The organism is Agrobacterium albertimagni AOL15, assembly GCF_000300855.1.
GTDB classification, from domain to species: domain Bacteria; phylum Pseudomonadota; class Alphaproteobacteria; order Rhizobiales; family Rhizobiaceae; genus Allorhizobium; species Allorhizobium albertimagni.
Genome location: NZ_ALJF01000015.1, coordinates 57,672 through 100,861, shown reverse-complemented (window position 1 = coordinate 100,861; position 43,190 = coordinate 57,672). Strand labels below are relative to the sequence as shown.

Here is a 43,190-nt window from a genome sequence, read left to right as displayed (position 1 = left end):
CCTGCCCTTCTACAAGACCAGCGTGACGTTCTCCCCCAGTGACCTCGGCGATCTCGCGACAAAACTCACCCCGGGCATGCCCGTCGAAGTCTATATCGAAACCGAAGAAAGAACCGTCATCTCGTTCCTCGCAAAGCCATTCACCGACCAGATCACGAGGGCCTTCAGAGAGGAGTGATTGGGAAGGGGCTTTAGTTCTCTTCGATCGCGTTTTCGAAATCACGAAACTGCATGGCCGCCTCCGTTCGGTTGGCGGCCTTCAGCTTTGCGAGAATGCGGGTCATGTGATGCTTCACCGTCTTTTCCTCGATGCCGAGTTGTTCGGCGATCCGGCGATTTGACGAGCCCTTGGCGACAAGGGCCATGATCTCACGCTCGCGAGGGGTCAGAGCCTCCAGACGCTCACGCCGCGCGCGTGCACCTGGTTGCTCAACGTCGCCCGGCGCGCCACCCTGCGCAAGTTCCCCCAGCACACGGGTGGCAAGGGACGGGGTGATGTAGTGCTGTCCATCGCGGATGTCGCGGAGAATGTTGATCAGCGAGCGGCCACCGATCCCCTTGACGATGAAGCCGCTTGCGCCAGCACTAATAGCGGCTGAGAGATCGACGCTGTCTTCCGATGCGGTTAGCACCACGACATGTGTGTCGGGAGCTTCGCGAACGATTTGCTCGATGACGGACTGGCCCCCGCCCGGCATGGAGAGGTCGAGCAGGAGAAGATCGGGTTTCAGCTCCACTGTCGATCGATAGGCATCTTCTGCAGTGCCAACCTCAGCGCAAAGCTTGAAGTCCTCAGCTTCTGCCAATGTCAGTGCAAGTCCTTGTCGAAAAATCGGATGGTCATCGGCAATCAATATGCTGATCATGCTGCGTCCTTTGAAAACTCCACCGGCAGGAGCATAACAACGCTCGTGCCAATACTTTTCGCGGTTTCCAGCGAGAAGTCGCCACCGAGTGAATTGATCCGCTCCTTCAGGCCTGCAAGGCCAAGACCGTTTGTTTTGGCCGCCGGGTCGAAACCGATGCCATCATCGGACACGGCCACTCTCAACCGGCGTTCTTCAAGTCCCACCGTCACACTCTGCGCTGAACAGTGCCCATGATGGGCGCCGTTGTTCAAGGTTTCCTGAATGAAGCGGTAGACGGTCGTCTTGGCTGCAAGTGGCAGCGGCGGAAGTTCTGCCGGCACCTCGCGTGCGACGCCGATCCCCGTTCGTTTTTCGTGGCTCTCGATCGCAGTATGCACCACGGTTGCCAGGTTCCACTGGCTGATCTCGGGCAGGGAGAGGCCGCGGCAGATCTGTCGAATTTCCCGCATGGCATCATCGACCGTTTGCTTTATGGGCACGAGCTCGGGGCTCCCCTTGGCCGGATCGACGGATTCCAGTCGCATCCCGGCAAAGGACAGAAGTTGCAAAGGGCCGTCATGCAGGTCTGCCGAGATCCTGCGTAGGGCATTCTCATTGAGTTCGGCAAGTTTCAGGTTTGCCTTGTTTACCCGGCGAGCCAAGCGCTGGTTCTCTGTGAGAAGGCCTGACAATTCGGAAAGCTTTTCGTCGAGCGCATGTCTTTGTCGCGCGATTGTCTCCGCGCCCCTCAAAACAACGAGGTAGATGGCCGCGAGCATGGCAAGCGCCACCGAACCGACGATGAGCAAGCCCTCGCGTTTGGTTTTCACGAGTAGTGCCCGCAATGCTGTTCCATCGGCGTAGAATTCGGCCACGCCGATGACGGCCCCGGTTTGGGGCGAAAGGAGAGGCGTATAGATTTCCAGAAGCGGTGCTGTTCTCAGTGTTTCCGAGATGCTGAGTTCATCAAGGACATTGTCGAAGTCGGCGTAAGTCTCGCCTTCCAGCGCGCGCTTCATGCCGTCGGTCTGGTTGAATCTCTGTCCAATGATCTTTGCGTCATTGCTGTAGGCAATGGTCCCATCAACAGACCAGATCTGGAAAAGGACGATTTCGGTTTTGAGCAATCCTTGGCCAAAAAGCCGATCGAGCTCTGCACGGTTCTCGGGTCGAAGGGTCGAAGCATGGGCGAGTTCTTGCGCCAAAGGCGTGATGGCATCGGCGACGAACATCGCCTTAATCGAAATTGCGTTGTCCTTGACGCCGTTTTCGACTGCTGCGGTCACCCAATAGCCGATGATCAACGTCCCGACGATGAGCACGGCCGCGGCCATGCCGAAAAACTGCCGAATGAGACTGGTCCTCTGGTCCATTAAATTAGCATATCCAAATGCTGTTGGTTCACAATCGGTTTCGCCGCGGATGGTTGATCAGCCGAGCGTTCGAATACACGGCAGAGCGATCTGACATCTGACTTTCCGTGTCTTTTTAAGGCACTGAAGGCGCCACTTGTGGCAATCTGCACATTGACACGTCCGCTGTTGTAAGACCCGGCCTTGTATCGAAGCTAGCGCCACTTACCCCTGCATCGACAAATGTCTGACAAAGCGTCCAGCCACGCACGAAAACAAACGACGTTCCCAAATCGATCTGGGTTTCAATGGACGCAGGGTTCTGCTGATCTGTTGAGTAAGGCGCGTAGATGACCACTCTCTTGCACATGTCGGACTCCCAAAGACGATGGAGGTGGAAGGCATCACGACCTGCGCGCTCAGTTGTCGGCGGAGAACAAGCTCATTGAGGAGGTCAAGGTGAGCAGACAATAGCGCTTACCGATGAGCCGGATCTGACACTGATCTACGATGCCGTTGGCACTGCAGTTTATCCCCGCTAGTCGAAGAGGCTCGCCATTAAGATTGGCGGCCGCGATGTGCTCGACACCATCCAGCTGAAGCATTGGAATGCATTGGTGCCCGAAACAAAATCGTCTCAGCGCATCCTTGTTCGCGACCTTGCCCAGATGGCGGACAGGGGTGTGAGAGAGGCGGATGCCCTGGTTGCAGAACTGGCCGACGAGGGGATCAGGCACCCCATCTGACCGCAATTCGCAAGGTCATCGCAAGCCGGGCAGATTCCTTGCAGAGAGTTACGGAGCAGGTCTCTTAAGTCGTGGGAAGGTCTCGTATGTTCAGCGCTTTGCGCATGGGCCAACGGGTCGGTGGTTCGAATCCTTTCAAGGCGGAGACAACAGGCAGTGTCGTAGACGGGCGTTGATACTTTGCGCATCTGCCTCCAATCGGCTGAGCGACGCATCCGCCACTCTACGCTGCCTCCCATACCTGGTTGAGGATCCGCGCCGCCAATGCTGCTTTGTCCTGCGGCAGAAAGCGCCCATAGTGCTGCTGCACGACGTCAGGCGTGTCCTGGATGGCATAGCTTGCCTGCTCATAGGATCCTGTCTGCTTTAGGATATGCGTCGCGAGCACGTCTCGGACGTTGTGGGGGCCATGCGGTAGCAGACCCTTTATCGCGCCGCGGCCGGTATATGGATTGTAGATGCCGTAGCGTTGAATCGCCAACCGCCAAGCCTCGTAGAATGTTGTCTGATTATACGCCGCATCGATGCTGGTCGTTTTGACGGTTTTGACGAAAAGCGTCCCCGGATCATGCGCGCGACCCAGGAGCACCTTCCGATGCCGCTCGATATAGGCATTGAGATAGGTGTAGAGATCAAGAAGATCCGGCAGCACCAGACGAAACGGCTTCTGCCCAAAAAAAGATGAGCCCGAGTTCTTGAACGCGTTGGACGGGATGAAGACCTCCCACCCACGCTCCCGTTCGTTCCAACGCAGTTCGCCGCGCTTCATGTCTTCGAGCCGGCGTTCTGCCGTCGGGAATTGTCCTCGCGGGCAGACCAGCAATTGCCGAAGGTTTTTCTGCCTCAGGCCGAGATGTAAGCCAAGCCGTAGCATCAGGAACGAACGGACGGCCTCAGCGGCTGCTCTCGGGTAACGGTGCTCATCGGGCATTCGCTTTAAGATCTCCTCGGTGATCTTGCGATATTCAGCGAGCGGGCTATCTGCCTCCAGTACGCACATAATTGGCTCGAATGGATCGCGGTGGACCCGCATCACCCGCTGGATTTCTTTTGATCGGTTGGCTGCATGGCGATGGAAATCCTCGCATGCACCGTGCCAATCTCGACGAGCAGCATCAATCTCGTCTGTCGTGATCAGTCCTTGGATCGGCTTCACGTTGCGCAACAGTTCGGGATGTTGGCGGATCCAGCCGACTTCAGCGCGGGTGAGGGCCATGGCCACCATCAGCATGTCTTCCTCCCATTTGGTGAAGAAGCCGCGACGGCGCTCCCGCCATTGCAAATACCAGTCCCACACGCCAGGGAAGATCAGGAGACCGAAGGTGAGTTGGCTGAGCGGCACGCCTCGACCTTTGACAACCCCGTTCGGGGATGCCGCAAGTGCCCCAAACATCAGGCCTAGATGTTCGATCTTCTGGCTGGCTGTCTCCTCATTCCAGACGCCATTCCTGCGGTAGCCTATCTCTGTCAGTGTCGACGTCTTGAAGCGGATCAGGTCTGCCATCTCCATCGCAAGCCGAGGGGGTGCATCGACGACACCGGAGAGCAGATCGGGATCCTCCAGTGCCTCGGTCGTAGGCCCTTTTTCGTCCTCATCTCGCAGCCAGCTAAAGGCCGCCAGTCGAGGAGTGAGTGCACTCCCGCCATATGTGACACCAGGGAACCGGATCGCGTAGCGCTGCTTCGTCGCTGCTGCCTGGAAACGTCTGTAATCCGTCGACCCCGAGATGATGACGCGCCGGACCCATCCCAGGATCTCTTCGCGCTTCGAAAATGGCAGGCTGCCGAAGTCGTCGGGAAGATGCCAGGCAAGCCGGCGCCGCTCCGCCGGACTGATGTCCTCCAGATCGTGGCCATATAGCGATCTGGACTGATGGGGCAGTTTCGCTTTGAAGTAGCCGTTCGGCAGGCCGTATCTGCGCTCGATACGGCCAAGTACGTCGTAGCTGGCCACCGAGCGAGGCACACGCTGGCCCTCAATCCACGACAGCAAGGTCTTCGCATCAAAGGTTTCGTCTATGCGAACGACCGCCCGGTGAAGTTGCCAGTAACTCTCGCCAAAGCGGCGCATTTGATAGGCGAGTGCATCGGCGAATGAACTCGGGTCTTCGTTCGCCTCGAACAGTGGTTCTGGTTTGTCAGAGACTGGTCTCGGCTTGGGGCCGGGGCGGTTAGGGGGTGGCGGGCTCTCGACCTCTGCGACCTCTCGATGATGGCTCGTCGAGGAAGGTGTGATCCTTTTCCTAGTGCCGGCTTTCAGCATTGCATGCGGTCTTTTGCCTCTTGGAGCGTCGTCTTCCACAGGCGGCTCCTTCAGCCAGCGCATGATCGCATCCAGCGCTGGTCGCAGTTGCTTCTTCAGAGTTGTCGTCAGGGCTTCATCGATTCCGCAATCATGTGCAATGTGCCGCCAGTCATAGCGATTGTTCGCTAGAGCGGGTGCCTTTCGACAAGTGATCAAACCGATAAGGTACGGCCTTATGTTCTGTACGACCCAATCCGGCGCCACGGGTGCAATACGGACATCGCAATAGGTCAAAATCTTCTTCTGAAAATGGTGTTTGGAAAGATCTTCGTTTGGCATGTGTCATTCCGCAGTTTCTCGGTGCCTCAGGCCGAGGGCGTGCGGAATTAGGGGCAGACAGTTAAAAGTTCGTAAAGCTGGCGAGGGCGACACGGTAACCCACGGAAGTCGTGGGGCGCTCTCGGCAGTTCAAGGATTCTGCTCACTTCAATCCGGCTATGTTCCGGCGAAGCACCCCTGAAAACTTCTTCAACCCGCCTTGTTCAAGCGCGTCGACGAACGCCTCAACCGATGGGACTGTCTTACGCAGATTATGCCTCGCACTTCTGACGCTGGAGATTAGCGCTTCCGGAAACGCCGTATGGAGATCGGTAAGAAAATCATCTGGCGACTTGCTCGTCACACCATGTGCGAGAAGGTTTATTGCGGGAAAGTCCTTAAGGTTCCAGGTAACGATGACGGAGGCTTTGCCGGCGATGGCTGCTGCGAGGACATGTCGATCGTCGGGATCCGGTAGCGTGAGATCCGCAATAAACGGGCGATGGTCTTCCACGACTGCCTCTGGGAGGACAGCGTTCATCCGGTCGCGCGTGGCTTCCAGGCGTTCGATGGACAAGCCTGGTGTGTTGGCGGCGAGATTGCGCATCCACTCGTCATGTATATCATCGGTCCAGCGCGCCTCGACGAGGCCATCGAAAGCGCACTGGATCAGAATGTTGCGCAGGTGGAAGGGGTAGAGGACGCAGGCATCGTAGACCGCGACTGGCGGATTAGAGGCCATAGGTCTCGATCAGGTCCTCTGTGTCCTCGGCTAGCGCTTCCATCGCCGTTTGTCGTTTGTCGAGCTTCGACTTCAAAGCGAGCACATCCTTAAGGAGGGCGCGGCGGTGTTTACCGACGTAGCGGAATGGCAACTCGCCCCGGTCCATACGTAAGACGACGAGCGGGCGGGAGATACCGAGGATGGCTGAAGCTTCGCTCGGGCTTAGTTCCTGGTCCTCGGCCAGCACGGCAACACGCTCTCCGCGCAGCATGTGCGCCAGAAGGGCTTCAACAGCCGCGGCGGCCGAGGGCGGGATCGGGAGCGTCCGTTCCTTGCCACCTGCATCCCGAACGTGGAGTTCCAGCCTGTCGCCGGCAACCAGCTTTGGCAAGGGCGTTGCTATTTTTCGGTCGCGATCTGACAGTCTCGCGAAGTGAACAATCTGGCTGACCATGGCGATATCTCCTTATCCGCCAATATAGCGAACAAGGCCTCTAACTGCAATAACTGAAAGCTCGGAGTTGGTTGCAATGGTGGTGATGGGGGGAGGTTCTTCGGAACGCTGGTTCGATTCACATCAAGGAGCCAGAAGCGATGTTTGGACCGATCCGTGTGCAATTTGGCCAAGAAATAACAAAATTGGACCTGGTGGAATGCCTAAAATTACAGGTCGGCAGTTATCCCGTCGAAGATCAGGCGCGCACGACGTCGTTGTGGCACCTTTCAGTTTGCCGCCAGCTTCAGCTTGGCCTGCTCAAGTGACCAGTACTCCATATCGAAGAGATCGGCTTCCCCGATCGGGGTGAACCGGCCGTAAGCCTCGGCCGCATTGATTGCACGTGTCGCTTGCTCGCAGAGGTCTCCGCCGATCCTTGCCGCTTTTTCTGTACTTCCAAGCGCATACATGCCCTGGTGGCGAACAATGATGACACGGGGATAGACATCGAGCATCTGCTTTGGCTCGCTTTGGCGTGCGGCATTGCGCTCGAAGTACGCTCTATAGCGGATGGCGTAGCCATCGAGCGCCTTGTTGATAGCCGCGTCACTTGCGTCGGCGTCAATGATCATCGGCCAAGGCTTGATCCGGATGACGTGATCTGGTGTCACCGTGCCTCTCTGTGCGATCTCATCGAGATTCTCTCTGGCGGCATAGTCCCTGATGGCGGATGTCGAGCGATAGTCCAAGAAGATGGCTTTCTCGAATGGTGAGTCAGGCTGGGAGAGGGCGCTTTCCAAACGAAACCTGAGGTCCTGGTCTTGCTGCCCGTCATTGTTTTGCGGTCCAGTGAGAGTGACACCGGCTCGGGCAAGCTCTTCCTCCGCCATCGTCACGAATTCAATCATCAGCTCATAGGACGTACGGGAGTCATTCGCAAAGGTGAAAAGCCCGTGGTTTTCAAGCCATAGCCCCTCGCAGCCCGGATTTTCCCGATAGATAATGTCGCCTGCAATAGAGAGGTCAAATCCAGGCATGACGTAAGGGACATAAGCGACGCGGCTGCCGTAGATGCGCTTTACGGCTTCGCGCATGTCCGGTTGGTCCGCCAGCGCAAGAATGGCCGTCGCGTGTGTGTGATCAACAAAAGTGAAGGGCAGGAAGGCATGCAGCAACGCCTCGACCGACGGGTTCGGTGCATCCGCTGAGATCAGGTTCCGGCGTAGCAGCGTGACCATGTCGGGATCGGAGAGCTTTGACCCATCGCGCACCTCAAGCAGGGGAGCGAGGTGCACGGCAGGAAGCCCCGGCGCTTCGATCGTGTCGAGATCCCATCCGCTGCCTTTGATGTGCATGAGTTTAGAGCCATCGTCGGCGACAACCTTCACCGATGTGTTGCCTCCTCCGTGCAGGACGAGGTCCGGATCGCCACCGATGATGCGGGAGGAGTAGATCCGAAGGCCGAGGGCATCACTTTGGCCGGCAGCGCGTGCGGCTTCCACATAAGCGTTTGCGTCTTCGTCGTTCCAGCGGCTTTGCATCGGCATATCCTATCTTTTGAATGAAGTCGGCGGGCAGCCGAAGCCGCCCGCCGTGCGTTCGGCAGTTTGTTAGAAGTCGAAGTTGCCGATGTTGTCCTTGGTAAAGACGGTCCGCTCCGGAAGCAGGATGATGCCATTGCCCTCCGCCTCGTAGTCGTAACCCTGGACGCTGTTTGCTGAGACTTCGACGGTGCCGACGCCCGGGATTTCCAGCTTGTCGCCAACCTTCATCGGTCCGTTCTTCAGGACGTGATCGGCGACGTAGACGGAGATCTTGCCCTGTTGCGTGACGTCCCAGAGACCGAAACGCTGGATCGTGCCGCGCTCGATATAGGGGCGCATGACATTCGGCGTGGAGAAGCCGACAATCGTTACACCTTCGGCGCGCTTGAGGTTCTCGGCGGCCTGCGCTGCAGCGGGAAGCGCGTTGGCATCGGGAGCGATGATCGCATCGAGGTCGGGATAGGTCTGCAGAATGCTTTCGGCTGTCTGCAGGGACTTCTGCGCGTCATTGTAACCGTATTGTGTGGTGACGATCTCCCAACCCGGGTGCTCCTTGGCAATCTTCTGCTTTGCCGCTTCCGCCCAGGCATTCTGGTCGGTGACGGTGGGGCTCGAGTAGAAGAAGGCGACCTTTGCCTTTTCCTTCGTCACGCCTTCTGCTGCCATCTCGACCAGCAGGCTACCGAGTTGCTCCGGCGTTCCCTGGTTGATGTAGTAGCTGCGGCAATCCGGATTGACGTCGCTGTCCCAGGTCATCACCAGAACATCGCGTTCCATGGCACGCTTCAGGGCAGGGCACAGGCCGTCGGGCGAAACCGATGACACGATCAGGGCATTGTAGCCCTGGTTGACGTAATTGTTGATGAACTGGACCTGGCCCGAAACACTCGGCTCAGTCGGTCCGTCATAGGTTACCTTGGCGCCGAGCTCTTCGCCGGCTTTGACGGCACCTGCGCCACCCGAGGTGAAGAAGCCGACACCGACCAGCTTGGGGATGAAGGCAATCTGGTTTTCGGCACTGGCCGAGCCTGCGCCGAGCATCGTTCCGGCTGCAAGAACGCTCGCCAGAGCGCCCGATTTCAACATGGTCTTGATCATTTACTTTCTCCTCCTGAAGTGACCGTTGCCGTAGGCTTTTTCTGTTGCCGGGCAACGGCGATGAAATCGGCCAGCATTGCGCTCCCATGGCGCAATGCGACCGCGACAACCAGCAACCCTCCCGAAAGTGCGCTGGAAATCTGGCTGGGAACCCCGGCTGCCTGCAGACCCTGCTGCAGATAGCCGATGACGAATGTTGCAAGGAGCGTGCCGAGGATTGATCCCTGGCCACCATAGATCGATGCGCCACCGAGTACGGCTGCAGTGACTGCCGGCAGCAGTGTTGCGGAACCCAGATCGACACGGGCTGAACCGAAATAGGCCGACATCACGAGGCCGGCGATCGCTGCCGAAAGGCCTGTGATCACATAGGTGATCGTCTGAACGCGCCTGACCGGAATACCGGCGAAGCGTGCGGCGTCCTCGGACAGCCCCGCGAGGAAGACAGTGCGACCGAAGCGGGTGAAATGCAGCAGGACAACAAGGACAAATGCGAGCGCGAGGAAGAGTGCGAGCGACGTAGGTAGTCCGAGAAACTCGGCATATCCGAAGGCATTGAAAGCCTCAGGGAAGTTGCCAATTCCCTCGTAGCCACCAGCCCCGACAAGGCCGGATGCAACTGTGGCCGTGCCCTGGAACAGATAAAGGCTTCCCAGTGTGACAACGAGGGGCTGGATCTTCGACAGGTGAATGAGCGTCGCATTGAACAGGCCACAAATGCCGCCCGTCGCGAGTGCCAAAGCGATCGCCAGCGGTAAGGGGACGCCGTAGAATGTAGCAACGCCGAAGATGATGGCAGCCAGGCCGATCACCGAAGCGAAGGAGACGTCAATACCGCCGGCTATGATGACCAGGGTCAGCGGCAGGGCGACCATCCCGATCTGGATGAAGTCGGACGTACCGTAGACAAGGTTCGCGACATTGAGGAACCTTGGATTGATAAGCCCGAAGACTGCGAGCTCGACAACAAGCATGGCAAAGAGTGCCGTCTCCCATCGGAAGAAGAGATGCTTCATCGGGCAGCCTCCGCAGTGCGTGCAGTTGTCTGTTCGTGAGATGGCAAACGCTCATGGATCGCGTAGCGGCGGGCACGGATGCGCCGATCAATCAACTGCCGGATCCGGCCATCAAGCAGCAACACGCTCAAGAGCAGTGCGCCGGCGATGAAGTCGTTCCAGTAGGCGGGAATTTTCAGGAAGACGAGAGCACTGTCGATCGAGGTGATGAAGATCACTGCGGCAAAGACGCCAGCGACCGAGCCTGTGCCACCAAGAAGGCTGACGCCGCCGAGCACGTTGACGGCAATCGCCTTCAACTCGATGCCATTGCCAGCCTGGTTCGGGATGAATCCGATCTGGGCTGCAAAGACGAGGCCGGCGAGAGCGGAGCAGATGCCTGTCGCCACGAAAGCTGCAAACTGGACACGGCGCACCGGGACTCCCAGGTGGTGAGCGGCCGCCTTGTTGTCGCCGACAGCGTAGAAGAAGCGACCGAACCTTGTCTTGCGAAGGCCAATCCAGGTCAGAACGACGAGCGCGAGGACGACGACCGTAAGAGAGGAAAAGCCAAAGCCGAGATTGGCAGCCAGTGCCTTCAAGCCTTGTGGGAGGTCCTCGATCCACCGACCGCCCGTCATGACCAGCATGATTCCACGGTAGAGGCCAAGTGTTCCAAGTGTCGCCACGATGGAGGGGATGCCGAGATAGGCCACCATCAGACCGTTGAATGCGCCGGCGAGGGCGCCTGTCAGAAGGCATGCAGCGATTGCCAGCGGCAGGCTCATGCCGGCATTCAGCGAGAGACCGAGAATGGCTGCGCTCAAACCGAGGACCGAGCCACTCGAGACGTCGATGTTACGCGTCAGGATGACGATCATGGTGCCGAGCGAGATCAGCATGAGGACAAGGCTGCTCGAAAGGACAGAGGAAAGCGTGGCGCCTGACAGGTAGCCCGGTGCCGCAGCGCCGATGGCGGCATAGGCAAGGGCAAGAACGACAAGGAGGGTTGCGACGCGGTTCTTGGCAAAAAGGTCAAGCATGACGGGCCTCCGAAGCGCCGAAGGCAAGCCGCGCAATCGCATCGACCGAGATGTCGTTCTTCAGTTCGCCACCTTGCCGTCCGAAGGCCATGACTTCGACCCGGTCGGCCAGTTGCTCGATTTCGTCGAAGTCGGAGGAGATCAGGATGATCGCCACGCCTTCGAGAGCGAGTTTTTCGATGAGATTATAGATGTCGTTGCGCGCCGCCACGTCGACGCCACGTGTGGGTTCGTCGAGGATCAGCACCTTTGGCTGCACCGCCAGGCATTTTGCCATCAATACCTTTTGCTGGTTGCCGCCCGACAGGCCGCGCGCCTCCTGGCCGGCGCCGTTGCATTTGATGCCCATGGACTGACGAAACGCCTCGAAGCTCTTTTTCTCTGAGCCTGGCCGCAGGAAGAAGGGCAGGCGGTGCACGAGATAAGAGGAGACGTTCCAGAAGAGAGGGGCTTCGAGGAAGAGCCCATGCTGCTGGCGATCCTCCGGCAAATAGACGAGCCCGCGATCGATGCAGAGGCGTGGAGACCTCTTCCTGAGCTCCTGTCCATCAAGTGTGACTGTTCCTGCCGACTGATGTCTCAGGCCGAACAGGGTCTCGGCGAGCTCTGTTCGTCCCGCGCCAACGACGCCGGCAAGCCCCAGGATCTCGCCACTGCGGACCTGAAGACTGATGTCCTGAAATCCTTCACCACTCAATCCGGACACGGAAAGGCGAGGCGCATCAGTGTTGTCTGCGACGCGTTGCTCTCGAATCCTCGAAGGTGTCGCGCCGATCTGGACCCGACTCATCGCTTCGACGATGGCTGCATCGGTATAACTGTCGAGAGACCCTGAAAGCACGATAAGACCATCCCGCAAGACGCTGATTGTCCCGCAGATTTCCCGGATCTCACGTAGCTTGTGGGAGATGAAGAATATGCCGACCCCCTGCGCCTGCAGTTTTCGAACGCGGTCAAACAATGCGCTGGTTTCGAACGGGGTCAGCGCGGATGTGGGTTCATCGAGAATGAGGACGCGTGCGTCACGAACAAGGCCACGCAAGATCTCGACGATCTGTCGTTCTGCAATCTCCAGGGCTGCAGCCTGTCCATCGAGATCAAGCGTTACGGAGAGCTCGGCGATGAGTTGCTCGACACGGGGGCGAAGGGTCTGTGGCGAGGGCCGGAGGCCAAGGCAGATGTTATCCAGAACAGTCTGGTTGGGCAGAATGTGCGCTTCCTGCGGCACGAGATAGAGACCGAGTGCCTGGGCCTGAGCGGGTGATGCATGTGTTAGTGCCTGTCCGTCGATCTCGATCGAGCCTGAATTGGCCGCGATCACGCCAGACATGATCTTCATAAGCGTGGATTTGCCTGCGCCATTGCCGCCGAGGAGGGCGTGAACCTCTCCGGCTTGCAAATCGAGCGAAACGCCTTTCAGCACGGGGATTGCGCCGAAGGATTTCCAGATTTCGGTGAGCTTCGCGACCCTCCCGGTCGTCTGGCTACCTGTCATGCCGCACCTGTTCATATGTATCTCGTGACAATCAAGTGATCACAATGATACGAATTCGTCAACATGTTCACGAGACCCATCTTTTTGCCAACGACGTTATATTGCGCTGCAAACAATGAATTTTCGGCGGAAATCAACTGATTAGGCATGGTGGAATTTTTTCCATCAACGTCGACGTTGACGGATCAAATGTTTATTTGATATGCAAATGATCAATAAAGGCCGAGGGAGCCCTGGCGCATGGCATCGGAAAATCGTGAATGGAGTTATGCGGACGCAGATGAGGAAATCCTCACGCGGATCGCATGGTACTATTATAACGACGGCCTGACGCAGAATGAGATCGGCGACAAGCTCAACATGTCGCGGATCAAGGTGTCCCGGCTCCTGGAAAGCGGGCGCCGATCGGGCATAATTCAGGTGCGCATCAACTCGCGCTATCAGGGATGCCTCACGCTTGAGCGGCAAATCAAGGAACGTTACGGACTGCTGGAAGCCTATGTGGTTCCGCAGCTTCCCGATCAGGATCCGAGTGATCGGCTTGGCCAGGCTGCAGCACAATTCCTCATGCAAAGGCTTCAGACGAATGATCTGCTCGCCGTCGGCTGGGGGGCAACGGTTTCGAATACGATCCAACGCCTTGGACACCTGGCAAACGAGCGCAATATCGGCCTGGTCAGCCTGACCGGGGGTGTCGGTACCTATGTCGACGGGATGCGCACGGCCAACTGGGGAAGCAGCGTTCACCTTGTTCCTGCCCCGCTCGTCGTCCGCGATCCCGATGTTGCGCGCAATCTCTCCTCAGAGCCTGCCGTTGCCAATCTCCTCGATATGGCACTCAACGCGACCTACCAGCTCGTGGGTATTGGTGAACTCTCCGGAGCCTCGACAGTCGTGCGTTCCGGCTATGTGAGCCCGGATGAGGTCGAGCCTTTGCGCCGCAAGGGTGCTGTCGGCGATATCCTGTGCCAATTCTACAATGAACGCGGTGAGCCGCTCGACCTGCCTCTGCATGACAGGGTCATCGGGGTGAAACTGGCGGCGCTGTCTCGCGCCGAGAAGGTCGTGGCGGCAGCTGGCGGTACGCACAAGGTGCAAGCCATCCATGCCGCATTGCGTGGCAAGTTCGTCGGGATCCTGATTACCGACGAGACGACGGCGGCCGGCCTCCTTGAAATGAAGGACTGAACTCATGACCACTTCCTATCTGCTCGCTGTCGATGCCGGAACAGGCAGCGGGCGCGCCGTCATTTTCGACGAGAACGGAAACCAGGTGGCGAGCGCACAGCATGAATGGTGGCACAAGGCTGATCCGCGTTTCCCCGGATCCATGGATTTTGATGTAGAGGGGAACTGGTCTCTTCTTTCGCATGCCATTCGCGGGGCGATCGCTGAAGCAGGCATCAAGGCTGGTGATATCAAGGCTGTCAGCGCGACCAGCATGCGCGAGGCGATTGTCGCCTATGATAGCAACGGCCGGGAGATCTGGGCCTGTGCCAATGTCGATAGCCGCGCCGTCAATGAAGTGCGGGACCTGAAGCGGGAATTCCCTGAACTGGAGCGAGAGCTCTATGAGAAAAGCGGACAGACCTTTGCGCTTGGGGCTCTGCCCAGGCTTTTGTGGCTCAAGCGAAACCTGCCGGAAATCTATGGCGGCATTCACCGCATTAGCATGTTGTCCGATTGGGTTCTGGCCCGCCTTTCCGGTGTCATCGCCAGCGATCCCTCCAATGCGGGGACGACCGGCCTATACAGCTTGACGGCGCGCGATTGGCTGCCAGACGCCATGGCCAAGGCTGGTCTGCGCGACGACATCTTTCCAGAGAGCGTCGAGCCGGGAACGATGATCGGAAGGGTGACGGAAAAGGCCGCGTTGGAAACGGGACTTGAGGCGGGAACACCCGTCATCATGGGCGGTGGCGACTGCCAGAGCGGTGCGGCGGCGATCGGTGTTGTGCGGGAAGGGGACTGCGCCGTGCTTGGTGGCACGTTCTGGCAGCAGGTGGTCAATGTCGGTCTTGATGTATCCGATCCGTCGATGGATCTTCGGATCAATCCGCATGTTGTAACCGGGCTCAACCAGGCCGAAGCAATCAGCTTCTTCGTGGGCGCCGTCATGCGCTGGTTCCGTGACAGCTTTGGCGCGGAAGAGATGGCCGCTGCCGGACCAGACGGAGACGCCTACACGCTGCTGGAGCAAACGTCAGCGTCTATTCCTCCTGGCGCCTACGGCATCATTCCGGTTTTCTCGGACGTCATGCATTACGGCAATTGGTACCACGCTGCGCCTTCCTTGCTGAACCTTTCGATCGATCCGGACAAGTCCGGCAAGGCTGCCATTTTCCGGGCCTTGCAGGAGAATGCAGCCATAGTTGCTGCACGCAATCTCGATGCGATTTTCAGGCTGACGGGGAAGACACCTGAAAGAATCGTTTTTGCTGCCGGTGCGTCGAAATCTGCCCATTGGTCACAGATCCTGTCTGATGCGACAGGGCTGCCCGTCGTGACACCCGTCGTGAAGGAGGCAACCGCCCTTGGATGTGCTGCTTCCGCTGCGATTGGCATTGGCCTGAGACGCGATTTTGTCGAAGCTGCGGAAAGCTGGGTCCGTTGGGACAAACATTTCGAACCAAACCCCGCGCATAAGGCCATCTATGATGAGGCTGGCGACCGATGGGCACGCGCCTACGCATTGCAGCGCCAACTTGTCGATGAGGGCATCACCACGGCCATGTGGAAGGCACCCGGCCTCTGAATTTCAAGATAAAACAACTAGTCAGGATACAGTTATGCTCATTCAAATGGTCGCAATTCACGTCAAGCAAGGCCATGTCGACGAGTTTCTCGATGCTTTCCGGATCAATTATGAGGGCACCCGCCGCGAGCCCGGAAACCTTCGCTTTGACGTGCTACGCAACCCCGAGGATGACCACAGCTTTGTGATCTACGAGGTATTCAAGTCCGCAGAGGCACTTGATGAGCACCGCAAGACTGCGCACTACCTGGAATGCGTGCGCCGCATTGATCCCATCATCACGGGGCCGCGCACGAAAACCTTCTACAATGTGGAGATGGCGGATTTTCTGACGGCGTGACCCATTCAGTTGGCGCGGCCTTCCATATCGGATGGCATGTCGTGCTGTGGGCGCGTAAGTTTGGGACGGATATTTTCGAGTCCGTCCGTATTGCTTAAGTCGGCTTCAGATGGATCTGATGGCGCCGTCATCCACGCGGATCTTGCTTCCCTTCATATACAAGTGTGGCTCGAAGGCCAGGAAGACGGCAGCGGCGGCAAATTCCTCCGGGCGGAATGCCGGCTGGGGATTCGGCGGCGACCTCCTTGACGCCCTTGGCTGAGCGGGTGGCTGCTGCTGCGTCGCGTTCGTCCACCCTTTTTGTGTGGATGCGCCCCCGCAACCAGATCTTACAAATTCCACCACTTCAGAAATTTGCTTGAAAGATCCTCAGCCCCAGCCTCGAGGAGCTTTTGCCTTTTTGGCCTCAGCGTCGATCTCTCCCGAGACCATGATCGCCATCAGATCATTCTGGGCGGCGGCGATGAATTGCTGCTGATGGGGCCTTCCGGGTCTGGTAAGACGACTGTCCTCACACTTGTCGGATGTCTGCGCTGTGCAGGATGGATCAGTGCGGCTTCTGGAAAGAGATGCACGCGGGTCTGCCGCTCAGATCGGGGCGGATCGGCCAGTGTCGCGCTTCTAAATGGCTGGCGAGCACGTGCCTCCAAATAGCTTTGACAAGCCGTTTTCGTGGTTGCACTGGCATCCGCCATGCTGCAGGCCCCAAGTTCTGATTACAATCTGGCGCCGTCAATCTTTCAGATGGTCATAGCGTGACTTTCAATTGGTCGCCGCTGTAATTGCGAATGGTCATCGAAGGAGTTCGCTGTGGCGCTTTATCCAAGGCTCGTTGAGCAACGCGTGGCCGATGCCATGTCGGACACGCGAGTTGTGCTGATCGATGGGCCCCGACAATCAGGGAAGACGACGCTGGCGAAGAAGATCGCTGCCCAGGCCATGGAGTATTACACTCTTGATAATGCGACCACCCTGGACGCAGCGCTTCAGGATCCTGTTGGCTTTGTCAGAGGTATAGATCGCGCTGTCATCGATGAGATCCAACCTGCTCCGGAGCTTCTCTCCGCAATCAAGGAGAGCGTCGATACTGACCAGCGTCCGGGACGCTTCCTTCTGACCGGTTCTGCCAATCTCATGACCTTGCCGCGTGTGTCGGACTCGCTCGCAGGGCGGATGGAGATGGTTCGATTGCTTCCGCTCGCGCAAAGCGAGATCAGAACTGCCAGCAGCAGCTTTCTGCGCGACGCGGAGAGCGCCTATCCGCTATCCCGATCTCGGCCCTTAGGCGCTAACAGGGAATTCGATTGGGGCTCTACATCCCGGCGTTGCTGACGTTTGGATTATAACTGGATCGATTCCACTCAAAAGCAGGTGGTGTGAGTGTGGATATAGGAGACACTCATATCCTCTCGCGCATAAGCTGCAAAAAGGTTGTACCACAGCATCGCTGATGCAAGCTGAGCCTTCTTTCGGCACGCCAGAAGAAATAACTGGTATGCATTCATCAAGTTTTTGTTGCATCTGTTTGGTATGCGATTTAGTGAGCGACAGCTAGGGAAGCTCGTGGATGTATGGAGTTCCCAATGCCCCTGAAGCGTATCAAACGGTAAATGGTAGCTCACCGAATAAATAATTGTGCCCCCCTCTGTGTGTTGCAATTGTCATTCAGGAGGCATCGCACTTGCCTTCAGTCTTGAACGCGATTTTTGCCGCCCACCGGCGCTCCCTATTGTGGACGGTGATGCGTATTGTGCGGGATCCTTCCATAGCTGAAGACCTGGCGCAGGAGACTTACCTGCGTGCCCGCAAGGCGGTCGAGAATGGCCGGGTCGAGCACATCGAGGGCTTCCTCCACCAGACCGCTCGCAATCTTGCGCTCGATCATCTACGGCGCCGCAAGACGCGGGCAGGAGCGGAGGTGGAGGGCCTGGATGAGGCTTTCCTTGCCGCCGTCTCGGCGGACATTCCCTCGATTGAGCAGGCATTGATCGAGAGGCAGACGTTAGGCGTGTTTCAGCAGGCGCTTACCACCTTGCCGAAGCGCGCCCAGGCCGTGCTGCTCCTCAGCCGCATCGAAGAATGGTCCAATCTTCGCATAGCTGAACATCTCGGCATTTCCGAACGGACTGTCTTTAATGATCTAAAACTCGCCATGGCCCATTGCCGGGATGCCATAGCGCGTCTGGACGGGAAGTAAGGACCACGGGATGGCGTTTCCTTTCACAGTCTCGTGCAAAGTGATTACCGTGAATACGGGCCGACTATTCGTTCCTGTAAAGAATTTTGCGGGATTGGATGTGCTCATGCGTCAAGGTATCAGGAACCTGCAAACACGCTTTGAGTGGATCGGCTAAGTGAGACATCAGGACGCGCAGGACAAAGACCGTACGGATAGCGACTTCACCCATACCGATCCTGTGGTGGATCAGGCCCTGGGCTGGTTCTTGCGGCTGCGTGACGGCAAGCAGGATGCAGCGACGCGCGCCGATTTTCGCGCATGGCTGGCGAAGGATCCCCGACATGAGGAAGAATTTCGAGGCCTTGAGATTGTGTGGAACTCGGAACCTTTCCTTGAAGCCGTGAAAGCGCTGCCTGTCGCCCGGTCCGCGCTGATGCGGCCGAGCGGCCCCCGCTGGCCGCGGAGGGCTGCTGCTTTGGCCGCCTCGATTCTAATTGCTGCGGGAATCTGGCAATACCCGGCCCTGACAATCGCGCTCCAGGCGGATTATGTTACGGCGACGGGAGCACAGAGGCGAGTTCTGCTGCCGGATGGCTCCATGATGTTGCTCAATACCGACACGGCGGTGGCGTTGGACTTCGGTGCCGGCCGGCGTCACATCCGCCTGCTGCGTGGCGAAGCTTATCTCGATGTCGTACACGATGCCGCCCATCCCTTTACCGTTAGCGGCCGATATGGCGAGGTCGAAGTGCTGGGCACGGCTTTTTCGGTCAGAACGGGCGCCAACGAAGATGCGGTCATACTTGAGCGGGGCCGTGTCCAAGTTCTCTGTCTGTGCGATGGCAAGGATAGGGCGGTGCTGCAGCCGGGCGAGACGGTCAGCATAACGGCAGCGTCCGTGTCGCCGGTTCATGCTGCCGATACATCCGCGACACTCGCCTGGCGCGAAGGCCGGATCGTCTTCGAAGACGCACCTCTCGGAGATGTTCTCGACGAACTGCGGCGCTATCACGGTGGAGCGATCCTGGTCGCTGATGAGCGGGTGAACCAGCTGAAGGTGACCGGCAATTATCGCCTCGATGATGTCGAGGGCGCGGTTCGGACTCTTGCTGACGTGGCAGGGGCCGGATTCCACCGCGTTCCCGGCGGCCTGATAATCCTTCGATAGAGTGTCAACTTTTTTTGCCGGTTTTGAAACCCTGCTGCGTCCTTGCTGACAGAGGGGTCGGAAACGCCTGATGTGCGGCCGATCCATGTGTTGAACGAGGGGTAGGACGAGTATGGCAAGGGGCGAAAAAGAACGCGTTGAGATCACGACTGACGAGCGTCGTCGGCACCAGAAAACTGTGCTTCTCGCATCCACCATGCTCGCCTGCATGGTCGGTTTTGCTCCGGGTATTGCTTCGGCTCAGGCCCAGACTGTCGCTGGTGCAACGGAAACAATCAGCTTCCAGATCCCGGCCCAGCCGTTGTCGGCAGCCATCAATGCCTTCATCCGCCAGAGTGGCTGGCAAATCAGCTATTCGCCGGTGCTGGCCGCCGGCAAGACCTCGACGGCCGTTTCCGGCAGCATGAAACCGACTGCGGCCTTGCAGCAGATCGTCAATGGCACCGGCATCACAGTCAGGATCAGCGGCGCAGGCTCGGCGGCGCTGGTTGGCCCCCAGGGGGCGGATGCTGGTCTAGCGGCGGCCGAGGGTTCCACCGTCCTCGATCCGATCACGGTTGTCGGCGACAACAACGGGGCGAACAGTTTTGTCTCGTCCAACTCCACTGGGGCACTCAAGACAAATACGCCTCTCATAGAAACCCCGCAATCGGTGTCGGTCATCGGCCGCAAACAGATGGAAGCGCAGAACGCACAAAGCGTGTCGGAGGTCCTGCGTTACGTTCCAGGTGTTGCCATCGAAACTTATGGACCGGATCCGAAGGGCTATGATTGGATCATGATGCGGGGTTTCAACGCTCAGGCCACGAGTTCCTATCTCGATGGGCTGAGACAGGTTTCCAGCAGCTACAGTTTCTTCCGTACTGATCCTTACGCCCTGGATAGTGTCGAGGTTCTGCGTGGCCCATCATCGTCGCTCTACGGCCAAAGCGATGCAGGCGGCATCGTCAACAAGACCTCGCGGAAGCCGACAGCAGACACGGTTCGGCAGATTGAAATGCAATACGGAAGTCACGACCGGAAACAGGTGGCGTTCGATTTGGGTGGCGCGGTCAACCAGGAAGAGAGCGTTCTTTACCGGATCATTGGCGTCGCTCGGAATGCGAACACTCAGTTTGAGTATTCCAACGGCGCAGATATTGGGGACGACCGGCTGATGATTCAGCCGGCGGTGACTTGGAAGCCCGATGAGGATACCACGCTAACGGTGACCGGTCAGGCGCTGAAGGATAAGAGCGGCGGCACGATCATGCTCTTCACGCCGACAAACATTCTCCTTGGTGACCCCAATTTCAACCAGAGTACCCAGGAGCAACAAAGCATCGGCTATGAGTTCGAGCACCGGTTCGACGACACTTGGACATTCCGCCAGAACGCGCGTTACGGCCATGTCGACTTCACGCTCGACAACCTTTTTCTTTCTGGGCTCTCCGCATCTGGCCTTAACCGTGTTGCCCGGCATTTCGACGAGAGCTTTGATACCTTTTCAATCGACAACCAGGCCCAAGCCGAGTTCGAGACGGGTGCCTTATCCCACCAAGCGCTTTTCGGTCTTGATTACAGCTGGTCTGATGCCGATGTCCGGCGTTTCCAGGGGGCGGCGCCGTCTCAGAATCCTTACGCACCTGTCTACGGCGTCACTGTCCCGACACCCACAACGCCCATGATTAGTTATGCGGAACGCTACAGCCAGACAGGCATCTACGCCCAGGACCAGATCAAATTCGGAAATGGCTTCGTCGCAACGCTGGGTGGGCGCTATGACTGGCTCAGCCTGGACACGCATAACCGTCTGACAGGTGCTGATACCGATATCAACATCGGTAACTTTTCCGGTCGCGCCGGCCTCAGCTACGTCACGTCCTTCGGTCTTGCTCCCTATGTCAGCTACTCGCAGTCCTTCGTCCCGAACAGCGGTGTGGATGAAGACGGCAATACCTTCGATCCCTCGAAGGGCCGCCAGTGGGAAGCCGGCTTGAAGTATCAGCCTGAAGGCTTCGATGGGCTGTTCACGATCGCCTATTTTGACATCAAAAAAACCAATGTCTTGAACTACCTCGCCAACGGCTTTGCTGTGGCAACGGGCGAGATCGCTTCGCGCGGTCTGGAGCTGGAAGGCAAGGTTAGCCTCGGCGGTGGCTGGGACTTTGTCGGTTCCTACACGTACACCGATGCGGAGATCACACGCGATGCCACCGGCAATGTGGGCAAGCACCCCATGCTCGTGCCAGAACAACAGGCCTCAGCCTGGTTGAACTACACGTTCGAGGCAGGCCTTCTGGAAGGCGCATCGCTCGGGGCTGGCGTTCGTTATGTCGGCAAGGTCTACGGCAACAATGCCAACACGTTCTCCGTGCCCAGCCGGACGCTGGTCGACCTTGGGGCAAGTTACCGGATCAACGAGCATGCGAAGGTCTCCCTGAATGCGACCAACCTGTTCGACAAGAAGTACTTTTCGACCTGCGAGGCGAGCTACTCCTGCTATCAGGGCGATCGACGTACCGTTATCGGCAAACTGACCGTCGATTTTTGAGATTGGGGAAGGCGCGGCCGCAAGGCCGCGCCTCCACGAATGTCATGTTGAACAGACGCTTTTTCATCACCGGTAGCCTTGCCGCTCTTCTGCCTTCGATGCCGGTTGTGGCCGAGGCCGCAAGGCGCATTGCCGCCGTGGATTGGGCTGCCGCCGAGTCTCTTCTTGCTTTGGGTGTCGCGCCACTCGCCGTTGCCGATACTGGCTACTACAACCAGCGCATGCCGCAACTCCTGCCCGCCTCGACTTACGACATCGGGCCCTTCTGGGAAGTCAACCTGGAACTGCTGGACAGGCTCCGCCCAGACCTCATTCTTATTGGCGCAGCTAGCCTGTTCATGACGAAGCGCCTGAACGAAATCGCGCCGGTCGAGGTCGTCGAGGATATGACGGGCGATAAGTCTTACGGGCGGGCGGCAGCCATTCTTCGTCAGTGCGGACGTGCTGCGGGCCTTCCGTCCAGTGAAGTCGAGGCCGTCCTGTCAAACATAGAGCAGCGAATGCAGAGCCTTGCCGCCAAGGTTGGACGAGGGCGGCCGGTTTGCATTTTGCTGCCGGATCAAAGCGGCAGCCGCGCCATGGTCTACGGCAATGGCAGCATGCCAGGGGCCGTGGTCACCCGTCTGGGTCTACAAAATGCGTGGCAGGGACCAACCAATGCCAATGGTTTCATTCAGGTCGGGTTCGATCAGCTGATGGCGTTGGAGGATTCCGTCTTCATGCAAATCGAGATCCCGTCACTTGCTCCGCAGACGAACAGGGCGCTGAGCGACAGCCAGCTCTGGCATCGGCTTCCTGCGGTTCGTGAAGGACGCGTGGTGCGCATGCAACAATTCTATCCGTTCGGGGGATGTATCTCGACGCTTCTTCTTGCCGAGGCTTTGGCGCGCGCGCTTCAAGACCCCTTGGGAACAGGTATACCATGAGCATCACCCTTGCCCGACGCAGCCTACCGCGTGGCCTCGCCCTGATCTCCCTGCTGGCCATGCCGGCTCTTGCTCTTGCCGTACTGGCCATCGTCCAGGTCAAAGAACCAGCCATACTATTCTATGCGACTTTGCCGCGCATTGTTGCTGCGCTGGTTTCCGGCTGCCTTCTGGGGTTGGCGGGCGGTGTGTTTCAGAGAACCTTCGGCAATTCGCTTGCCGAACCGTCACTTCTCGGCATCTCCGGCGGAGCGGCACTGTGTCTCGCCGCATCGCTGGTCTTCGCCCCGGTCTTATGGTCACACGGATATCAGATCGTGGCACTTGCCGGGGCGCTCATTGCGCTTGCAACCGCTTTCGCCGTTGCCTGGGGGCCGCACCTTTCTTCCCAGACACTGGTGCTGGCCGGTGTGATGATCAATCTCTTCTGCAACGCGGCTTATGCCGGCCTTGTCCTTTTCAATCATGACTTTCTCAGCAATCTCCTGACTTGGCAGGCCGGTTCGTTGCAGCAGAGTGGTTGGGGACCGTCGCTTCGTCTGACGGTGCTTGCCGCTCTCTCTCTTGGTCCGCTTCTGCTCCTGGAGCGGCCGCTACGGCTGCTCTCCCTCGGTGATGGTGCAGCAGCATGCCTCGGTCTTTCGGTGCGCAAGGTGAAGCTGATCCTGCTTCTCATCGCTTCGCTGGTGGCCGCGTCCGTCACCGCAGAGTTCGGCCAGATCGGTCTCGTGGGGCTGGCCGCCCCGGCGCTTGCGCGCGCTATTTGGCGTGAGGCCCATGCGGGGTTGCTCCGCTGCGGGGTGACGGGAGCCTTTCTTCTGCTTCTGACGGACCAGGTCATGCGTGTGCTGTCCAGTGTGCTGGGCGATCTGCCGGTCGGTGCGGCCGCAGGCCTCCTGGCAGGACCCTTGCTGGTCGTGCTCGCGCGAAGGACGCCGATCAATACGCCACGGCCAATGATGCTCGCCTTTGCGGCGCGGGGCGAGGGGGACGGAAGGCGGCTGATGATCTTGGTCCTGCTTCTATCGGCTGCATTTGCGATCGCGGCAGTCGTTGGACGCGGACCGGAAGGTTGGCAACTTGCGGGACGGGACGATCTGGCATTGGTCTGGCGGTGGCGTCTCCCGCCGCTCCTGGCAGCATGCGGCGCCGGCCTCTGTCTCGCTGTGGCGGGCTTCATTTTGCAGCGCTTGCTGCGCAATCCCCTTGCAAGCCCCGATCTTCTTGGCATCAGCCATGGTGCCGGTCTCGCTCTTGCTGTCGCCTTTGTCATCCTTCCGACGCTCGGGGTTGCAACGAAACTGGCGGTTACCTCGGCAGGCGCCATTGCCGCCCTGCTGGTCGTGACATTGCTTGGGCTTCGAGCGCGCTTTGAACCCACGCGGATGCTGCTGCTCGGCGTCGGTCTCGCAAGCATGGCGAATGCCATGCTCGTCATCGCGCTTGCCAGCGGCGGACAAAGAGGTGCCGCGCTCCTCGGATGGTTTTCAGGCATGACCGCAGGCGTGGACCTCACAACGTCTGTCGCGGCATGCCTGGTGGGTCTTGCCGGTCTCCTTGCCTGCATTTCGCTCTATCGGCAGATGGACTTGATATCGCTGGGCGATGCAGCAGCTACGGGGTTCGGCCTGCGTGTGGCCGTAGTGCGCGCGACCGGCATCGCTCTCGCCGCAATCCTGACAGCCGCCGGTACCATGGTTGTCGGTCCAATCAGTTTCATCGGCCTGATGGTGCCTCATGCTGCCGCGATCCTGGGTTTTCGCAGGACAGCGGGGGCAAGCGTTGCCAGCGGTCTCATCGGAGCCTTGCTGATGACGGTTGCTGAGTGGCTGAGCCGTAATCTTGTCTGGCCCTGGGCGCTTTCGCCGAGCCTGCTGGCAGCACTCGTCGCCGGACCCTGGTTCCTCTGGCAACTGCGCCGTCAGCAGAGACAGTGAGCAAACAGCCCTTGTCCGTGCAAACCCTTTTATTCCAGCGATAGCAGGAGACATATTCCCATGCCGCTTCCAGCCCCGGTCCCCGAGAATATGGCACCGAAGTTCTCCTTGCAGGGGATTTCCTTTACCGTTACCGGCCGCACCATCCTGCAGCCGCTGGATCTGGACCTTCCGACGGGCAAGACGATAGGTCTCATCGGACACAACGGGTCAGGCAAGTCCACCCTGGTCCGGCTGCTTGCCCGGCAAATCAGGCCCAGCACTGGACAAATTCTGTTTGATGGACGCCGGCTAGAAGCCTGGTCGAACCGCGACTTCGCCAGGAGCCTTGCTTACCTTCCACAGCAGACGCCGGTGCCTGCTGGAACCAGCGTCCGCGAGCTCGTCAAATTCGGACGTTATCCCTGGCATGGTCCTCTTGGCGCTTTCGGCCGACTGGATGAGGAAAAGGTGGCGGAAGCACTCGAACTCACGCGCACGATGACGCTTGCCGATCGTTCCGTCGAAACGCTGTCTGGGGGCGAGCAGCAGCGGGCCTGGATTGCCGCGCTCGTCGCACAGGATACGAAGTGTCTCCTGCTCGACGAACCCATTTCGGCACTCGACATTGCACACCAGATCGCGGTGCTAGATCTCGTCCAAAAACTCACCAAGGCAAGGGAGCTCTCAGTTGTCATGGTTCTCCACGACATCAACATGGCGAGCCGCTACTGCGATGAGATCATTGCTCTGCGTGATGGTAGCCTCATCGCCAGAGGATCGCCACGTGAGGTCATGACGACAGAATACCTCAAGCACATCTACGGGGTGGAGTTCACAATCCACCACGCAACTGATGACGGTCGGCCGTCAGCACTGCTTCGTTGAACAGCTGGTGCGCGCGTGCGTAATCCGCCATCTATAGCAAAAAGCTGACGCTGAATCAGCGTTCAGGTGGGTCACCGTTCGGATCATTCAATGCGCTGATCCACTCAGATCATGCAACGCCTGTCAAAGCGGAACCTCCACACCCGGATGCCGAGTGTGGAGGCCGTGACTGCAGACGAAGCTTTCCTGGAAGCTAATGGGTTACCACGGCACTCAAGTTGCCCGTACTGCGAAAAGGTGTAAGGGTTGGGCCTCAATTGACCTTTTCAAAGCTGCGCTTGCCGTGATTGTACTTTTCGATCCTTATTTTATCGGTGATCGTCAGCCGATCCAGGTCCTGGCCAATCAACAACGGGCCGTTGTAGACGCTACGTGTCGCAGCCTCCAGATCGCCACGCGTCGGGGGCGCGATTTGAGGGCCGCCGATCTGCACTGATCAAGGCGAGCAGAAGATGCCGGCACGGTCCATCGCGCCGTGGTCGCCAGCGATGGACCGGCGGGGCTGTCTCACATTCTTGCTCGTGGAGGTATCGCTGCGGGACGCAAAGTGTTATCGGCCTTTCCGCCTGTCCGTTTGCCGATCACTGTCGTCTATCTCTTACGCCGCAATGTTCCGTTGCGTGTCCGTGCTCTTCTGGATTTCCTCGTCGATGCCGTCGGCCAGGACGTGTTGATGGGTACGGCTGAGGCGGCGGCGGGGTGAGCTCACGGCAGACCGGTCAAGGCGGGCCGACTGCGAGGTGGTGTCAGCCTGACGGGCGGGCCGTGGAGATGCATTTGCCCAAAGCGGGAGACGACACTCGCCGAAACCGGGCCTCCACTCGCGCGACATGTTTGGCCTTATATACCCGAAACAGGCCGAGAAAGAGAACGCGGATTTCGAACTAAGGACCTCTCCCAAACGGAGGGTTGTCGGTTCCAGATCCTTTCAAATCCTAGATGACCGCTATCGCATAGCCAAAGGCCACGGTAACACCCATCCGCCCGGAACATCAACTATCGAGACGACCAGAGTGGCGGGAAGATGCGGGTGGGGGGCGCCGGTGGATCCGGCGCCCTTTTTGTTTTACGACAGGTGGTGCGGCTTGGAGAGGCCGTAGACGGCGATCTCAATCCCGGCTTGGCGCGCCTTCAGCTGCAGCGCCAGGTATTGCGAGTAGTGGCGGGACTGGTGAAGGTTGCCGCCATGGAACCACAGCGCTTCCTGTTGCGTCGGCTTCCACATGTTGCGCTGTTCACCCTCCCAGGGACCGGGGTCCTTTGTCGTGTCAGAGCCGAGGCCCCAGCACTTGCCGACCTTGTCAGCCACTTCGCGCGAGATGAGATCGGCGGCCCAGCCGTTCATCGAGCCGTAGCCGGTCGCGTAAACGATGAGGTCCGCTGGAAGCTCAGTGCCGTCCTTGAGCACGACGGCATTCTCCGTCAGGTGCGAGATATCGACGCCCGACTTCAGCTTGATCGAGCCGTCGATGACGAGATCGCAGGCCCCGACATCGATGTAATAGCCCGACCCCCGGCGCAGGTATTTCATGAACAAACCCGAATCGTCATCGCCGAAATCCAGCATGAAGCCGGCCTTTTCGAGCGCCCTGTAGAACTCGGCATCCTGCTCGCGGATCTTGTTGTAGATTGGGATCTGGAACTCATGCATGATCCGGTAGGGCAGGGAGGCGAAGATCAGATCGGCCTTGCGCGTCGTCATTCCGCCCTGGACCGCCCGTTCGGAGTAGAGATCGCCAAGCCCGATGTCCATCAGCGAGTCCGACTTGACGATGTGGGTGGACGACCGCTGCAGCATGGTGACGTCGGCGCCCGCTTCCCAGAGTGCCGCGCAGATATCATGGGCGGAATTGTTCGAGCCGATGACGACAACCTTCTTTCCAGCATAGGCATCCGGCCCCGGATGCTGCGAGGAATGCTGCTGTTCGCCCTTGAAGATGTCCTGGCCTTCGAATTTCGGAACATTTGCCTTGCCAGACATGCCGGTCGCCATCACCAGCTGCTTCGGCTTGAGCACCACTTCCTTGCCGTCGCGCTCGACCACCACCGTCCACTCGCCGGTCGTCTCGTCGTATTGCGCCGACTTTGCCGTGGTCGAGCCCCAATAGTTCAGCTCCATGACCCGGGTGTACATTTCAAGCCAGTCGCCGACCTTGTCCTTCGGCGTGAAGACCGGCCAGTTTTCCGGGAAGGGAATGTAGGGCAGGTGGTCGTACCAGACCGGGTCGTGCAGGCAGAGTGACTTGTAGCGCTTGCGCCAGCTGTCGCCTGGCCGTTCGTTCTTCTCGATGATGATGGTCGGCACGCCGAGCTGGCGAAGACGCGCGCCGAGCGCGATGCCGCCCTGGCCACCGCCGATGATCACCACATAGGGCTGAGTGGTATAGCCGAGTTCGGCCGCCTCGGTTTCCCGCTTTTCTTTCCAGGTCTTACGGTTGCGGTCATGGCCGTGCTCGGCGCCCATCGGGCGGCGGAAGCCCTTCGGCTCCTCATGACCTTTCAGTTCCGTCATGGTGGTCAGAAGCGTCCAGATCAGACCGTCCTTCAGGCGGATATGGCCGTAGCCACGGGCGACGCCGGTTTCGAACTCGAACCAGCCCTCGGTGACGCCACCGGCCTCGGAAGCCGCCTCCCTAGTGTCCTGGACGAAGGTGGATGGTCTTGTTGCCGCAAGCTGGCTCCCCAGCATGTCGCGGACCTGCTCGTGGCCTTCCAGCGTTTTCAGGTTCCAGGTGAAAGTCACCAGGTCGCGCCAGTAGCAGTCGGCCTGAAACAGGTTGACGGTGGCCTCGATGTCGCCGCTTGCAAGCGCCCTTTCGAGCTTTGCAAGCGCCGTGTCGATCTTGGTTCTGGGGCTGATATCAAGCATGTCTTCTCCTCCATGGATGCTTGGGTGTGGTCAGTGGAACGCCCTCGCCGGGCGTTCCGTTAAAGCGTCCAGGCCGCAGTCGTGGGAGCTCCTCTCCCCCTCGGGCCTTGTCCTGGATGCTTACTTCGAAAGATCGATCAGGATCTTCAGATGCGTACCGGCCGGATCGAGCAGGGTGTCGAAACCCTCCTTGACGGCGGTATCGAGCGTGATGCGCTTGGTGATGACCTTCTTGGCCGGCAGAAGACCGGACGCGATCAGGCGAATGACGCGCGGCCAATAATGGGTCGGATAGGCCCAGGACCCCTTGACCTCAAGATCGCGGAACGTGACCTGGAACCAGTCGAGGGGATTCTCATGCGGATGCAGGCCGGTCTGGACGACGACGCCCTGCTTGCGAACGGAATCAACGCAGGCCTTCAGCGCATGCTCGTTGCCGACGCACTCGATGGCGACGTCGCAGCCGACATTGCCTTCCGTGTTCGCGCGGACCACATCGCCGACATTGTCACGCTTGGGGTTGATGGTGACCACGTCCGGCAGAATGCCCTTGGCATAGTCAAGGCGGGCATCGTTCAGGTCGGACACGAAAACCTGAGCCGCGCCGGCGGCACGGGCGGCGAGCAGCGTCAGCATGCCGATCGGGCCGGCGCCGGTGACGAGAACGCTGTTGCCGGCGGAAACGCTGCCGCGGTCGCAGGCATAGACGGCAACCGCCGTCGGCTCGACCAGTGCGGCCTCTTCATCAGTCATTTCGTCCGGGATCTTCTGGACGTTGTATTCGTTCACGAGAGCAGCTTCGGCCATCCCACCGCCCTCCCAACTCAGGCCCACCAGCGCCAGCTGCGTGCTCAAATGGAAAAGGCCGCGGTCGGAGTAATAGTCGCCTGAACGCGGCATGACGAGCGGCTGAATTGAGACGCGGTCGCCGACGGAAACCGAGGTCACGCCTTCGCCAACCGTTTCGACGACGCCGCAGAATTCATGGCCAAGGACCTGCGGGCCGTGCGCGCCTGTAAAGGGATGCGGCTCCGTCGGGATGAAGATCGGACCGTAGCTGTATTCGTGAAGATCGGTTCCGCAGATGCCGACGAAGCGGTTGCGAACGAGAACCTGGCCAGGTCCCGGCTTCTTCGGCGCGGGAATGTCTTCGAGCCGCAAGTCTTTGGCGGCATGGAATCTGAGGGCGCGCATGTTTCCTCCTTAAGGCTGCTTTTGATGCCATCAAGGAGAGCAACCCGTGTGCCAGCCGCGCACGCCGTCGCAAAAGCTGAAATTGCAGCGCTTTCGGAAGCGCCTCCGATGGAGGGCGCCACAGGTGTGGCGCAACAGCTGTGGCGGGCGCCGCAGTGACCGTTCAGTGTGGACGGTCTATGCCGAACCGCCGCATCCGGCGATGAAGCGTCGTGCGGTCGATGCCAAGCCGCCGGGCCGCTTCGGAGACGTTGCCCTTGCAGCTCATGATGACGGCCCTGAGTTCCGCCTCCTGGCCCTGTTCCTTGAGGACTGGAGCCGATCGGGTTAACTGATCCGGCAGGTCGGAGACCTCGATCACGCCGTCGTCGCAAAGCGCGGCCGCAAAGGCGATGGCATTGTCCAGCTCGCGGATATTGCCTGGCCAGCGATGGGCGAGAAGCAGCATCCTGGCGGCGGTGGACAGGATGAGAGGCCGCCCCTGCGGGCCGTGCTTTTCCAGCAGCCGTTCGAGGAGCCAGGGCAGGTCCTCGCGCTCACAGAGCGGTGGCAGCGACAGGATGGCGGCATTGAGCCGATAATAGAGGTCTTCGCGGAACCTGCCCGCCGCGACCATGTCGGCCAGCGCGTGATGCGATGCGGAGACGACCCGGAAGTCCACCTTGCGTGCGACCGAACCGCCGACGGGCAGAACCTCGCCTTCGGCCAAGACCCTCAGCAACCGGCTCTGTGCCGCATAAGGCATGTCGCCGATCTCGTCCAAGAACAGCGTTCCGCCTTCGGCCTCCTCGATCAACCCCTTGCGGCCCTTGGCGAGGGCCCCGGTGAAGGCGCCCGGCGCATGGCCGAAGAGTTCGCTCTCGATCAGCTGTTCCGGGATCGCGGCGCAGTTGACCGCCACAAAGCGTCCGGAAAGCCCGCTCACCTCGTGAATGATGCGGGCGAGATATTCCTTGCCAGTTCCGGTTTCGCCCTGCAGCAGGATTGGAAGCCGACTGGGGGCGAGCTTGGTCAACTTGCGCCGGAGCGTGTCGATCGCAGGCACGCTGCCGCCGAGCCGGCTGATTGCCGGTGGCTGGCGGAACGCGTGGGCAAGCGGCAGGCTTACCATGCGCTGTTGCGGCTCAATGGCATGGGCAAAGAGCAGCGATCCGTCGCGCACCGCGATTCGCCGATCCTGCGGCAGGCTGGCGCGGGTCAACGAGGCGAGTTCATCGAGCCCGGCTTGGAAGAAGTGGGCGACCGGCTGTCCGATGAGAAGCTCGGGTGATCGCCAGTCTATACCGGAAGATGATGCAAGAAGGCGGGCGCCTCCATGGGTCATGCCGGTGATCCGTCCCGTCCCGTCGACGGAGATCGCCGCTTCCGGGTCGACGTCGAGAAACTCTGGTGCCCCAGCAAAGCGAAGCACCAGATCGTGGCGGCTGTTTGCCATGAGGTTGGCCAGTTCGATGCGCCGCACGGTAGATGACACGAGATGGCGCGCCATGTTCTGGCTTGTCTTGAGGATGGGCGAACTGAGGAGCGAAATGTCGAGAACAGCTGCCAGCGACCCTTGCGTATCGTATACCGGGGCGGCGGTGCAGGAGAGAGGCGTATGGGTGATGTCGAAATGGTCGGTCTGGTGGATGGTCAGTGCCTCGCCCGTGGCGATGCAGGCGCCCACCGCGCAGGTGCCGGCGCGTGGTTCGGACCATTCTGAGCCAAGATAGAGCCCCGCCTTGCGCAGATTATTGTTGAAGGACGGATCGCCTAGGAATTCGACGGTTACGCCTTGCCGGTCTGCCAGCAGCAGCACGTAGTTCTGTTCAGCTACCTGCCGGTAAAGCCGCTCCAGGCCGGAGCGGGCGATATGCACAAGGTCTTCCGCCTGCTGGCGATGTTCGCGCAGCCGAGTCTGAGAGACGATGACCGCCTCGCGCGCCTGCGCCGGATCGAGCTGATAGGTTTCCAGACAGCGACGCCAGGAATCCACGACGATGGCGTCGCGCCCGGTATTGCTGCCCCGCCCAACTCGCTCTATTTCTTTAATGTGATCCGCAAAACCCATCAAATCACCGGCCTTCTAGGCCGCCTCCCGTGATCACAGATTGGTCATAGCAGCATTTGGCTTAGCTGCCCTACGCTCACTAGAGGTGCCGCCTGTATCTGGTGCGCCTTCTGCCCACAGAGACTGCGATGATTTAACGCCAAGAGCAACCTTGGCCCCTACCTGTTGTTGGGCAACGGACAAATTGCGTTTCTTTTGCACGCCGCCACAGAGCCGCGGCCGCATGCGGTAGATCAAATTCTGATACGCCTGGAGCGAGTACCGTTGTCTGGGGTCGAAAGAAATGATGCGAAGAGTGGGTGACGACGTCGAGGCCCGTGATTTCCCCTTTGAAACCTTGACTGCCTGAGCGAAGGCTTTCGTCTGATCCCTTGCATCGGGCTTTTTTCATTCAGGCACACTGAACGACCGACGGAAATAGGCTCTCACAGCATCCATAGTGGGGCTGAACTCGGCGTTCCGCTTCCAAGCCAAGCCGACATCCATGGAGGGGATCGGATCGGTGAGCGAGATCGTTTCGATCCGTCTGCCTTCAAGAGACCAGGGACGGTGCACCATGTCCGAGAGGATCGCCACACCCTGTCCATTCGCCACGAGTGAGCGCACGGCCTCCACCGATGACGTACGAAGCGTGATTTTAGGCAGATACGGTGTCTGGCTCCAGTATTTCATCGAGCTGTGCGATGCCTCGTCGACTGTCAGCATGATATAATCTTCTTCTGCCACCTCCTTCAGGCCGATTTGGCTTTCGCTCAGCAATCGATGGCGTGCAGGCACCCAGAGGCGGCGCTGCGAACTTAAGAGCTTTTCCGCAACGAGTTCCGGGTTGAGGATGTTGGAAGTGAGCATCACGGCGATGTCGTAACGATTGGCTAGGAGCCCTTCCTCGACAGATTCCCGGTTCATCTCGAAGAGCTGGATCGACAGACCGGGAAATCGGCGTTTCATCCGCTCTATATGGAAGGGCAGGAAATAGCCGATCACGGTATAGGTCGCCGCGATGCTGAGAGTGCCGGTGACTTCTTCCGAGACAAGGCTGGGCTGCGTCGCTTCCTCGACCTTCTGCAGGATCTCATAGGCTTGGGACAGAAACCGCCGACCGGCGCCGGTCAGTTCCATGCCATGCGGTGTGCGCTCAAAAAGTGCTGCGCCAATTGTTTCTTCCAGGTCCTTGATCGCAGTCGTCACCGCCGATTGCGAGATCGACAGGTTGACCGCGGCCTGAGACACCTGGCCCGCTTCGGCGGTTGCGACGAAGTAGCGAATTTGGCGAAGGCTTAGCGTCATTACAGTTCCGTTCTGTTTTGCAGATGCCGAGCATTAGGAAATCAGATGACAATTCCAAAAAATTGAATTTATTGGCCGTGCAACCGTCACATTTTCTGCCAAATGCCTCATTTCAAGGATGATCGTCACTTGAGCATCCTTTCCGCTGACATCTGTAATTTCGATATCGAGCTTCTGAAAATACAATTTTTCAAATGAAAGAATTCTTCCTACCATTTTCTGACCAAAACAAAAGCATCATCAGCTTGTGCGCAAAAATCAGGCAAGGTAGGGACGAAACGTGGCACTCGAAGTCGTGGACATCAATTGCGATATGGGCGAAGCCTTTGGTCGTTGGCGCGTTGGCGATACTAACGACGATGTGCTGATGGGGCTGATCAGTTCCGCCAATATCGCGACGGGCTTTCACGCCGGCGACCCCAATCTGATGGACCATACCGTGCGCACCGCTGTGCAGCATGGCGTGGGGATCGGCGCCCATCCGGGCTATGACGATCTGCAGGGTTTCGGACGTCGCAAGATCAATGGCACGGCGCGCGAATTGGTCAACGACATGGTCTATCAGGTCGGGGCCTTGCGCGAATTTGCTCGTCGCCACGGCGCGAGCCTCCAGCATGTGAAGCCGCATGGTGCGCTCTACATGGAAATGGCAATCAATCCTGAACTGGCGCAGATCTTCGTTCAATATATGCGCACAGTCGCCCCCAGTTCCTACGTGCTGTGCATGGCAGGATCTGCCACAGAAAGGGCGGCGATCGAGGCCGGTCAGCCCGTCGTGCGCGAATTCTATGCGGACCGGGACTATGACGAGAGCGGATCGATTGTCTTTACCCGCGATGTCGGACGTCCGGATGCTGCAGCGATTGCCCGCAAGGTGGTGCGCGCCTGTACGCATGGCACCGTTACGACGGTGACCGGCAAGGACATCGACATCCCCTTTGAAAGCATCTGTTTCCATTCCGACACGCTCGGCGCGCTCGATATTGTCCGCCAGATGCGTGAGGCGCTGGTCGCCGAGGGCATTCGTATCGCGCCCCTTTCCGAAATCATCAAGTAACCGGAGGCCAAGATGAGCAAGCTCGAGATCAGATCGCCACTTCCCGGCACCTTCTACCGCAAGCCGGCTCCGGATGCCGCTGAATTCAAGGCCGATGGCGAAACCGTCGCCGTAGGCGATGTGATCGGCCTCATCGAGGTGATGAAGACGTTTCACGAGGTGCGCGCCGATGTTGCCGGTTCGACCATCGTCTTTACTGCCGAAGACAGCGAGCCGATCATGGCGGGCCAGGTGATTGCCGAGGTCGAGGCATGACCATCCGCTCGATCCTCGTCGCCAACAGGGGCGAAATCGCGGTCAGGATCATCCGGGCCGCAAAGGCCCTCGGCATCCATACCGTCCAGGTCTATTCCGCCGCCGACCGCGATATGCTGGCGGTGAAGATGGCCGATGCCGCTGTCGAGATTGGGCCGCCGTCTGCCGCCAAGTCCTATCTCAATATCGCAGCCGTGATGAAGGCGGCGATCGATGCGGGCGTCGATGCAGTTCATCCAGGTTATGGCTTCCTTTCGGAAAACGCAGCATTTGCCAAGGCGGTTACGGATGCGGGTCTCGTATTCATCGGGCCGAGTGCGCAGGCAATCCAGCTGCTCGGCGACAAGGTCGAGGCTCGCAAAGTTGCCAAAGCGGCCGGCGTGCCGACTGTTCCAGGATCGGATGGTCGCATCGACGATCTCGACGCGGCCCGCATCGTTGTCGCCGGGATCGGGTTTCCGGTGATGATCAAGGCGGCTGCCGGTGGTGGTGGTCGCGGTATTCGCATCGCCGAGACCATGGAGGATTTCGAACGCCATTTCCCGCAGGCTTCAGCCGAAGCGCTCGCGGCCTTTGGTGACGGCGGGCTCTATGTCGAGAAGGTCATCACCCGCGCCCGACATGTCGAGGTCCAGATACTCGGTGACGGCATCGATGCGGTGCACTGCTTCGAGCGCGAGTGCTCGTTGCAACGTCGCCGGCAGAAGGTTTGGGAAGAGGCGCCCGCCTTTCGTCTGCCCGACGCCGTGCGCACAAGACTTTGCGCCAGTGCGGTCGCGCTTGCCCGCGAAGTCAAATATCGCGGCGCAGGCACGGTCGAGTATCTCTATGACGAGGAAAGCGGCGAATTCTATTTCATCGAGGTCAATACCCGCATCCAGGTCGAACATCCGGTGACCGAAATGGTCACGGGCATCGATCTCGTCGAGGAAATGATCCGGATTGCAGGTGGTGACCGGCTTTCCGTCCGGCAGGATAAGATCAAGGTCCAGGGACATGCCATCGAGTGCCGCATCAATGCCGAGGATCCGGTGCGCGGCTTCCTGCCGGCACCTGGCACGATTGAGGCCCTGACAGTTCCAGAAGGCGAGGGCATTCGTTTCGACACCATGCTTTATGCCGGCTATCAGGTGCCGCCCTTTTATGATTCGCTGCTCGGCAAGCTCATCGTCTGGGGTGAAACGCGCGAAAGCTGCCTGAACCGCTTGAGACAGGCGCTTCAGACTTTGGAGATCAAGGGGCTCGCAACGACCATCCCGTTGCACCTGGCGCTGGCCGCCGACCCTGCCATTGCTTCTGGCGACGTCCACACTCGGTTCCTCGAGCCCTGGCTGGACACCGCATTCCAGAGCCCTGTCCCACCCAAGGAGGTTGCGTGATGCCCATGCGCTATACATTCGGCGGCGACGAACACTTGTTCGTCGAATGCTCTGATGAAATGTCCCTCGACGCCTTCTTCAGCTCTATGTCGATGACCAGCGGCATCCGGCAGGCCGGTATCAAGGGCATTACCGAAATCTGCCCGGCCAATGCCTCCTTCCAAATCAAGTTCGATCCCGACGTCATTCATCCCGACGACATTTTGAAGGAAGTGCAGGCGATCGAGCTGGCGGCCTCCAAGTCCGAGCCTGTTATCTCGACGCGTATCGTTGAAATCCCCGTCTTCTACAATGATCCCTGGACCCATGAGACGCTAATGCGTTTTCGCGAACGTCATCAGGACCCTTCTGGGACGGATCTCGATTATGCAGCCAGGATAAACAGTTACGGCTCGGTTGACGAATTCATCAAGGCCCATGCCGGTTCGCCCTGGTTTGTCTCCATGGTCGGCTTCGTCTCCGGCCTGCCATTCATGTACCAGATGGTCGAGCGCCAGCGACAGATCGAAGTGCCGAAATACCTGCGTCCGCGCACCGATACGCCACGCCTGACCGTCGGCCATGGGGGCTGCTTTGGCTGTATCTATTCCGTGCGCGGAGCTGGCGGCTACCAGATGTTCGGCATCACGCCGATGCCGATCTACGATCCGACCCAGGCGACGTCCTACCTGAAGGACTTCATGGTCTTTTTCCGCCCCGGCGACATCGTCAAGTTCAAGCCTGTTGATCGCGACGGTTATGATCAGGCGGTGGAAGACGTAGACAAGGGCCAATTTTCCCCGCCGATCCGCGAGGTGAAATTCGACCTGACCGAATTCAGCAAGGACATCGACGGCTATAACGCAAAGCTGGAGGGCATTCTCCATGGCCATTAAGGTTGTTCATCCGGGTCTTGCCACCTCCATCCAGGATCTCGGTCGCCCGGGTTATTTTCATCTCGGTATTCCGCTCGGCGGCGCCATGGATCGGCTGGCGCTCAAGGCTGCCAATCTGCTTGTCGGCAATGACGAGGGGGCAGCCGGCCTCGAAGCCGTCTTCATCGGACCGACGCTTGAGTTCGAGACAGATGCCATGGTCGCCGTCACCGGCGCCGAAATGCCGATCAAGGTCGATGGTGAAGAAAAGCCTGGCTGGACTGCCTTCCAAGTCAAGGCAGGTCAGGTGCTGACCTTTGACTATCTGAAGACTGGCGCTCGCATCTATATTGCGATTTCCGGCGGCATCGATGTGCCGCTTGCACTCGGTTCCCGCTCGACCTATGCCATCGGGGCGCTCGGCGGCCTGAACGGCCGGCCGCTTTCTGCCGGTGATCACCTGCCCGTCGGAGAAGCGCTGGGTGGTGTCGAAGGAAAGTCCGTTCCCGAAGCCCTGCGCCGCAAGCCTGGGATGCCGGCAGAACTTCGTGTCCTGCCGGGTCTTTACTGGCATCGCATCACGGAAGACGCGGGCCGGAACTTCTTCGAGGACACGTGGAAAGTGGCACCTGAGGCCGACCGCATGGGCTACCGCTTCCGGGGTGGTCGCAAGCTCGATTTCGTCGATCGCATACCGCCTTTCGGTGCGGGCTCCGATCCATCAAACATCGTCGACAGCTGCTATCCCTACGGCTCTATCCAGGTCCCGGGTGGCACCGAACCGATCATCCTGCACCGCGATGCCGTTTCAGGCGGTGGCTATTTCATGCTCGGTACAGTCATCTCCGCTGATATGGATCTCATCGGCCAATTGCAGCCACATACACCAACGCGGTTCGTCCGGGTAACGATGGAGGAGGCACTGGAAGCGCGCAAGGCGCAAAAGTCTGCACTTGCCCATCTGCGTGAAGTGCTGGCGTAGGAGGCTCCAATGGTCTTCGTCGCTGTGCTGTGTTCAGTCCTCGTTCCCTTGGATGGATCAATCGAGAACCGGTGTCAGATAGGCGGCCGTGACGCTTGGGCCGGGCACGATGGCGACGATCTTCATTTGGGCGATCGTGCGGTTCAGCGAAGCCTCAAGATGGGTTTCCATCATCGATACGGCAGCTTCGGTCGCGCCACGCAGAAGCAGTTCTGTGATCAGACGCAGTTCCGTAATGATCGCGGGATCGCCAGGCAAGCCAAGACGGCGAAGCAGGCGGTCGGTGGCAAGGACCGGCATGAGATTGTTGCGCACCAGGTCCTTCAGTCGGTCGTTCGGAGCCGCAAGGACGCAGCACTCGATGAACTCGGACTGGATTGTCTCGATCTCGCTGAGCGAACCCGCATTGCTCGTCGCTTCCGTGGCACGCAGGTGCTGAAGAAGGGCGTCGAGACGTCTGGGGTCGATAGCGCCTGCGCCAAGGCGGATTGCCGGCGGCTCCAGCATCTTGCGCAGCACGAAGTGATCCTTGACCGTTTGCGCCGTCAGCGGGCCTGCAATCCAGTGCGAGCTCTGGTTCTTTCGCACAAGTCCACGTTCGCGCAGGCGCGTCAGCACATCGCGCACAACCGTGCGACTGACATTGAAATGGTTGGCGAGCTCGATCTCGATAATGCGATAGCGTCCGAACACGACGCAGCCGGCAACATCCGCCTCTACGGTATTGTAGATGCGCTCCCAGGAGGAGCGGCTTTGAAGCGCCTCGTCGGCATGGCGCGGAACCACGAGGCCGAGCGACTTGATATCGGTCCGGTTCGGCTCGCTAGCCGTGCCTGGTGGCCCCACAAGAAAACCGCGACCGGAAAAGCGGTGTACCAGCCCTTCCGCTTCCAGCGTCTGCAGGGCGCGTTGCACCGGCGCGCGCGAGGTCTGCAGAATATCTGCAATCGGCCCCTCCAGCAGTACGAGACCTGGTGGCAGCGTGCCCGTTTCGATGTTGCTGCGAAGCACGTCCTCGGCGATCTCGTAGCGCCGCTGGGTGCTGCTGGCTGCCTGATCTTCCTTCATTGGCTCCGTCGTCTGTCGGCTTCGATAGTGAGCCGCACTCTGCCGTATTCTGCGGCATAAAGAAAGAATGGCACAAATGGATTTTGAATACAAAATCTAGGAAGTTCTGATGGCGAGGTGCGCAGCTTTACCTACTGGCGTGGCCTGCCTTAATTGGTTGAGAACTAAGCGAGGCTTTCGGGATTCGGGTTGATTTGCCGGACGAAAGCCGCGTGAAAGGCGACTATGGGCGGCAGTGAGCTCGTCAAGCGGTCGCCAGGATTGAATGGATTTTTCTCGAAATCGACGACGAAAAATCCATTTTCGAATTATCCAAAAAAGTCTATTGAATACAAAAACCATTCATGGCATGGTTTTGAAAGTCAAGGCGCCCGGAAGAGGCGTCGAGTGTGGAACGAAACGAAAATGCTCAGGAACATCGCTGTGGCGCGCATCTGACGATGCGTGAACGATAGCTTTTGTGTTCATCGCACGCATGTCGCGTCCGGTGGGGTGCGGAGCTGTGCGCAAGTGATCTTCCGGCTAGAAACTGGTGGGAACAGACGTGTCATCCGTCCTCCAACTGAACAACGTGCGTAAGGCCTTTGCTGGCGTGCCTGCCTTGGTCGGCATTGATGCAGCACTTGCCGAAGACGCTTACATATCGCTGCTTGGGCCGAGTGGTTCGGGCAAAACCACGCTCTTGCGCATCATTGCGGGCTTCGAACAGCCCGATGGCGGCGAGATCCTCTTTTCCGGCAAACGCATCGACGGTGTTGCGCCGCACGAACGCGGCATCGGCTTTGTTTTCCAGAACTTCGCGCTCTTTCCGCATTTGAGCGTCGCGCAGAATATTGCCTTTGGCCTGGAAAACCGCGTCTTGGATCCGGTCACCGACCAGAAGGTCGTCGCGGCCAGGGTCCGTGACATGATTGCTCTCGTCGGGCTCTCCGGGCTCGAGGATCGTGCAACCACGCAGATCTCCGGTGGTCAGAAGCAGCGTGTCGCCCTTGCCCGCACGCTGGTGACCGAGCCGAGCATGGTGCTGCTCGACGAGCCGCTCGGGGCCCTTGATGCAAACCTGCGCACCCGCATGCGCGGCGAGCTCAGAGCAATCCGCGAACGTTGCGGTGTGACCTTCCTGCATGTCACGGGATCTGAGACCGAGGCACTCGCCATGGGCGATACCGTGCTGGTGCTCGACCGTGGCCGCATCGCCCAGTCGGCGGATGCCGGCACGCTCTACAGCCAGCCAGCTTCCGCCGACGTTGCCCGCTTCCTCAACTGCTACAACATCTTTTCAGGCGAGGTTGCTGGCGAAACCTTCCGAAGTTCCGTGGGCAACCTGCCGCTCGGTGGTCAGCACCATTCAGCGGGCCAGCCGGCCTATGCCATCCGCTACGATCGTGTCTCGATCCGTCCACTGGGCATGCCGCCAGCAGGCGACGAGGTCTCGATCGAGGGCAATTTCGTGGCCAGCGAGTATTCCGGAGCCGCAATCAATTCCTTTTTCGCCCTCGATGACGGTCGCGTTTTCGAGGTGGAGACGCATCTCAGCCATTCGGCGCCGGAGGCCTACGAAGAGAAGGGGCGCTATGCGCTTGCCTGGAAACGGGAGGACGCCCTTGTCTTCACTTGAGATGTCTTCACCTGAGATGCCTTGGCGTGGAAACCCGTGCCTCGCACCTATCCCTGCCGCATCGGAGAATGAGAGATGACGATGGCCGCTACCAGCCATGACATGCCCGTTGAGACAACGGAAAACCCGACCCGCCGGCAAAAAAACCGCAGCTTCTGGCTGTTGGCGCCCGGCGTCCTCTGGATGCTGCTGTTCCTCGTCGCGCCAATCTTGATGATGGTCTATGTTTCCTTCTGGACGCAGACCACCTTCAAGATCGAGCCGACGCTGACGCTGAAGAGCTGGGTCACCTTCTTCTCTTCTGACACCTATCTCGGCGCCCTGTGGACCACCATTCGCATCTGGCTGATCGTGCTCGCCTGCACGCTTCTCGTGGGTTATCCAGCCGCACTCTTCGTTGGGCTCTTCGTCAAGAACAAGACGCTGTCCACGGCATTGCTGGTCCTGTGCGTCATCCCGTTCTGGACCTCCTTCCTTATTCGTGTGCTGGCCTGGCGGCCAATGCTCGGCAAGGAGGGGGCGATCAACATGATCCTGATGAAAATTGGTGTCATCACCCAGCCCATCGAAGTGCTGCTGTTTTCCGAGCTGTCAGTCATCATCGGCATGACGCAGATCTACTGCGTGTTCATGGTCGGGCCGATCGCCTTCATGCTCGGTCGCATCGACCCCTCGGTCATCGAGGCGGCGCAGGATCTCGGTGCCAGCTTCTGGCGCATCTTCCGCACCATCATCCTGCCGCTCTCCATGCCGGGCGTGGTGGTCGGCGCCATCTTCGTCTCGGTCATGGTTCTGGGTGAATTCGCCACATCCGCTGCGCTATCCGGCCGCAAGGTCAATCTGCTCGGCAATATCATCGTCACTCAGGTCGGATCGTTGAAATGGGCCTTCGCGGCTGTCGCCGGCGTGGTGCTGACCGTTCTCATGGGCGCGGTCGTCGCCGCCCTGTTGAGGGTCGTCGATCTCAGGAAGGAGCTCTGAGCCATGAACGCATCCGGCATCAAGCTTGGTCTCGGCGTTTACACCGCGCTGTTCATCGTCTTCCTTTATGGGCCGCTGGTTGTGCTCGCCATCCTCTCGTTCCAGACGGGACCCGAAGGCGGACCGCAGTTCCCGATCATCGAATGGTCGACCTATTGGTACAAGCATCTCTTCGGTCTGACGCCACCGTCGCGTATCGCGCCGTTGCCGATCGAACAGGGCCTGGTGCGCTCGCTGGCGCTTGCGGCCATGACCATGGTCGTCTCGACCGTGCTCGGCGTCGCGGCCGCTCAGGCCTTTCGCCAGAAATTCCGTGGCTCCGGCATCGTCTTTTATCTCATCGTGCTCGGCATGATGGTTCCGGGCGTACTCGTGGGCCTTGGCATGGCCCTCGTCGCCAATACTCTCGGCATCGACCGGCACTGGTGGGGCACCGCCTTCGTTCTGCACGTCGTCTACACCTTCCCCTTCGCCTTCCTGGTGATGCTGGCAATCTTCAACCGGTTCGATCCGAGCGTTGAGGAAGCTGCCTGGTCGCTCGGCGTCACCCCGGCACGGACCTTCCGCAAGATTACCTTTCCGCTGATCTTCCCCGGCGTGCTCTCGGCCATGCTGTTTGCCTTCACCCTCTCCTATGACGAGTTCTCTCGTACCCTTTTTGCCTCAGGCCGTGATCTGACGCTGCCGTTGGCGATCTATGGAACCTTCTCGGTTGAAGTGCACCCCAACGTCTTTGCCTTTGGCGTGCTGACGACACTGTTTTCCTTCGCGCTGCTCGGCACATATGCCCTGCTGATGGGGCTCTCGGTCCGCCGGGCGCGGCGCATGGCAATCCAGGAGGAGGCGTGATGGCTGGTTGCGCACTCGTCACCGGTGCAGGTTCCGGTATCGGCCGGGCCATTGCCCTCAAGCTTGCAGCTGATGGCTACGCCGTCACGGTCAACGACCTCTCCCTTTCGCGGGCAGAGGCGGTTGCCGCCGACATCAAGACGAAAGGTGGCCAAGCGGTCGCTGTGTCCGGCGATGTCTCAAACGAGGCTGATGTTTCGACAATCCACGCAGCCGCCATCGCCGGCCATGGCGAGGTCACGCTGCTCGTCAACAATGCCGGCATCGCTCACCAATCATTGTTCGAGAACCTGGAGGTTGCCGATTTCGACCGGATGTTTGCCGTTCACGTGCGCGGCACCTTCCTCATGACCAAAGCCGTATTGCCGGCCATGCTGGCTTCCAGCACGGGTGCCATCGTCAATGTTGCATCCCAGCTCGGCCAGATTGGCGGCATCGAACTGGTTCACTATTCCAGCGCCAAGGCCGCGATCATCGGCATGACCAAGGCGCTCGCCCGTGAGGTGTCGAGCCGCGGCGTGCGCGTCAACGCGGTTGCACCCGGGCCGATCAACACGCCTCTCGTCCTGGAACTCTCGGAAGAATGGCGTGCTGCCAAACGTGCCGGCCTGCCGCTGGGTCGTTTCGGTGAACCGGAAGAGGTGGCCGAGGCGGTCGCGTTCTTAGCCTCACCGGCGGCCAGCCTGTTTGTCGGACAGACCCTTGGGCCCAATTCCGGCGACGTCATGCTTTGATCTCGGAGAGTGAAATGACTGAACAGAAAAAGCGCATCGTGATTGTGACAGGGGCCGGGATCGGCATCGGCAACGCTGCCGCCAGGGCTTTTGCGGCGCTCGGTGACCATGTCGTGGTCACCGATATCCTCGAGAAGCAAGGGCAAGATACCGCAGATGCGATACTGGCCGCCGGGGGCTCTGCCGAGTTCCATGTCTACGATGTGCGCTCGACCGAGGCGACTGACAGGCTCGTTGCAGATGTCGAGGCGCGCCATGGCCGGATCGACGTGATTGTCGCCAATGCTGGTATCGCCCACCGTACGCCGCTTTCAGCCCTCACCGATGAGAAGTGGGATCTCACTTTCGACATCGACCTCAAGGGCATCTTTCGGCTCGTGCGGGCGGCCGCCCCTGGCATGCGTGCACGCCGTTCCGGCTCGATCATTGCGCTCTCCTCCATCATGGGCGTTGCCTATGGCTGG

At 59.3% G+C, this 43,190-nt stretch carries 37 protein-coding genes and 1 pseudogene (1 of these 38 only partly in view); 22 read left to right on the top strand and 16 right to left on the bottom strand.

The features are described 5' to 3' along the window. Window positions 1-191 precede the first annotated feature (191 nt). The 3 genes from QWE_RS19355 to QWE_RS24855 all read right to left on the bottom strand — a co-directional run bounded on the left by QWE_RS19355 (window position 192) and on the right by QWE_RS24855 (window position 2,570). Window positions 192-866, bottom strand: coding sequence for a response regulator (locus QWE_RS19355; RefSeq protein ID WP_006727866.1), 675 nt, complete (start codon window positions 864-866; stop codon window positions 192-194). Beyond that, entirely contained in the window at window positions 863-2,221 is a 1,359-nt protein-coding gene (locus QWE_RS19350) for a sensor histidine kinase (RefSeq protein ID WP_006727865.1), read from the bottom strand. The genes QWE_RS19355 and QWE_RS19350 overlap by 4 nt, the downstream gene beginning before the upstream one ends. A 115-nt stretch (window positions 2,222-2,336) precedes the next feature. After that, complete coding sequence (locus QWE_RS24855) at window positions 2,337-2,570, bottom strand: recombinase family protein (RefSeq protein WP_083872963.1); 234 nt, start codon at window positions 2,568-2,570, stop codon at window positions 2,337-2,339. A gap of 208 nt (window positions 2,571-2,778) precedes the next feature. Between QWE_RS24855 and QWE_RS25830 the strand changes: the two genes are divergently transcribed. Beyond that, window positions 2,779-2,946 carry a hypothetical protein gene (locus tag QWE_RS25830; RefSeq protein WP_240532586.1) on the top strand — a complete coding sequence of 56 codons (168 nt, stop codon included), beginning with the start codon at window positions 2,779-2,781 and terminating at the stop codon, window positions 2,944-2,946. Window positions 2,947-3,169: 223 nt separating this feature from the next. Here QWE_RS25830 and QWE_RS25495 read toward each other — a convergent pair whose 3' ends face one another. The 8 genes from QWE_RS25495 to lsrA all read right to left on the bottom strand — a co-directional run bounded on the left by QWE_RS25495 (window position 3,170) and on the right by lsrA (window position 12,844). Then, the gene (locus QWE_RS25495; protein WP_040300682.1) at window positions 3,170-5,530 is read right to left on the bottom strand and encodes a hypothetical protein; all 2,361 of its coding nucleotides are present in this window, start codon (window positions 5,528-5,530) and stop codon (window positions 3,170-3,172) included. Between the two features lie 142 nt (window positions 5,531-5,672). Then, window positions 5,673-6,251 (bottom strand): PIN domain-containing protein, encoded by a 579-nt coding sequence (locus QWE_RS19335; RefSeq protein ID WP_006727862.1) that lies wholly within the window; start codon window positions 6,249-6,251, stop codon window positions 5,673-5,675. Next, the gene (locus QWE_RS19330; RefSeq protein WP_006727861.1) at window positions 6,241-6,687 is read right to left on the bottom strand and encodes a MerR family transcriptional regulator; all 447 of its coding nucleotides are present in this window, start codon (window positions 6,685-6,687) and stop codon (window positions 6,241-6,243) included. The genes QWE_RS19335 and QWE_RS19330 overlap by 11 nt, the downstream gene beginning before the upstream one ends. 269 nt (window positions 6,688-6,956) lie before the next feature. Continuing rightward, the gene (locus QWE_RS19325; protein WP_040300680.1) at window positions 6,957-8,210 is read right to left on the bottom strand and encodes a class II aldolase; all 1,254 of its coding nucleotides are present in this window, start codon (window positions 8,208-8,210) and stop codon (window positions 6,957-6,959) included. 69 nt (window positions 8,211-8,279) lie between these two features. Beyond that, complete coding sequence (gene lsrB, locus QWE_RS19320; protein WP_006727859.1) at window positions 8,280-9,311, bottom strand: autoinducer 2 ABC transporter substrate-binding protein LsrB; 1,032 nt, start codon at window positions 9,309-9,311, stop codon at window positions 8,280-8,282. After that, complete coding sequence (locus QWE_RS19315) at window positions 9,308-10,327, bottom strand: ABC transporter permease subunit (RefSeq protein ID WP_006727858.1); 1,020 nt, start codon at window positions 10,325-10,327, stop codon at window positions 9,308-9,310. Before QWE_RS19315 ends, lsrB begins: the two co-directional genes overlap by 4 nt. Next, complete coding sequence (gene lsrC, locus QWE_RS19310; RefSeq protein ID WP_006727857.1) at window positions 10,324-11,349, bottom strand: autoinducer 2 ABC transporter permease LsrC; 1,026 nt, start codon at window positions 11,347-11,349, stop codon at window positions 10,324-10,326. Before lsrC ends, QWE_RS19315 begins: the two co-directional genes overlap by 4 nt. After that, window positions 11,342-12,844: an autoinducer 2 ABC transporter ATP-binding protein LsrA gene (gene lsrA / locus QWE_RS19305; RefSeq protein WP_040300702.1), complete on the bottom strand. Its 1,503-nt coding sequence runs from the start codon at window positions 12,842-12,844 to the stop codon at window positions 11,342-11,344. The genes lsrC and lsrA overlap by 8 nt, the downstream gene beginning before the upstream one ends. Before the next feature lie 240 nt (window positions 12,845-13,084). Here lsrA and QWE_RS19300 point away from each other — a divergent pair, with 240 nt between their 5' ends. The 11 genes and pseudogenes from QWE_RS19300 to QWE_RS25600 all read left to right on the top strand — a co-directional run bounded on the left by QWE_RS19300 (window position 13,085) and on the right by QWE_RS25600 (window position 26,252). Beyond that, entirely contained in the window at window positions 13,085-14,032 is a 948-nt protein-coding gene (locus QWE_RS19300) for a sugar-binding transcriptional regulator (protein ID WP_006727855.1), read from the top strand. Window positions 14,033-14,036: 4 nt separating this feature from the next. Then, window positions 14,037-15,599 (top strand): autoinducer-2 kinase, encoded by a 1,563-nt coding sequence (gene lsrK, locus QWE_RS19295; RefSeq protein ID WP_006727854.1) that lies wholly within the window; start codon window positions 14,037-14,039, stop codon window positions 15,597-15,599. 34 nt (window positions 15,600-15,633) lie between these two features. Then, complete coding sequence (locus tag QWE_RS19290; RefSeq protein WP_006727853.1) at window positions 15,634-15,939, top strand: antibiotic biosynthesis monooxygenase; 306 nt, start codon at window positions 15,634-15,636, stop codon at window positions 15,937-15,939. Window positions 15,940-16,749: 810 nt separating this feature from the next. Then, window positions 16,750-17,187, top strand: a pseudogene (locus tag QWE_RS19285) (ATP-binding protein); the annotation flags it as partial. 445 nt (window positions 17,188-17,632) lie between these two features. Further along, window positions 17,633-18,136 (top strand): RNA polymerase sigma factor, encoded by a 504-nt coding sequence (locus QWE_RS19280; protein WP_006727851.1) that lies wholly within the window; start codon window positions 17,633-17,635, stop codon window positions 18,134-18,136. Between the two features lie 157 nt (window positions 18,137-18,293). Next, window positions 18,294-19,286, top strand: coding sequence for a FecR family protein (locus tag QWE_RS19275; protein WP_006727850.1), 993 nt, complete (start codon window positions 18,294-18,296; stop codon window positions 19,284-19,286). Window positions 19,287-19,398: 112 nt separating this feature from the next. Next, window positions 19,399-21,819, top strand: coding sequence for a TonB-dependent siderophore receptor (locus QWE_RS19270; protein ID WP_006727849.1), 2,421 nt, complete (start codon window positions 19,399-19,401; stop codon window positions 21,817-21,819). Between the two features lie 2 nt (window positions 21,820-21,821). Continuing rightward, window positions 21,822-22,745 carry an ABC transporter substrate-binding protein gene (locus tag QWE_RS19265; protein ID WP_202802997.1) on the top strand — a complete coding sequence of 308 codons (924 nt, stop codon included), beginning with the start codon at window positions 21,822-21,824 and terminating at the stop codon, window positions 22,743-22,745. After that, window positions 22,742-24,682 carry a Fe(3+)-hydroxamate ABC transporter permease FhuB gene (gene fhuB / locus QWE_RS19260; RefSeq protein ID WP_006727847.1) on the top strand — a complete coding sequence of 647 codons (1,941 nt, stop codon included), beginning with the start codon at window positions 22,742-22,744 and terminating at the stop codon, window positions 24,680-24,682. Before QWE_RS19265 ends, fhuB begins: the two co-directional genes overlap by 4 nt. Window positions 24,683-24,742: 60 nt before the next feature. Further along, complete coding sequence (locus QWE_RS19255; protein ID WP_006727846.1) at window positions 24,743-25,549, top strand: ABC transporter ATP-binding protein; 807 nt, start codon at window positions 24,743-24,745, stop codon at window positions 25,547-25,549. Window positions 25,550-26,096: 547 nt separating this feature from the next. Continuing rightward, window positions 26,097-26,252: a hypothetical protein gene (locus tag QWE_RS25600; protein WP_193353715.1), complete on the top strand. Its 156-nt coding sequence runs from the start codon at window positions 26,097-26,099 to the stop codon at window positions 26,250-26,252. Between the two features lie 363 nt (window positions 26,253-26,615). On the opposite strand, the gene QWE_RS19245 is transcribed toward QWE_RS25600, so the two are convergent. From QWE_RS19245 to QWE_RS19230, 4 genes are all read right to left on the bottom strand, one after another. Beyond that, entirely contained in the window at window positions 26,616-28,418 is a 1,803-nt protein-coding gene (locus tag QWE_RS19245) for an NAD(P)/FAD-dependent oxidoreductase (RefSeq protein WP_006727845.1), read from the bottom strand. A gap of 120 nt (window positions 28,419-28,538) precedes the next feature. Further along, the gene (locus tag QWE_RS19240) at window positions 28,539-29,612 is read right to left on the bottom strand and encodes a 2,3-butanediol dehydrogenase (protein WP_006727844.1); all 1,074 of its coding nucleotides are present in this window, start codon (window positions 29,610-29,612) and stop codon (window positions 28,539-28,541) included. 163 nt (window positions 29,613-29,775) lie between these two features. Then, complete coding sequence (locus tag QWE_RS19235) at window positions 29,776-31,662, bottom strand: sigma-54-dependent Fis family transcriptional regulator (protein WP_006727843.1); 1,887 nt, start codon at window positions 31,660-31,662, stop codon at window positions 29,776-29,778. A gap of 387 nt (window positions 31,663-32,049) precedes the next feature. Continuing rightward, on the bottom strand, window positions 32,050-32,949 hold the full coding sequence (locus QWE_RS19230) for a LysR family transcriptional regulator (RefSeq protein WP_006727842.1): 900 nt from the start codon (window positions 32,947-32,949) through the stop codon (window positions 32,050-32,052). A gap of 280 nt (window positions 32,950-33,229) precedes the next feature. On the opposite strand from QWE_RS19230, the gene QWE_RS19225 reads away from it, so the two are divergent. The 5 genes from QWE_RS19225 to QWE_RS19205 are packed head-to-tail and all read left to right on the top strand — an operon-like array spanning window position 33,230 to window position 37,476. Further along, complete coding sequence (locus QWE_RS19225; RefSeq protein WP_006727841.1) at window positions 33,230-34,006, top strand: 5-oxoprolinase subunit PxpA; 777 nt, start codon at window positions 33,230-33,232, stop codon at window positions 34,004-34,006. A 12-nt stretch (window positions 34,007-34,018) separates the two neighbouring features. Next, a complete protein-coding gene (locus QWE_RS19220; RefSeq protein WP_006727840.1) occupies window positions 34,019-34,261 on the top strand; it encodes an acetyl-CoA carboxylase in 243 nt (80 codons plus the stop codon). Next, window positions 34,258-35,640 (top strand): acetyl-CoA carboxylase biotin carboxylase subunit, encoded by a 1,383-nt coding sequence (locus QWE_RS19215; RefSeq protein ID WP_006727839.1) that lies wholly within the window; start codon window positions 34,258-34,260, stop codon window positions 35,638-35,640. The genes QWE_RS19220 and QWE_RS19215 overlap by 4 nt, the downstream gene beginning before the upstream one ends. After that, entirely contained in the window at window positions 35,640-36,515 is an 876-nt protein-coding gene (locus tag QWE_RS19210) for a 5-oxoprolinase subunit B family protein (RefSeq protein WP_006727838.1), read from the top strand. The genes QWE_RS19215 and QWE_RS19210 overlap by 1 nt, the downstream gene beginning before the upstream one ends. After that, the gene (locus tag QWE_RS19205; RefSeq protein WP_006727837.1) at window positions 36,505-37,476 is read left to right on the top strand and encodes a 5-oxoprolinase subunit C family protein; all 972 of its coding nucleotides are present in this window, start codon (window positions 36,505-36,507) and stop codon (window positions 37,474-37,476) included. Before QWE_RS19210 ends, QWE_RS19205 begins: the two co-directional genes overlap by 11 nt. A 57-nt stretch (window positions 37,477-37,533) precedes the next feature. On the opposite strand, the gene QWE_RS19200 is transcribed toward QWE_RS19205, so the two are convergent. Further along, window positions 37,534-38,544 (bottom strand): GntR family transcriptional regulator, encoded by a 1,011-nt coding sequence (locus tag QWE_RS19200; protein WP_006727836.1) that lies wholly within the window; start codon window positions 38,542-38,544, stop codon window positions 37,534-37,536. Between the two features lie 544 nt (window positions 38,545-39,088). Here QWE_RS19200 and QWE_RS19195 point away from each other — a divergent pair. The 5 genes from QWE_RS19195 to QWE_RS19175 form a co-directional block, all read left to right on the top strand. Beyond that, on the top strand, window positions 39,089-40,162 hold the full coding sequence (locus QWE_RS19195; protein WP_006727835.1) for an ABC transporter ATP-binding protein: 1,074 nt from the start codon (window positions 39,089-39,091) through the stop codon (window positions 40,160-40,162). A 102-nt stretch (window positions 40,163-40,264) separates the two neighbouring features. Beyond that, window positions 40,265-41,143, top strand: coding sequence for an ABC transporter permease (locus QWE_RS19190; RefSeq protein WP_420804568.1), 879 nt, complete (start codon window positions 40,265-40,267; stop codon window positions 41,141-41,143). Between the two features lie 3 nt (window positions 41,144-41,146). Beyond that, complete coding sequence (locus QWE_RS19185) at window positions 41,147-41,992, top strand: ABC transporter permease (protein ID WP_006727833.1); 846 nt, start codon at window positions 41,147-41,149, stop codon at window positions 41,990-41,992. After that, a complete protein-coding gene (locus QWE_RS19180; protein ID WP_006727832.1) occupies window positions 41,992-42,726 on the top strand; it encodes an SDR family NAD(P)-dependent oxidoreductase in 735 nt (244 codons plus the stop codon). The genes QWE_RS19185 and QWE_RS19180 overlap by 1 nt, the downstream gene beginning before the upstream one ends. Window positions 42,727-42,740: 14 nt before the next feature. Next, window positions 42,741-43,190: the 5' portion of an SDR family NAD(P)-dependent oxidoreductase gene (locus tag QWE_RS19175; protein ID WP_006727831.1), read on the top strand. 318 nt of this gene lie beyond the right edge of the window; only the first 450 of its 768 coding nucleotides appear in the window; its start codon is at window positions 42,741-42,743; its stop codon lies beyond the right edge, outside the window.

Coding starts and splice junctions, on each gene's coding strand:
- QWE_RS19355 (WP_006727866.1), bottom strand. CDS start 866: ATGATCAGCATATTGATTGCCGATGACCATCCGATTTTTCGACAAGGA.
- QWE_RS19350 (WP_006727865.1), bottom strand. CDS start 2,221: ATGGACCAGAGGACCAGTCTCATTCGGCAGTTTTTCGGCATGGCCGCG.
- QWE_RS24855 (WP_083872963.1), bottom strand. CDS start 2,570: ATGTGCAAGAGAGTGGTCATCTACGCGCCTTACTCAACAGATCAGCAG.
- QWE_RS25495 (WP_040300682.1), bottom strand. CDS start 5,530: ATGCCAAACGAAGATCTTTCCAAACACCATTTTCAGAAGAAGATTTTG.
- QWE_RS19335 (WP_006727862.1), bottom strand. CDS start 6,251: ATGGCCTCTAATCCGCCAGTCGCGGTCTACGATGCCTGCGTCCTCTAC.
- QWE_RS19330 (WP_006727861.1), bottom strand. CDS start 6,687: ATGGTCAGCCAGATTGTTCACTTCGCGAGACTGTCAGATCGCGACCGA.
- QWE_RS19325 (WP_040300680.1), bottom strand. CDS start 8,210: ATGCAAAGCCGCTGGAACGACGAAGACGCAAACGCTTATGTGGAAGCC.
- lsrB (WP_006727859.1), bottom strand. CDS start 9,311: ATGATCAAGACCATGTTGAAATCGGGCGCTCTGGCGAGCGTTCTTGCA.
- QWE_RS19315 (WP_006727858.1), bottom strand. CDS start 10,327: ATGAAGCATCTCTTCTTCCGATGGGAGACGGCACTCTTTGCCATGCTT.
- lsrC (WP_006727857.1), bottom strand. CDS start 11,349: ATGCTTGACCTTTTTGCCAAGAACCGCGTCGCAACCCTCCTTGTCGTT.
- lsrA (WP_040300702.1), bottom strand. CDS start 12,844: ATGACAGGTAGCCAGACGACCGGGAGGGTCGCGAAGCTCACCGAAATC.
- QWE_RS19300 (WP_006727855.1), top strand. CDS start 13,085: ATGGCATCGGAAAATCGTGAATGGAGTTATGCGGACGCAGATGAGGAA.
- lsrK (WP_006727854.1), top strand. CDS start 14,037: ATGACCACTTCCTATCTGCTCGCTGTCGATGCCGGAACAGGCAGCGGG.
- QWE_RS19290 (WP_006727853.1), top strand. CDS start 15,634: ATGCTCATTCAAATGGTCGCAATTCACGTCAAGCAAGGCCATGTCGAC.
- QWE_RS19270 (WP_006727849.1), top strand. CDS start 19,399: ATGGCAAGGGGCGAAAAAGAACGCGTTGAGATCACGACTGACGAGCGT.
- fhuB (WP_006727847.1), top strand. CDS start 22,742: ATGAGCATCACCCTTGCCCGACGCAGCCTACCGCGTGGCCTCGCCCTG.
- QWE_RS19255 (WP_006727846.1), top strand. CDS start 24,743: ATGCCGCTTCCAGCCCCGGTCCCCGAGAATATGGCACCGAAGTTCTCC.
- QWE_RS19245 (WP_006727845.1), bottom strand. CDS start 28,418: ATGCTTGATATCAGCCCCAGAACCAAGATCGACACGGCGCTTGCAAAG.
- QWE_RS19240 (WP_006727844.1), bottom strand. CDS start 29,612: ATGCGCGCCCTCAGATTCCATGCCGCCAAAGACTTGCGGCTCGAAGAC.
- QWE_RS19235 (WP_006727843.1), bottom strand. CDS start 31,662: ATGGGTTTTGCGGATCACATTAAAGAAATAGAGCGAGTTGGGCGGGGC.
- QWE_RS19230 (WP_006727842.1), bottom strand. CDS start 32,949: ATGACGCTAAGCCTTCGCCAAATTCGCTACTTCGTCGCAACCGCCGAA.
- QWE_RS19220 (WP_006727840.1), top strand. CDS start 34,019: ATGAGCAAGCTCGAGATCAGATCGCCACTTCCCGGCACCTTCTACCGC.
- QWE_RS19215 (WP_006727839.1), top strand. CDS start 34,258: ATGACCATCCGCTCGATCCTCGTCGCCAACAGGGGCGAAATCGCGGTC.
- QWE_RS19210 (WP_006727838.1), top strand. CDS start 35,640: ATGCCCATGCGCTATACATTCGGCGGCGACGAACACTTGTTCGTCGAA.
- QWE_RS19205 (WP_006727837.1), top strand. CDS start 36,505: ATGGCCATTAAGGTTGTTCATCCGGGTCTTGCCACCTCCATCCAGGAT.
- QWE_RS19200 (WP_006727836.1), bottom strand. CDS start 38,544: ATGAAGGAAGATCAGGCAGCCAGCAGCACCCAGCGGCGCTACGAGATC.
- QWE_RS19190 (WP_420804568.1), top strand. CDS start 40,265: ATGCCCGTTGAGACAACGGAAAACCCGACCCGCCGGCAAAAAAACCGC.
- QWE_RS19185 (WP_006727833.1), top strand. CDS start 41,147: ATGAACGCATCCGGCATCAAGCTTGGTCTCGGCGTTTACACCGCGCTG.
- QWE_RS19180 (WP_006727832.1), top strand. CDS start 41,992: ATGGCTGGTTGCGCACTCGTCACCGGTGCAGGTTCCGGTATCGGCCGG.